This is a genomic window from Acinetobacter sp. YH12064 (genome assembly GCF_013419735.1).
Lineage (GTDB): Bacteria > Pseudomonadota > Gammaproteobacteria > Pseudomonadales > Moraxellaceae > Acinetobacter > Acinetobacter amyesii.
Map to the genome: position 1 here is coordinate 173,014 of NZ_VOZP01000005.1, position 57,671 is coordinate 230,684.

Consider the following 57,671-nt stretch of genomic DNA (forward strand, 5'->3'; position numbering starts at 1 on the left):
ATTTGGATTTTTACTGTCTACAACAGGTTCAATTGCCTTATTGGTTTATTTAGTGATTGCATTTTCACAGCTTAAATTGAGAACACAAATCGAAAAAAATGGAACTGAGGTTGCGTTTAAAATGTGGCTATTTCCATGGCTGACATGGGCAGTCATTTTGGTGATCTTAAGTGTGCTGATCTATATGTTTTTATCTCCAGCCTACAGTTATGAGACTTCATTATCTTTAGGTGTTACGACATTGGTGGTGCTCTGCGGCATAGTGGTGACAAGAAAAGCTAAGTTGAAGAATGATTCCGAACTAAATTAAAAAAAGTTTCGCTGATAAAAATCGTAATCATGAACCAATGGATTGTCTTTAGAATGTGCCGTGTCAGGGGATTAAAGCGAATGCGTTACGTTATATCTCTATGGCAATCCATTTTTAAGACAAATTCAAAGATTCACTTGACCTTCGACCGACTCCAAGCTTTATAATCGTTAAAATTTTCTTGATTGATACAATATGTGTTCTGCGACATGGATAACAGTTTTAGTCGGATTGTTCATGTTCCAAAGCCTTTGGAACGTGGCAGCCGCTTTCTGTGTGCATGAAGAGCAAACCCAAGTTGTTCAAAGCTATCATTTTGGTCATCATCAAAATACCTTATGCGTCAGCAGTGAAACCAATCCACAGCATTCGTTGCATCAAGCATCTGAATCAAGTAATAAACCAGTCAAAAATACCGCAAGTGATCTGCAACTCGGTGAAGATTATCAACAGTATTTGCCGTCTATGACGCATTAGATTGTACAAAATCAACAATCGATTCTTTTTATTGCGCATCAGGCCTTTGAATATTTGCCAAAATTTGTTTGGACGAATCTTTATCAAGCGCCTGATCTCTTACTGCAAACACCTCCTCCTGTTTATGCCCCGCTAATGGCGGGATAGCCTAAAGCATTCCCGCCACTTTTTTTAATAAATGAGTGGGAAAAATCATGTCTTTATATTTTACGGCGTTTATACGTCTAGGCTTAGCTGTCGGTATTTCGACGGCCTTACAAAGTATGTTTGCCGAAAATGTCAGCAGTTTTGAATCTACATTTGCCAAGGTACAAAACGACCAAGCACAAACAGATATTTGGCTACTGCCAGTCCTTTACCGCTGCCTTAATACAGCTCGATCTCAATTACGGTTCATTCATTAGACAGAATGGATCGTATGGACTCAGGATTTATCAATATTTAAAATCAGCAAATCAGCAAATCAGCAAATCAGCATAAGCCGATACTCACCTGCATTTTCAACAGGTGCGCGGTGCACACAAGGCAATACGGGCTGTGTAGGATGATCCACCGCTAAACGCCATAGATGACCATTTCCTAGATTTACAGGCACAGCATTGTCTTTGAGCTGATAATGTAAATCAAAAAAATATTCTGATAAAAAATCATCAAATTCTGAGTCAGGGCCATCGTATAAAGCTTTGAGTTGCTCTCGTATTTCAGGAATTAAGATTTTTTGTGTGACTTGATCATTTGGCACAATATCACTGGAAGCACCATAATACGTACATAAAAAGGTATCGGTAGCGATGGATGATCGATCAACATGAAAAGAATAAACATCGGTTGAGATGAAATCGAATTCATCATCGCGTTCATAACATTTAAGCAAATTCAGCGAGGGTGATGCACCAAATGCTGTTAATTGTTGCATGTCATTTAAAATGATTTCTCTAGCTAAATGACCTTGCGCTGAAAGCTTTAATTCCTTCAGATCATCTATGGAAATTTCGGTTATATTTTCAATCAGTTCGAGTTTTTCGACTATTTCTTTAAAGTCGCCTTGTAAGCTACGTTGCCAGCAAAGCGCATTCATTTGACCTTCAAAATGACGATGAATCAATTCAGAAAATGTAGTGACTACACCAATTTGAGGATGCTGGGAAAAAGGATTGCTCATAATAGGGATCGAATTAAATCTAAGGCGAAAATACTGCGTGCAAGGAATAGCTAGAAGGATTCAGCAGTTTCATTTTATCTTAAAACACAAACTGCTATACAAGATTATTTGAGCTTAGGTATTAATCGTTATGCTTTCTGTTTGGCATTTTGGCGTAAGACATACAAATATAAGCTTTCTACTTTTTCACGTGCCCAAGGTGTAGTACGTAAGAATCGTAGTGATGATTTAACGCTTGGATCTATGCAAAAACATCTAATTTCAATTTTACGGCTTAAGCCCTCAAAACCGCCGTAGTAATCCAATAATTCATCCAAGATGTCAGCAAGTTTTTTGCCGTGTAAAGGGTCATTGGAGGTGCTCATATTAGATCAATCGTATTTTGGGAGACGATCATTATAACCTGAGCGAGTTGAAAAAAGTGGGAGCTTGAACTGAAATGTGATTCATATTCAATATTTAACATATTTCCGAAGCCATTTTGCAAGACTAAAATTTCTTAAAAACAAAGAAACACTCTAGATAAGATCTTGGGTATGAGATTTATAAGCGTAAAATTAATAAAAGAAGAATTAACATTCATAAAATAATTAATTTAAACAATTCATTTTTAGTTAGTCAGCCTATACTTCTTTTGACTGTTAGTATATGCAGAAATTTATAAGCATCAGTCAAGAAAAAAACTCGGATTGAAAAGTCCGAGTCAAGTCTTATTTTTAATGACATGGTGTGCAAGTCATTTAAAAAATCTAAACGCTTAGATTATTTCCAAATAAATGGCGATTTCTTTTGTGCATTCTCAGCTTCATCGGTTGGTTCCAGTGTAATACCTGTGCGGTCTTTAAGTACACAGATTGCAATGAAAGCAATAACAGCCATAACCGTCAGATAGGTGCTTACCAAGAAAATGCCGTTAGCTTTAGTGATTAAAGCTGCAGCAATCAGGGGAGCAAATGCACCACCAATGATTGAACCCAGTGCATAAGTAATCGAAATACCAGAGAATCGAATAGATGCAGGAAAGAGTTCAGAATAATAAACAGCTTGCACACCATAGGTGATTCCAATTCCCATAGCGAGTATTGCTAAACCAAGCATAATGTATACATATTCACCAGTGCTAACCAATGGGAATAAGAATAGTGCAGTTAAAATTTGGATGATTGAACCTAAAATATAAATAGGTTTTCGACCAAATTTATCGGACATGACTGCTGAAAGCCAAGTAAAGAATGTCCAAATGACTGCAGAAGTACAAACTAAACTCAAAATTGTTGGTCGATCTAATGCCATGCCATTTGGATTAGTAGTAAAACTTTGAATGAAACCGCCTGCTGTCATATAACCAAGTGAAGTTGTACCAGCAGTAAGAAGGGAAGCTGTTAAAATAAGTTTTTTATACTCAGAAAATAGTTCCCGTATTGGTTTTTTTGCTGTGCTTTTACGCTCTTTTAATTGTTCGAACACTGGACTTTCTTCAACTGAGCGACGAATCCAATAGCCTAAACCAAATAAAATAATACTGAGTAAAAATGGTACGCGCCATCCCCATTCTAAAAATGCGTCACCAGGAGAAACATAAGCGGTCATAATCACCAGAACAAAGGATGCAAGTAACAAACCTAGTGGTACACCTAACTGTGGAAATGAACTAAATAAGCCACGTTTTTTGGTAGGAGCGTGTTCAACAGCCATTAATACAGCTCCACCCCATTCACCACCTGCAGAAATACCTTGTAAAATACGCAATAAAATTAAAATAATCGGAGCTGCGATACCAATATTCTCATAGGTTGGAAGTAAACCAATCATGGTCGTTGTCCCACCCATCAAAAGCAAAGTCATAGCGAGTACAGCTTTACGTCCTAATTTATCGCCAAAGTAACCTGCAATAAAGGCACCAAATGGTCTGAAAATAAAACTAATACCAATCGAGGCGAAGACTAATAGAGTTCCGAAAGCAGGTCCGGCAGGTGTAAAAAAAAGTTGGTTAAAAACTAAACCTGCAACAGCAGCATAAATAAAATAATCATACCACTCGATGGTGGTACCAACGATGGTTGCTAAAGCAATTTTCTGTGTACTCGATTGTTCGGGGATATCCAGTGCAAGTTCTGGTGTATTCATTTCTATTTGCGAATTATTCATGCGAAATTCCTTTTATTCATGTCCATATAACTACCTACTTTGATTAAAATGGCAGGTTGCTTGATGCAACCAACTGTTTCTATAACCATTGTTTTGTCATTCATTTTGCAACTTCCTGTGCAAAGCTATTATTGAAATATATTTGATACATTTATTATTTATTTTAATTTTAAAAAGTATCATTAATCGAATTTAGGTTGAAATTCATTATTCGTCAATGCTATTTACAAAAAAAGATACAGATATATCTATGAAATAAAAAAAAGGAATCATATTGATTCCTTTTTTGGTCGAGTCGAAATTATACATCACGCTCGACAAGCGTTAAGATGTCATAGGTTGCAACCAATTCACCACGTTGGTTTTTCACTTTAATGTCCCACACCACCACGCCGTGAGGTTTTTGTTCAGGATCACGCAAGGTTTTTGGTGTTTTTTGCTTGCAGGTCAGTTCCACTTGAATGGTGTCACCAATTTTGACCGGCTCAACAAAACGTAAATTATCCATACCATAGTTGGCAATGACTGGGCCTGCTGCAGCATCGACAAAGAGACCCGCTGCGGCAGACACAATAAAGTAACCATGCGCAACGCGTTCACCAAACAAAGACTCTGCCGCAGCAATTTTATCCATGTGCGCATAGAAGTAGTCGCCACTTAAACCACCAAAATTGACGATATCTGCTTCGGTAATGGTGCGTCGTGCAGTCAGTAAACGCTCACCAATACGCAGTTCATCAAATGACTTTTTAAATGGATGCACGCGATCTTCAAAGACTTGTGCACCTGCTGTCCAGCGATGACCAATTTGGGTTAACACATTTGGTGAGCCTTGTAATGCTGTACGTTGCATATAATGTTTGACTGCACGTAAGCCTCCTAATTCTTCACCACCACCCGCACGCCCAGGTCCACCATGAACTAAAAGTGGTAGGGGGGAACCATGACCTGTACTTTCACGTGAACTTTCGGTATCTAGAATATGCAGGCGACCGTGCCATGGTGCAATTTTTGCGACTAAGCTTTCAATATTTTCATCCGCATTGCGTACAATGGACGCCACAAGACTGCCTTCACCTTTTGCAACCAAGGTTGCCAACTCGCTTTCTGTGCTATACGGCATCAGTGTGACCACAGGGCCAAAGGCCTCAACCTGATGGACGTGTTGTGCATCAAGTGGTTGACGGCAAAGTAAGACTGTAGGTGGATATAAGGCTGATTTTTCAGAATATGAACCATTTATAGTGATATCTTGGCGTAAATGACTGCCAAAAATAATGTCAGCATCTTGTGCCAATATTTCGACTTTTTCTGCAACATCGAGCTTTTGTTTATAGCTCGCCAAAGCACCCATCGTCACACCTTCTTGGCTTGGATCACCCAATACGACTTTTTTCAGCTTCTCAATTAAACTCTGTTGCACCGTCTCTAATAAAGCCGTAGGGACAAATGCTCGGCGAATCGCGGTACATTTTTGTCCGGCTTTGGTGGTCATTTCACGGAAAATTTCACGGACAAACAAATCAATGCTTTCATCTGAGGCTTGGGTTGTCAGGATGGCACTGTTGACTGAATCGGCTTCCATACTAAATGGAATGGAATAGGCATTTAAATGCGGATGTGCACGTAATTTTTGTCCCGTTGAGGCAGAACCAGTAAATGTCACGGTGTCCTGTTCATTTAAATGTTCAAAGAGATCGTAGGTTTGACCGCAGATCAGCTGTAATGCACCTTCAGGCAAGAAACCACTTTCATGAATGGCTTTCACCACCGCATGGGTCAACTGAGCACCTTCTGTTGCAGGTTTTACAATACACGGCACACCCGCCAATAAAGTCGGTGCAATTTTTTCCAACATTCCCCAAATCGGGAAGTTAAAGGCATTGATATGTACTGCTACGCCGGCTTTGGGACTCAGTAAATGCTTGGCACCAAATGAACCGTGTTTAGACAGTTGAATAAAATCATCTTCAATCCAAACTTTTTCATCGCTCAGCTCACGGCGGACTAAACTTGAGTAGGCAAATAATGTGCCGATACCACCTTCGATATCAATCCACGCATCTTTACGTGTACAGCCCGTTGCTGCGGCAAGGGCATAGTAGTCTTCTTTACGTTCCAATAAGTACTGTGCAATTTGCTTTAATGCATTGGCACGTTGATGAAAGGTCCAATTGGCAACACTAGAACCATGCGTTTTGGCATATTGCACCACGGCTTGAGTGTCAATGCCATGACTACTGACTTGGTAAATGGCTTGACCTGAAATGGCGTGAAATACTGTACGTAAGTCTGCTGATGCAACGTGTTCTTGTCCAAGAACCAATGAACTTAAGCGCAGTAAAGATTCCGATGGCTCATATTTGCCATCCACTGAAATGGTATTGTCTTGTGAATTTTGCTCAAGATCCAACATCGATATAACTCCATTTATGATACGTTGTTAATATTAAATTTATAATATGTGTTTCATAAATTGCATTCAAAAAAACAGATTGTCAATCAAATTCCCTGTTAAAAAAATTATTTTTTAGTATGAAAAAAATATTAATTAAATAAAAACAATATCTTATTAATAGATGTTAAAAATATTTATATGATACCAATAAAAATCAATTGAATTATTTTTTGTATCGTATTAATTTAAATCTAACGACACTTGGGATAAGTGAGACAACATGAACACGCAACAACAAAGATTTGATGACAACATTGTCAATAATGTATCGATTGAGCCAAAGGATTGGATGCCAGACGCTTATCGTAAAACTTTAATTCGCCAAATTGGACAACATGCACATTCTGAAGTGATTGGTATGTTGCCAGAAGGCAATTGGATTACCCGTGCGCCCACCCTAAAACGTAAAGCGGTATTACTTGCCAAAGTACAAGACGAAGCAGGTCACGCGTTATATCTCTATAGCGCAGCTGAGACCTTAGGCGCAGATCGTGACGATATGATGGATAAACTGATTGCAGGTCGCATGAAGTATTCATCAATCTTTAATTATCCAACCTTAAGTTGGGCAGATGTCGCAGCCATTGGTTGGTTGGTCGATGGCGCGGCGATTGTCAATCAGGTTGCTTTATGCCGTACCTCGTATGGTCCTTATGCACGTGCCATGGTGCGTATTTGTAAAGAAGAAAGTTTCCATCAACGTCAAGGCTTTGAAGCCATGATGCGTTTAGCAGAAGGCACACCTGAACAAAAACAAATGGCGCAAGATGCAGTCAATCGTTTTTGGTGGCCTGCACTCATGATGTTTGGTCCAAGTGATGACAATTCACCGAACAGTGAACAAAGCATGAATTGGAAAATTAAGCTGTTTAGTAATGATGCCTTACGTCAAAAATTCGTGGATAACACCGTGCCACAAGTTTTACAGCTTGGTTTAACTGTGCCAGATCCAGACCTGAAGTGGAATGAAGAGACCGGTCATTATGAGTTTGGTGAAGTGAATTGGACTGAATTCTTTAATGTGATCGCAGGTAAAGGTCCATGCAACCATGAACGTATTGAAGCACGTCGTAAAGCATGGGAAGGCGGCAAATGGGTTCGTGATGCAGCAGCAAGCTATGCCAAAAAACAACAGCAATTCAATGATACGCGCAAAATTGCATAAGCATTTACGTCATTAATGACATACAGGAAGTTTAATCATGGATAACAAAAACAATTGGTCTTTATACGAAGTCTTCGTACGTAGCAAACAAGGTTTAAGCCATCGACATGTGGGTAGCTTACGCGCACCGGATGATGAAATAGCCTTACAAAATGCGCGTGACGTGTATACCCGTCGCAACGAAGGTATCAGTATTTGGGTGGTCAAATCTGAGTTAATTACTTGTTCACAACCAGATGAAAAAGCGGAGTTTTTTGAACCACATTTGGATAAGGTTTACCGTCATCCAACCTTTTACAACATTCCACACGGCGTTGAGCATATGTAATTGGAGGATCACAGCATGACCAATAAAGTTTTATCCGAATTTCTATTACACATTGGTGATAGCCAACTGATTTTGTCACATCGTTTAGCAGAGTGGTGTGGGCACGCACCTGAACTTGAGCTTGATATCGCACTTGCGAATATTGGCTTGGACTTATTAGGTCAGGCACGTACTGCGCTTTCACTGGCAGGGAGTATTGAAGGTTTAGGACGTGATGAAGATCGTTTAGCGTACTTCCGAACTGAGCGTGAATATCGCAATTTACTGCTCTGTGAACAACCCAATGGCGACTTTGCACAGACCATCGTACGTCAATGGTTAATGGATCATTATCATGCCTTGTTATTTGCCGCGTTAAGCAATAGCAACAATGCCGAACTGTCTGCCTTTGCGATTAAGTCTCTCAAAGAAGTGAAATATCACCAACGTTTTTCAACAGCTTGGATGGAACGTTTAAGCCTGGGTACGCAAGAAGCGCATGACAAGGTGCAACATGGATTAAATCAATTGTGGCGTTTCACCGAAGAGCTATTTGCACTGACCAACGATGAAAAACAATTGGTAGAAGCCGGCATTGTTCCTGACTTAACAATATTGCCTGCGAAATGGTTAGAACTTATTCAATCGGAATTAACGCGTTTCGAGCTTCAACTACCACAAGAGGGAGCCTACCGTAGCGGTGCCAAGCAAGGTTTGCATACTGAACATTTAGGTTATGTCCTTGCCGAGTTGCAATATTTACAACGCAGCTATCCAGAGATGGTGTGGTAATCACAGCGTTCACAGGGAGTGAGTGACATGAACCGAATTCAACACGTTGAGCAGCAATGTTGGGAGATTTTACAACAGGTGTCTGACCCAGAAATTCCGGTGTTATCGGTCTTGGATTTGGGCATGATTCGTGGTGTAGAAATCAATGCAAGCCAAGAGATTGTGGTGCGTTTGACACCAACCTATAGCGGTTGTCCTGCCACTGATTTACTCAAAGACGAAATCAAAACAGCGTTGTTGGCGCATGACATTCATCCTGTCAAAGTAGTGGTGGATTTATCTGAGGCATGGACCACGGATTGGATGAGTGAATCAGGTAAAGAAAAGCTACGTACATACGGTATTGCACCACCACAAGGTTCATCTCATCTGTGTGGTACGCATGTGGCGCTGATGGATGGCGTGGCTTGCCCACATTGTGGCAGTGCACATACACAGCTGTTAAGCGAGTTTAGTTCTACTGCATGTAAAGCCTTATACCGCTGCAAAGACTGCTTAGAACCTTTTGATTACTTTAAATGTATTTAATCTAATGGACATCGATGTGCACTGAACAGCACAGCAATAAAATAAAAGAAGGATTTTAACAATGAGTCAATTTATTCCCTTAACCATTAAATCAATCCAGCCGCAAACGGAAAATGCCATTTGTATTTCTTTTGCTGTGCAAGATGAACAAACCTCAGCGTTTCAATATCAACCAGGTCAACACCTGACTATTCGCCATCTCACAGAGCAAGGTGAAATTCGTCGTTGCTATTCGATTTGTAGCGATGTGCAAGAAGATATGAGTATTGCCATTAAAAAAATTGACCAAGGTCAATTTTCAACGTGGGCGAATGAACACCTCAAAGCAGGGGATGTGTTAGAGGTTATGCCACCTCAAGGGGTATTTTTCCAAAAAGCAGCAAAAGTCGGTGGACAACATTATTTAGGCTTTGCTGCAGGCAGTGGAATTACGCCAATTTTATCCATCGTGAAATCAGTGCTGAATCGTCAGCAAGATGCCACATTTACACTGGTTTATGGCAATCGTTCATGGAAACAAACCATGTTTGCTGAACAAATCATGGATCTTAAAGATCGCTTTCATCAGCGTTTGCAACTGGTGAATATTTTTTCACGTGAATTGAATGACAGCGAGATCTTTAACGGTCGTATTGATGCTGAAAAGCTCCAGCAGTTGGCTAAAGCCGGTTTGATTCGTACAGATACTGATCACTGCTTTGCCTGTGGTCCAGAAGAGATGATGACGGCCGTTGAGGAAATTTTGCCGACGCTAGGGATTGAGCGCAGCAAGATTCATACAGAACGTTTTAATACAGGTACGACTACAAAAGCATCAGCACAACAAGTTGCGCAGCGTAGTGAAGAAAAGGTCAACATTATTTTAGATGGTCGTGAGTTGATCATTGAGGTATCAAAACAAGATGACAGCATCCTCGATGCCGCATTACGTGCAGGTGCAGATTTACCTTATGCCTGTAAAGGTGGGGTGTGTGCCACCTGTAAGTGTAAGGTGCTTGAAGGTGAAGTCGAAATGGCCATCAACTACAGCCTTGAAGAGGATGAAGTTGCAAGAGGTTATGTCTTGAGCTGCCAAGCCCGTCCAACCACAGCTAATGTACGTTTAAGTTTTGATGAATAACGCCGTGTGGAATGAAAGTATGGACATGCAATATCTAAAAAGTAGTTCTCCCAAAACCGGTGTGGTGCTCATTGAACTGAATCGCCCTGAAAAACGCAATGCCTTAAACAATGCCACATTGCAAGAGCTCGCGGATTATCTAACAACCTTAGATAAAGACCGTGAAGTGCGTGCAGTCGTGATTACAGGTCATTCACAATGCTTTGCTGCAGGTGCGGATTTGAATGAGCTTGCCCAACTTGATGTGGTCAGCATTCAACAGGATCAACGACCACAGTTGTGGAAGCGGATTGATGAGTTTTCAAAGCCTTTAATTATGGCCGTCAACGGTTATGCCTTAGGCGCAGGTTTTGAGTTGGCATTGCATGGTGACATTGTGTTGAGTGGTGAAAATGCACAATTTGCTTTACCAGAAATTGGTTTAGGCATGTTGCCCGGGGCAGGTGGAACACAGCGTTTGGCACGTCTCGTCGGTCAGCAACTGTGTATGCGTTGGGCAATGACGGGTGAAATGATCAGCGCCCAGACCGCATTGCAACACGGGATCAGCAGTCAAATTTGCCCAACAGCTTTAACGGTGCAATATGCCGTTGAATTGGCCGAAAAAATTGCCAAGCAAGCACCCCTAGCGATTCGTGTGATTAAACAGTCGCTAAAAAGTATTCATGAAGTGACCCTAAGCCAGGGTTTAAAACTCGAGCGTCAACATTTTGTGTGGTTGGCAGCAACCCAAGATCGTCAGGAAGGCATTCAAGCTTTCTTAGAAAAAAGACAACCCGCATTTAGAGGTGTGTAATGGATTACCAAACAATTATTGTCGAAGAAAAAAATGCAGTCGGTTATTTAACGTTTAATCGTCCAAAGCAACTCAATAGCTTTAATGAAATCATGCATCAAGAAGTCTCAGGAGTTCTCAAAGCATGGGCAAAAAATGCTGAGATTCGTGCAGTGGTGATTTCTGCGGAAGGTCGAGGTTTTTGTGCAGGACAAGATTTAAGTGACCGCGTGGTTGATCCAAATGCCGATGCACCTGATTTAGGCCGCTCGATTGAAATGTATTATAACCCACTGATCAAACTGATTACTGAAATGCCGAAACCAGTGCTGTGTGCAGTGAATGGTGTAGCAGCGGGTGCAGGTGCCAACATTGCTTTGGCGTGTGACATTGTACTGGCTGCAAAATCAGCATCCTTTATTCAAGCCTTTTGTCGTTTAGGTTTAGTTCCAGATTCGGGTGGAACATGGTTTTTGCCACGTTTGGTTGGTCGTGCACAAGCAATGGCTTTGGCTATGCTTGGCGATAAGATTCCTGCTGAGCAAGCACAACAATTCGGCATGATTTGGCAAGTGGTTGAAGACGAAAAACTGAAAGCCGAAGCCAGCAAATTGGCAGAACATTTAGCGACACAACCCACTTATGGTTTGTCATTGATTAAAAAAGCCATTCATGCTGCAGCAGCTAATAGCCTCGATGAGCAATTGATTTTAGAACGTGATTTACAGCGTTTAGCAGGGCGTAGCAGTGACTATCGTGAAGGCGTACAAGCCTTTATGCAAAAACGTACACCACAATATACAGGATGCTAAATCATGGCAGAACTTCACTTACAGCATGCCCCTGTGGCAGTGATTGGTGCCGGTACCATGGGCATCGGCATTGCACAATTGGCGGCCATGCATGGCCATCCGACCCATGTGTATGATGTCGATCCACAACGTGTAGAAAGTGCTTTTGCTGCACTAAAACAGCAATTACAAAAACGTGTAGATGCCGGAAAAATGGCGGCTGATCTCTTGCAACTGACCTTGTCCAATTTAAACGTGGCAGCGGATTTACACGAATTAGCAGACAGCCAACTGATTGTAGAAGCGATTGTAGAAAACAAAGACGTTAAACAAAAGCTATTTCAACAGCTTGCTGATATCTGCTCGCCTGAGACGATCTTTGCATCCAATACATCTTCAATCTCGATTACTGCGATTGCTGCCAATATTCCACATCCAGAACGCGTGGTCGGTTTGCATTTCTTTAACCCCGCACCAGTGATGAAGTTAGTGGAAGTGATTGCAGGCTTAAAAACAGACCCAGCAATTTCTGATGCTTTAGTCAGCTTGATGACAGCATGGAAAAAAGTGCCAGTACGTGCCAAATCCACCCCAGGGTTTATCGTCAATCGTATAGCACGTCCTTATTATGCAGAAGCCTTCCGTGCCTTGCAGGAAAATGCCACCACACCTGAGCAGCTTGATTTTATCATGCGTGAATGTGGACGCTTTTCGATGGGGCCGTGTGAGCTGACCGATTTAATTGGCCAAGACATTAATTTTTCTGTCACACAGAGTGTCTATGATGCCTTTTTTGATGAACCGCGTTATCGTCCATCCTTAATTCAAAAAGAATTAGTCGATGCAGGCTGTTTCGGTCGCAAAACTCAACAGGGTTTTTATGACTATCGAACAGAACATTCTAAAAAAGTGTATCAACTCCCTGTGATTTACAGTAAATCACCTGAAAAAATTGAGGTGGTGGTCAAAGGTGATTGGTCACATTCACTGAGTTTAATCGCACTATTGCAACAATCTGCACATATTCATCTGCGTATTGAAGCGGCGCCAATGGCTGAAATTCTCATCGGTGATGTGTCTTTACGTTTATCAATGGGGCAATCTGCCGAAATTGATTATGCATCACAAAAAGTGGTGTTGATGGATTGGCATGGCGATTGGTCACAAGCCAAAGCCATTGCAGTTACAGCTTCACCAGCGTGTACAGCGATAGATCAAAAAACGATTGAACAGTTGTTTATCGGTCTAAATATTATTCCGATTTGGTCTCAGGATCATCCAGGATTATATGTACTGCGCACTATTGCCATGTTGGTCAATGAAGGATGCGAGGCCGTTTTACATCAAATTGCATCTGAACAAGACATTGATTCAGCCATGAAATTTGCTGTGAATTATCCTAAAGGACCATTCCAATGGGCACAAGAATTAGGATACAACATTATTTTACAGACTTTGCAAAATCTGTATCGTATTTATGGTGAAGAGCGTTATCGTCCTAATCTATATTTATTAAAAAAAGCGGCACAAGGACATGTGTCAACGCAGCAGCCATTACGCGCTGCCAGTTAAGGATAAAATGATGCAAGACGTATTTATTTTTGATGGGATTCGTACCCCAATTGGGCGCTATGCCGGTGGTTTAAGTAGTATTCGTACAGATGATTTGGCTGCATTGCCGATTCAGTATTTGAAGCAACAACATCCAAATTTGCCTTGGACGGAGGTCGATGAAGTGATTCTCGGCTGTGCCAACCAAGCGGGTGAAGACAATCGTAACGTGGCACGGATGGCAAGCTTGCTTGCCGGTTTACCTGATAGTGTACCTGCCATTACCGTGAACCGTTTATGTGCTTCAGGTTTAGATGCAGTGGGGCTTGCTTCACGTGCGATTAAATCGGGTGAAGCGCAGTTTGTATTAGCGGGTGGGGTGGAAAACATGTCACGTGCGCCCTTTGTTCAGTCTAAACCGACGAGTGCATTTAGCCGTACACCTGAAATTTTTGATACCACTATTGGTTGGCGTTTTATCAATCCGCTATTTAAAGCCAATTTTGGCGTCGACAGCATGCCTGAAACTGCTGAAAACGTGGCAGAAAAATACAATATCAGCCGTGCCGATCAAGACCAATTTGCCTACAACAGTCAGCAAAAAGTCGCAAAAGCACAGGCTGAAGGTCGCTTTGAGCGTGAGATTCTACCAGTCGAGATTAAAAGCAAAAAAGGTGTAGTGCGTGTTGTTCTCGATGAACATCCACGTGCAGAAACCACACTAGAGGCTTTAAATGCACTTAAAGCACCATTTCGTAAAGAAGGAGGTTCGGTCACAGCAGGCAATGCATCAGGTGTCAATGATGGTGCTGCATGTTTACTCTTAGGTAATAACGCCTTTGCTGAGCAGCATGGTTTAACTCCCCAAGTGAAAGTTTTAGGGATCGCAAGTGCTGGTGTAGAAGCACGTTATATGGGTATTGGGCCTGTACCTGCAGTGCGTAAAGTTTTAGCACAAACGGGCTTAACTTTAGAGCAAATGGATGTGATTGAACTCAATGAAGCCTTTGCAGCACAAGCTTTAGCTGTGATTCGTGAACTGGGTTTAGCGGATGATGATGCACGTATCAATCCAAATGGTGGTGCCATTGCTTTGGGCCATCCACTTGGCATGAGTGGTACACGTTTAGTCCTTACCGCAATGCATCAACTGAAAATTCAACAAGGAAAATATGCGCTGTGCACCATGTGTGTCGGTGTTGGGCAAGGTGTTGCCTTAATACTCGAAAATATCAATTCAGGACGTAATTGATTGACATAAAACAAGCTGTCGCGATGACTGCGTAAGGAGTAAGACAATGAATAAAAATGCAATGGAACACATCGAAACCGCATCTGTAGATGAATTACGTCAACTGCAAGTTGAGCGTTTAAAAAAGACGCTCAATCATGCTTATCATAACAGCACGGTGTATAAGCAAAAGTTTGATGAAGCAGGTGTACATCCGGATGATTTTAAACATCTAGAAGACTTAGCAAAATTCCCTTTTACCACCAAAAAAGATTTACGTGACAATTATCCATTTGGCATGTTTGCGGTGCCTCAAGAGCAAATTGTGCGCGTACATGCTTCATCGGGCACCACAGGTCAACCGACGGTGGTTGGCTATACCCAACATGACATCAATATCTGGTCGGACGTAGTCGCACGATCGCTGCGTGCTGCAGGGCTAAGCAGTAAAGACACCATTCAAGTGTCGTATGGTTATGGTTTATTTACTGGTGGCTTAGGTGCACATTATGGCGTAGAGCGTTTGGGTGCTACTGTCATTCCAATGTCAGGCGGGCAAACAGACAAACAAGCGCAGTTAATTCACGATTTTAAACCAACAGCACTCATGGTGACACCATCGTATTGCTTGAATATCATTGAAGCCCTGGAGAAAAAGTTTGGTTCAGCCAAAGACTGTTCTATTAAAACTGGTGTATTTGGTGCTGAACCTTGGACCAATGAAATGCGTAAAGAAATTGAAACGCGTTTAGGTATTGATGCCTTAGACATTTATGGCTTATCTGAGGTCATGGGTCCTGGGGTGGCAATGGAATGTTTAGAGTCCAAAGATGGCCCAACCATTTGGGAAGATCATTTTTATCCAGAAATTATCAATCCTGAAACAGGCGAAGTGGTGCAAGATGGTGAACTGGGTGAATTGGTATTCACGACAATTACCAAAGAAGGCATGCCGGTGATTCGTTATCGTACCCGTGATCTGACACGTTTACTGCCAGGCACATCACGTACCATGCGTCGTATGGATAAAATAGTGGGCCGCAGCGATGACATGATGATTATTCGTGGTGTGAATGTGTTCCCATCGCAAATTGAAGAGCAAATTTTGCAAATTCCACAATTAATTGCCAATTATCAGATTCATATTTGTAAGCAAGGACACTTGGATACATTGCATATTCGCACTGAAATGCGTCAAGATAGCAGTCCTCAATTGGCGACGCAGCTTGCAAACCAATTAAAATCACAGATTAAAACCATGGTGGGGATTAGTGTGAGTGTTGAAGTGCTGAATGAAGGGAGTTTACCTCGCTCTGAAGGCAAAGCGCAGCGCGTGTTTGATATTCGACAATCCGCTTAAATGAACATGCCTGATGACTAGGCTCATCAGGCAATTCACAGGTAAATGAAAACGCAATGAATCCTAAATTAAAACAAATTATTGATGAGTTTATTCAACGTGAAGCGCTCAGTGGGACTTCATTGGTCATGACCATTTTTGGTGATAGCATTTATCACCGTGGCGGTGTCATCAGTCTTGCGAGCTTAATTCAGCTAATGGACGTATTTGGCTTGAATGAACGTTCAGTACGTACTGCGGTCTTTCGTTTGGTACAAAATGGCTGGCTCAGTTCAGAGAAAATTGGGCGCACCAGTTATTACCGTATTACGGAAAGTAGTCGTCAGCGTTTTATCATGGCTGATCAGAAAATTTATGGCTTTAGTCATAAAGATTGGGATAAAAAGTGGGACTTGGTGCTCCTGAGCTCAGTTGAACTTGAAAATAAATTGGTCTTAAAGAAAGAGCTTGAATGGTTAGGTTTTGCCAATATCGCGACCAATGTCATGGCATATCCGGGCTGTGATCAACAAAAGCTGCAAAATTTATTACTCAGTCATCAAATGACCGATCAAGTGGTGGTATTTCGTGCCGAAACCTTAGAACTTTGGCAAGAATCTTATCCCACCATTAAACGTATGGTGGTTGTGAATTGGCCCATTCAAGAATTACATCAACGCTATGAAAAATTCATTAGTGATTTTCGTGAGTTTTTCTATTTTGTCGAGCAAGATGAAGACATAGATGCTGTCCAAGCCTTTCAAATTCGTATCTTATTGATTCATCAGTTCCGTCGTATTTTACTTAAAGATCCAAATTTACCATTTGAGTTGTTACCGACGGACTGGCTGTCGTTAATTGCACGTAATTTAAGTACCAATTTGTATCAGGCTGTATTTATGGCAGGCGATGAGTTTTTCTTAAATGTTGCACGTACGGCTGAAGGCAGTATGCCGCCTGCACACCCACAGTTTTATAAACGTTTTGGTGGTTTAAAACAGCCAGATTTGAGCTATTAAGTTAGCGTCTAATTTAAAATTAACAACAAGGATAGAACAATGCCGTGCTATGCCATTGATGGCGTGATTCCTGTGGTCGATCCTCAGGCTTTTGTACACCCAAACGCCGTGTTGATTGGCGATGTGATTATTGAGGCAGGGGTTTATATTGGACCTTTTGCTGCCTTACGTGCCGATTTTGGCCGTATTTATATTCAAAAAAATGCCAATGTACAAGACTCTTGTACCATTCATGGGTTTCCAAACAGTGTGACTTTGGTGGAAGAGTATGGTCATGTTGGCCATGGTGCTATTTTGCATGGCTGTGTGGTACGCAAGAATGCCCTTATTGGCATGAATAGCGTAATTCTCGATGAAGCTGTGATTGGGGATAATGTGATTGTAGGTGCGAACAGTACAGTTAAGGCAAAAGCAGAGATTCCTAATAATATGCTGGTATTGGGCAGTCCTGCACGGGTGGTGAGAGCCTTAACCGATCAAGAAATTGCTTGGAAACGTCATGGTACGGCGCAGTACATTGAGTTAACCGAGCGTTGTCTTAACAGTCTGCAAGTGGTAGAACCTTTACCCCATGACACAGCGGAACGTTTAACCTATAAAAATTTTCAGGCAGATCATGTCTTAAAGCAACAGATATAAGCTCTTCACATATTCAATTCATCTGTCCCAACGTCTCTGGCATGTTGTAAATGCCCGCTTTTGATATACAGCGTTGCACCTAATTCGGTGGCGTTTAGATCAATATCATAATCTGAAGGAAAGCGCATCTAGGTTCCCGTAGGATATACATGGTGTGCTGAGCTAAGCGCACCTTGCAAGGATAAAAATTTCAATGCCATGTTCAGCACTTTCAGCCATGCATTGATTGGGTTTTAATTTTTCCAAAAAAGTCTGTTCAACATTTGATTTAAATAAGGAGCAGATTTCTCGGCCTTGCTGAATACGTCAATGCTTTGGGTCATGAGTATTAATGCGTGTTGGAGTCACTTCATGTTCTGTCATTTGCATGAGTTTGACAAAAATTTGGCAACCCATTTCACTCGATACCCGATGGCTAGATTGATGTGGATTACGCATATACCATCCTGCAAGATAGTGTTGATCCTCATTTTCAGTAAATGTTCCAGTTAAGACCAAAACTTCTTCACCAAGGGGGTGCGTATGTTCAGTGAATGGAGTCTGTGGCGAAAATTCAACCACACTGGTTGCGCGCGCTTTTTCTGCACCAATTCGGTCAAGCATCATACGATTGACTTGACCGCCTGGAGATTTGACCCAATGGTAATCTTGCGGAGTGATGATAATTGGTTTTGAAAAATCAGCATGAAGATGCATAACACAATACACGTTTGTAAATTTAAAGAGAAAATAAATGTAACTTTTTCAACAACACTATATGAGTTTAAAAAACTAATGCAAGTATTTGATTTATAGAGTAAAATTTATTAAAAAGAACTGAAATGGGAAGGGGGATGTCGGTTGCATGTAAAGGTGGGGAGGCAGGTCCGAGTAATCACTAGGGCCTTAGTACAAGGAGATACTATGATGATTCATGGCTCAATTTAGCGGTTCAAAAGTATCCTTACACCGCATAGCAAGATCAGCATTGTGATTATCTATAAACAAAATACCTGTTGCGACTTTAACTTCTCCACAGCGCCCAAAATTTTATAATTTCAAGCCCAAGACGGAATTTCTTACGAGCAGATTGCGACTTTACATAGTCATGCTGTGATATCGACTTGCGTTAATTTGCTTTAAAAAGCATGCAGTTGCTTGGACGTTTTGGTGATTCTAAAGATCACTCTTATTTACTTTTCAGTCGATGTTACAGTAAAAATTAGACTAAGCATCATTGGTTTACCATGGTTATATACATGGGCTCTTTGTGTTTCTTAGGAATTGATCAAAATGCCAAATATGTGTCAAAGCATATTTTAAAATGTTATCAAATTTTTCAAATATGCTGGGAGGATTGCTTGGCGTTAATATGACGGATAACAAGATGACTCTGGGAAAATAGGGTCATTAGTAAATCCTAAGAAAAACGTCATGTGATAATTTTTTGGAATCAAAGCATTAAACAAGTGATCAATGTGAGAAAATAAGAATAGTTTTTGTGCCAATTAAAGAATCAGAGAATTACGTAAGCCAGACAATAGGTCAGTATCGTGTTTAGGTTTGCATATTACCTTAGTTTACTTATGTTCACCTGAAGTCTAGTTAATAAAACTTTTATTAATTTTATTTATTATTTTCAATAACTTATATAAATAAAAAAATAATTATAAATTTTTGGTTCATGAACCTAATGAATTTATTGATACTTTTATAAAATAGAGTTAATTTGTCCGAGAGATATGGGTAGATATCTATTTTTGGTCTTTTTAGTGATTAGAGATATGACCATTGTCATCAAATTTTAAGGAATTCCTTAAGTTTTTTTCTTATAATTCAATAAAATAATTTTGAATACTCAAAAATTAAATGTAATATAAGTCACATTATGAACCGTTAAGTGAAATACGTTTTGCTTAAACGAATGATTGAGTTAGATCATCTAAATGATGATCGTGCTAGAAGACTCAGGTTTTACACCAAAATATTTGGCAGACTTTATTTTAAATACAATCCTAAACTGAATATAAAAAACCTTCGGAGGGCTTATTTGGCCAAACTAACCATCAACCTGAAAAAACTAAATTCTTACGCTAAGTATTTTTTCTAAAAGACACCGTACATATAGCATTACTTTATGTTAATAAAAATTTAGCATCATTTTTGACGCTTATTTGTTGTATGTGCAAAAGCAAGACATTTTAAATAAAGAATCTTTTAATATGAAAGTTACATATCCAGAGACAGGTATATACGAGCACGAACTCAAAGCAATTGATAAGATTAAAAAGGTCTTTGATCGTGGCGAAAAAACTAAAAACTGGCGAGCATATGCTGGTTTTGAATTTATGCATAAAAATGGAAAAAAAGCAGTAGCGAAAGGTAGTTCTGAGAAATTTGAATATGATCTCCTAATTATTACTCATGCAAACATTTTGGTCATTGAATTCAAAGACTGGAACGGTAAGGAAATTACAAAAGTTGCAGGAAAATGGTACGTAGGTAATAAAGAGCAAGATTCATGCCCTGTAGCTAAAAATGTAAAAAAAATGCAAATTATAGTTAATAAACTAAAGGATAAAGTTTCAGAAAAGAAAGCTAAGGGCATTACATTTCATTACCAAAGTGTTTCTCACTTTGTTGTCATGTGTGGTAAAGCAGATTATTCGCGCCTGCCTCCAGAAGATTTAGAGCACATTCTTTCGATAGATGAGTTTATACAATTAGCTCAACAGAAGAATTTTAATAATATGTTCCGCAAGCATCTGGAACGTGATGGTCGCATATATGATATTAAAAAAGAATATCACGCCATTATTGATGAAATTTTTGCGCCTGACCAAATTCAACCACGCTCTTTGATTATTAATAATCATGAACGAGGTGACTTGATCTTACCGCATCCTAAAAAGATTTATAGCGAGTATAAAGCGCATTCATTGACCATCGTTGGTGAAAAATCTTTAATGCGTTGTTGGGATTTTAATGAATTCAAGTTGAGTAACTCAAGAATGAGTCAGCCTCAACATCGATTCAACTTGATCTGCAATGAGCGCCGGGTTTTCCAAAAAATTAAAACAGAAAAGCCTGATCTTTATCAAAGTTGTTTGCACCCGATTACAAACCCAAGTCTTGATGACATGACATCAAAATATAATGAGTTGTATGAGTTGCCTGAGAACAGCTATCGAGTCAACGAATTCATCGGCGCTTATGCTGAGAAAATGTCTGAATCTGAGAAATTGGATTTATTCCAGATTTTGCTTGGTAAATTTAATCACCTACATCAAATGGGAATTACTCATGGTGATGTGGGTGATCATAGTGTGTGGATCTCTTATAAAAAGGAGATATTGCTATCCAATTTTTCGGCAGCAAATGATCAAATACAGCCCTCGAAAATTGACCCTGAACTGGCTAACGAACTCCCATTTTTGAATACAACAGCTCATCTTCCGAATCTTGCGCTGACAGCTGCACAAAAGGATGTGTATTGGTTAGGGCAGTTAATCCTTCATATTTGGAAGAATGCTCGACTGAGCCCACGTTCATTGAAAAAATTTAGTCTTGAGGAGCGAGATCAGAACCACTGGTTAGAGCGTATTTTAACACGAGCTTTGACAGGGAAATATGATAATGCATGTGCAGTATTCCAAGATTTCTTAGCTCAAAAACCTGCTGAACAAGTTAGTTATGAACTTGATGCAGATGTACTGAATCCATATTTAAATCAGACAAATACCTATATCAGTTACCCGATATTTGGCGCGCCTATTGATGCTAACCAAAATTTTACACTCTATGCATCAGGCAACATGTTAGTCAAAACATGGATGGGTAAAGTTGCATCTGCAATGACAACTTATCAAAAGAGTTGTTTTAAGCGATTCTTTGAAGAACTTAAAATGACGCAGGCTCTCAATTTGCCATACCTTCCTAAGATTATTGATTTTGGTTTATCAACTAGCACAGCATGTGTGTATCTAGTAACTGAAATGGTAAAGGGTGAAGCTTGGTCAACGGTTATTGAGGGCTTAACTGAGGATGAAAAAAATGAACTTTCACTTCAGTTATTGCATTCTCTGAAAAAATTTCATGAGCATGGCTTTCAACATGGAAACTTGGATGATGAAAAGATTCTAGTAGATAAAACAAACTTGAAAGTTAGTTTTAATGATTGCTTCCATCCTGAAGTACCACAACCTGATTCTTCTAATGCTTATTTCCCATCTGATATTGAAGATCCAACAGTCATTCAGTGTGACAACTTTACTGCATTGAAATTAATCGCAGATCTATACGATATAGACTTGGCTGTGGATGATGTGGCTTCAATGGATCCTACTTTATCCTGGCTAAATACAGCCTTGAGCATAGAAGGAATGGAAGATCCAAGTGTACGCTATATTGATAATTCTCGCTTTATAGAGGCATTTGAATGTAAGGGTGCTATTGTAAAAGAAGCTCCTCAGATTAGTATTTATACAAGTAAGGTTGAGACGCCCTTTACGATTTATCCCGAAAACGGCAAAGTTTATATCCAACTTGAGGCAGCAAGTGAGGGGGATTTTCGATTTACACTTAGCGGAATCAATGGCATGTTAAAAGGGTTTTATAAGCCCCATGAAAATCAATTAAGTTTCCTTGATTTTGTCAAAAAACAAGACCTGTGGTGGAAGGCTAGTAGGGATGCAGATCTGACTATTGATGTTAGCATTGAAGTCCACCCGATATCTGGGATGAGTAAGCGTGACAACATTGTAGAGTTAAATGACTTCTTAGCAAAAGATCAAAACTTTAAGGATGCTATTGAACAGTTTAAGCAAGCACAGCTCAAAAGGACTCAAGAGAAAGAGGAAACATTACGGGCTCTGCGTGAACAAAAAGCATTACAAGAAGAGATAGGCGATGTTATAGCTACTGATGAGCTTATGGCACAGCCAATGAGTCATCTGCCTACACATAGCCACTTAATTGATATTGAAACGAAAGAGTTGTGGAAAAAAGTCATGGCGACTGAGCGTCATGCACATCCTACAATCACTCTGTCTGAGCCGTTAAAGATAGTTTCGAGCAAACATTTTAAAGATTCAAAGAGTGCTATTGCATACTATGACTCTGCAGAAGATGTTTCAGCTAAATTTTCAAAGACCGATAAAGTCGATGTAATGTGCACTAAAGAAACTGGGGCGGGAGGTGATTACACTTTCTGCATAGGTACGGTGAATATTGCGCAATCAAAAGTCGGAGAATTGTGGATCGATTTTTGTAAAAAAACAAATGAAGTTCCTGAAGAAGCAACACTGTTTCTACAAAGCAAGGCAGATAAGTCATCTAATCGGAAACGTGCAGATGCTCTGACAAATATTCTGAGTAATAAGGCTGTCATTGAAAATCTCGTAGATTACTTTGAACCATCATTAGTGATTGAAGCAAAAGATTATGAGATTGAAGTGCCTGATGAAGATCTAGATCACTATAACAAATACAAAAATGGGGAATTGGTTAAAGCCCTCAATCCATTACAACGTAAAGCGTTCCGTAATGTGCTTAAGTATGGACCTGTATCACTATTAAAGGGACCACCAGGAACCGGCAAAACTGAATTTATCTCTATACTGGCTCACTATCTCTATGATAAACAAAATGTATCTAACATCTTAATTGTTAGTCAGTCGCACGAAGCTGTAAATACAAGTGTTGAGCGTATACGTCAGCTATGCACAGAGTATGACACACCATTAAGTATTGCTCGAATAAGCAATAAAGAGAGTGCTGTGTCTCCTGAATTAAAAGATGTCTATACAGGCTCAATTATTACGAGCCAGATAGAGCTGTTTAAGTCTAATATTAAAGAAAGAGTGCTTGAGCTTGCAAAAGATTTATCACTTGAAGCTGAATACTTGAGCGATCTTTATGAAATCAGAGTCACTATTTTAAATAGTCTTAAATCTGCGTATCAGTCAATCGACCAAGATGATCTTGATCAAAAGTTTAGTTTCTCATTAGAAGAGTATACCCAGGCTTTCAAATCAGCAATGCATAAGCTGAAGAGCATGTTTGACGGAAATCAAGACTTTTGGGATCAACTGGAAGACTGTATCAATGATAAAGAGATAACAGTATTAAACCAGTTAAATAAGATCGACATGATTACGTTCGCAGCACTTAATCAATACTACGGGGTATCTAATGAGGAAGGACTTAAAGCGAAAGCCTTGATCAATATTGCCCTAGATTATGAACCATTAATTGAAAGCCAAAATGCTAATTATGAAAGTTTTCTGGTCAAAACAAGGCAATTAGTCTGTGGCACATGCGTTGGTGTTGGCCAACAAAGTATTGGAATCGCCAATCACGTATTTGATTGGGTGATTATTGATGAAGCAGCACGTTCAATCGCTTCAGAATTGGCAATTGCAATGCAGTCAGGTGCACGTATTTTATTAGTTGGGGATCAAGACCAACTTCCTCCACTATATTCGAGCGATCATATAAAGGCTTTAGCTAAGCAACTTAAGATATCAGATGATGATTTGGAAGATAAATTACAAAGCGACTTTGGCCGTATCTTTAATTCACATTATGGACTAAAGGCTAGTTCAGAACTCTTGTCACAGTACCGAATGAGTCCGAGCATCGGCGAATTAGTTTCAGACTGTTTTTATGAAGGAAAACTTGAAACTGAAGTTGTCGATTCTCGTGGTTTAAGTGATGAAGAGCTGAAAGAAATTAAGTTAAAGCGATTGTGCCTGATAACTATGCATCCGACATCGTAATAGAATTGAATTCAACAGTTACTTGGGTGGATACTGGGAATGCTGAGCATTTCAAAATGGAGAAAGGTAGTAGTATTTATAACCCACATGAAATTAATGAAATTATCGATTTTCTTCAGCGGATTGACCAAGACAAACTCTTGTTAAATAAATTAGTGCCAGAGCCTGATTCCCTTAAAGAGCCTGCTATTGGTGTAATTTGTACCTATGCTGAGCAAAAAAACCGGTTAAGAAAAGCCTTCTCTTTGTGTGAAGTGTCAGATGCATTGAGATCAATTGTGCGTATTGATACGGTGGATAGTTATCAAGGTAAACAGAATAAGATCATCATTCTCTCAGTTACGCGAAATGATCCAACTAAGTTTCCTGCATTTTTGAAGTCACCAAATCGTGTGAACGTGGCTTTATCTCGCGCAATGGATCGTCTTGTAATCTTTGGTGCGTCAGAAATGTGGCAAGGAGTCAACAGTAACTTACCTTTAGGACGCGTATTAAATTACATCAAGTGCCGTGAAAATCAGACTTTAGAATATCGATATATTTCAAAACGCGCCATTGTCAAAATAGTACAAAACAATCCGCACATTAATAAAAATAGATCAAAAAAATATAGAAAGGCAGGGGTATAACTCATGGAAAATTCACTAAGAAGCTATCATGACGTAGATGTTACATTGCCATCACAACTATTCAATGTGGCATTTAGCTATACCACAACAGATACCTTAGATTTTATTGATTCTATGGTATTGCGCCTATTGGTAATTGCACCACTTTCTGCTGAAAAAATAGCGCGGTTCTTAGGGTTATCTAATCATGAAACAGATGTGCTATTAACTAAATTATTAAAACAAATGCAGATAAAACATCTTGAAGATGATCGATTTGCTCTGACTCTGCGACTTGAGAAAGCATTCTCGGATGTTTGTGCAATTCCTTATGTAAATAAGATTGAGGACAATATTCAAAAGATGAGTTTTGAGATGATTGGCTTGAATCCTGAGCCAGTTAATCCCAACGCATCTGACAATGGGGCAAATTCAATTAAATTAGATGCTTCTAACCAATACCTTTCAAATGGTGAGTCTTTGGTTAGTAAGGAGTTTCAGAAAAATTTTCGATTTTATTTCAGCCAAGGATTAGTTAAGTTGAATCCATCAGTGGATGAAAAGAAGCTGCAACTGTATAAAATGAGCCAAGTGGAAAAATTGCGAGACCATTCTCGTCGTTTTACATTACCATTGACGCTTGATGAGAATTATACACCTACAGAGATTAGTGATTTTAATCACATGGAAAATCTTAACAAAATCGAAGATTCTCTTTACGCTGCTCTTAGATCAGCTAAGAAGCCACAAAATATTGAGGATATTCTAAAGGTACTCCATGAATTAGATATGGAGGATACTTTTTCAGTTGAATCTATTTTTAGCGAGAATAAGCTTAATTTAGATCGCTTATTTAAGCTAGAACACAAATCCAATGAATACTTTATCGGGCCAATATATTCTAAGGAAAATTCAGACCTGTTTTTCAAAACAATCAAACAATATCAAGACCAGAATAATGATGATAAACAGCTGTATTGGTTAGCTCCATCAGATGAATTTTGGGGTAAGTCAGATAGATTTAGTGATTTTATTGATCGTTTATCGACAACCACAATTACCAAAAACTTTAAATGCTTCTTACCAGTGGCATACAGAAATGATAAACAATCAATCGCAAGTTATAAAAAACTAATCACAGCTGAGGCAGGAGCCAAGCACTTTCTAACGTTTAAGGAAAGTAGTGTAGTTTTTGACGGTAATTTTGAGCTTTTGGTTATGAAAGACTCTTTTTGTGTTTTGATTATTCACGTTAGTGATTCATCCACAAATATTTTAACAACAGTGCCTGTGGGTATTATTGTCAAAAATAAGGCTATTGCCCAATCGTTTTATAAGTTTTTTGAAGACTTAGAGAACGATGGAGAGAACTTCTTTGGTTTATTAAATTCTAAAAAATAGAATAATCATCTTAAAAAGCTAGCAGATTTGCTAGCTTTTTTAAACTCAAATTAGAGTGGCAACAATCCAGACCAGACATTTCTACTTTGAAGTGGCTTTGTTGCACAAAGATTTGAAATGCAAAGCGCCCCTAATTGAGCCAAATTTAAGGCGTAACTTGGGTAAGTGGTCGACCTAATTCCGTAAATCTGTTAAGGACTGCTACACGTGCATGGATCTCATTCACTTGGCTATCAAAACTCCTTGCACTGAGTTTATCTCCTAATAATTTGATGCAATGCATCTTAGTTTCAACCAAACTTCGCCGATGATAGCCTGACCATTTTTTCCATAGTGTCCTGCCTAAACGTTTAATTGTTCGAAGTAATTCATTTCGCTCTAGCGAGCTACTCTTTGTATCTTTCCATTTTTTCTAGGTGGAATCACCGCATGCGCTTGCCGATCTGCAATGACCTGACGGCATTGCTTGGTGTCATAAGCCCCATCGGTATAAACAGAGTCAATCCGCTCATCTTGTGGAATCTGATTAAGTAAATCACCAAGCACCTGTGAATCACTGACATTATTGGTTGTAAGCTGAACTGCTCGTATTTGTAGGGTTTTAGCATCTATACCAATATGAAGTTTACGCCATTGGCGACGATATTCAGGTCCATGTTTCTTGCGTTTCCATTCGCCCTCACCTAGAAACTTCATGCCTGTAGAGTCCATGAGTAGATGCAGCCCATCGCTACTTTTTTGGTAGCTGATTACAATATCAATATGCTTTTGTCTTCTACAAAGCGTGGTGTAATCTGGAGCTATCCAATTTAATCCGCAAAGTTTAATCAGACTTTGCACAAAGCCAGTGACCATACGTAAAGACAGACGGAATAAGGATTTAATCATTAAGCAGCATTGGATGGCTGCGTCGGAGTAGATTTGATTTCGCCCTTGTTTGCCTTTTGATGGAGCATATCATTGCGTAGCAGGATCAAACCAAATGGCAATATTTCCTCGACTCATGAGTGCTCGGTTATATGCGGGCCAATTGGTTGTGCGGTAGATTTTGTGTGTAGGCTTCTTCATTTGAAAATTATATCGCTGAAAAACCCTTTACAGATAGGTTTGTGCAACAAAGCCATTCAGAATTGAAATAGAAAAATTTAAAAATAAATAACTTGGAAATAGATTTTATGATAAAATTCAATCAGCTATATTAATTTCTACACTTATGTCTGCACTACAAAAAATTAATGAAGATATGATAGTGAATCTTCCTAAGGGTGATTTACACGTTCATTTAAATGGAGCTATTCCAACAAATTTAGTTAAGGAATTATTAGCAAAAAATACAAATGGAATTCCCTCAAATTTTGATATTAATAAAGATTTAAATATTCTCGAACCACAAAAAAATCTGCAAGATTATTTAAAACCATGGAAAGTCTTAAATTTAATACCTAGATCGCAGAGTGATTTAAATAAAATAGTATTACAAACATTTTTTAGTTTAAAACGGCTTTGTTGTATAAACATTCTTCAAGATACTGATTTTTAAGGATTTGTTTAAATTTTAATCCAAAAATAAATTAAACAAAATCATAGTCTTAGATATTTATGCAACAAAGCCCCATTAGAGCTAAACTCCATTTACTAATGTCATATTTAAATCTAATGGTATGAAAGTACTATCAAATATACTGTTTAAATTACAGCGATTTCATTCTTGCTTCCATTATTTCGAATTTGAAGTCTTGGAACCATTGAATTATTTAAGTAATCATAAATAACCATTTCAGGATGATGCAGATCAAATGCTTGTCCAAACCATATACAAGCAGCATTGGATGCACATGGTAAGACATGAATTTTGGTAATTCCTTTATCTGTTAGACTATGAAATAACGCATGAATATCTTGCATGAAACTTAGTCCTCGTTCAGGATTTCTTATTGCTCCATTCCCCATATATTCTGGTTTAGCAGTAATATTAATTACCGGATGTCCTAATTCAACAGCCTTATTTTTAGAGGTTTCTGGATCAGCAGTGAGATTCAATCTAATAGTAATTTCAGTACAATCTTCTATTTCACTGAAATTATTAATTTCATACGCTTTGGTTGTACATATAAGATCAGGCCACATCCAACAACTTCCATCCCTATACATAAGCATAGGTATAAATTTCCCTTTATTTCCTAATTTACTTCCTAATGCTATTAGGCATGGCATAGGGCCGAAGCCAAAAATAGCTACTCTCTTATCATCAAATTTAGTTTCCCTAAGTAATTGTTCTGTTTGAACTTCAAATTCTTCTAAAAAATACTTTTTATAGAACTCATCAGCTGAAGCTCTTAAATGAGCTGGTAATGGTTCATGAATTAGTGTCTTATCTTTATGCAAAATAGATTTTAATGGGAGAAGGCAGCTTGCAATATCACGTCGTGAAGGAGACTGAGGAATATTGCGATTCACGGGCCAGAAAAATAAATACACTGGCATAGGAGTAAAGCTTAAAGAATCTAATAAATCTTCGCATTGTGCTGTGAAATTACTTCTCATTTGCGAGAGTCTTGAAGCTGTATATTCTGCGCCAGCAACTTTATCAATTAACCTATGATGTTTTTCACATAATAATAAAATATTCGTTGGATCATCTGATAGTTGATATGAGAAGAAGGGGATACCGCGAGTAGAATTTTCTGATGCTGCAACATTATGAGCTAAAACGCCATATGTACCTTCAAATCCAGTTATTTCATCTATGTTTAATTTTGCACCACATCCTTTAAACATACATCGGCCATGACTTGAGAGATAAATCTGGTTTTTATCTTTTTCAGATAAATCGTTACCCCTACCTGTAAGATGCTCAAAATCAAAAATTCTTTTTATGAAATATTCTAATTGGTTTACAGGGTTTGGTTTTTGTTTAGGAATCTTTCTAGGAACAAAATCTACATCTTTAACTTCGCTCTCTTGAGAGGAGGTTAAATTCCATGTTTCTTTTAACTTTTCAAAATCATGTAGAGTGTGGGCATCAATTATGTGACCTTGAAGAAAGCGTGCATAAATGGAAATTTTTTTGGCAAGCAATCTTCGGACAAAAGTTAAAGTATCATCATAATTGAGAATTATACGGAAAAAACTTTCAGGGCTTTTATTTTTCAATAAGACAAAAATTATATTTTTACGTTCTTCATCAACTAATACACCTAATGAATCTATACAAATATGCTTTAAAATTTCTTCTATATATTTATTTGCATTTGATAAATCATCTATTGCTGATAAAGAAGTCTGTAAACTTAGGGATGGGTCTAGTTGCATTTTCAATTTAACTCAATATAACCTAACAGTTTGATTTTAAAATTTTTTCTACCAATCCAGATTCCAGTTTTTACTCTTCCGATTATTAAATATAAAACTGGGTCATTAAGATTGGTAATGCCATTTAGAACAGTATCTATATCCCTTAAATCGGTTGGAGAGGGTGTTGGTACATCTTCAGGATGTGTATGCCATAGGCCTTGAAAATTATAGAATTTTTTAGATTCGTTCCAAGCTTGTATTAAAGCATATTGGTGGGACTTTGACCTAAAGAAAGACATACGTGTTTGACAGTCTCCTTCCATAGGAGAAGTAAAGCTTTCAATGATTTTAGCTTTAGTTTCTATGTCTGTTCTTCCAATTAGAATGCCACCCGATTCTGGAGAATCTGATTCTAATTGTATAAATTGCTTTAAACTCTTTAAAACATTTGCTTGAATAATAAAGACTTGGCCTGTAGGTGTGTCACATTTAATCCTCCCTTGAGTTATGTATTGCAACATGGGCATACTTCTTTATAAATTTCTTTTAAATTCAATATATTAATTCCATTTGAATTATTTACTGAATTATAAAAAGGGGTAGTAATTATTCCATTTTTATTTGCATTCTGATTGTCGCCAGAAATAGAAACAAATCCTAATTGTTGATTCAGGACATATTCAGAAATATAGCTTGCTAGCTTCATGCAATTTAAAGAAGAGAAGGGGGTAAATGCACCAGCACACCCTGTAATATTTTTAGCAATTAGCTGTCCAGATTGTACATATTTATACATAGGGGTAAGACTTTTATTTGATTTTTCATCAAAATATAAGCAGTTTAAACATCCTACATGTTTATTATTGAAAGAAATAAAATGTCCACCTAAATCATAAGGTTCTAACCAGCCTATTATTACTTGAATGTTTGCACTTATTTCATAAATAGTTTTTACGAGAGAAATCTCAGTAGGAGTATGGCCAATTGCTATGATGATAGTATCAATATCTTCAGTAATTTTTGATTTTATCCAGCTTTCACCATGGCTTACGAATGGAAAAATAGTTAATCCGGGCCTTTCTATTAAAAACTTATTAGCTAAAGAAGTAGATTTATAGGTATTAACATACTGCAAACCTAAAGAATGACGATAAATATTATCTGTTTTTAAAAGCTCTGGATCTATGAAAGAAAATTTATTTACGCCTGTTTGAGCTAATATCTCTGCAATCTTTGAGCCTAAAGCCCCACATCCGATAATCGCTATATGTCTTGTTTTTTTCTCTTGCCCCGTTCTATTTAATAAATAATCTATCCACGCTCTTTGTGTTAAAGAGACTTTAAAGCCTTTGAAGGATACTTTTTCTTTGAAAGAATACCAAATGGCATAATAAAAAATCACATAAGCAAATCCATGTTCATTTGGAATTCCCACTAGGGCATAATGATTGCCTTGTTTTAACAAAGATCGTTTGTTCTCATTAGAGAGGGTATTAACAATTTTTAGAAAATAGTCCTCATTAAAATAATCTCCTATATCTGGTATGGGGAAAACAGAAGCATCTTCTAATAATATCTTATGAATTTTTACTTTTGTGAGCTGGTTGTGGTTTATGTAAGAACTATCGCCATCATCAATATGCTCTAATATTTGATGATTCCCTTTTGATGATTTTCTTAACCAACCATATAAATTAAATGTAGAAGTAGGGTCGCAATGTAATATTACATCCTCATTTATATTTTGAGTGCTGCCTAAATATCCTTCTAGTTCGTTATACAAGCTTACTCGGTTGTTTAATTGAAAATTAATAAAAGATTGCTTGAGTATATCTATAGCCCTTTCAAAGAATTCAGTAATAAGTTCTTTATGTCTATAGCCTTCAAAGTTTTCACCTTGATGATCCGTAGTACAAATTTCCCCACTTTGACTCACATGATCTAAGGCAGACATTGGTCGTGTCAATATTCTAAAAATGGGAGGTATCGTCCAATTAGCTCTATTTTGAAAAATTAGACCAAGGCAAACCTGTTGTGTATTAATGAGAAAATCAAATTTTAGATTAACCCAATCCTTAGTAATAGAAGTGACATGGATATTTTGAGCTCCATGTTCACTTAATAGCTTTTCAATATTGTCTAACTTTGGGTTATCAAAAAACATTGAGTTTTCCTAAGCAGATTTTCCTTCTTGAGTGTAATAAGTTTGTACTACTGGTTCGGACACTTCTTGTATTTCAGGGATAGGGAATTGTCTTCCAAAAGTTTTATTTAAAATTTTGCAAGCTTCTACTGTATCAGTTTCCTCATTTACAGCTTCTAAAGATGATTTTAAATCTTCAAGTTTTGATTTTAAGTGCTCCATTTGTTTTCGGGTCAATTTTTCGAGTAAGTCTACACCTTGATGTGCAGGTAAATTAATTACGAGTCTGAAGTAATACTCGTTATTTTCTGGATCAATGCTAAAGGTAGTGAATTGATCTAATACATTATTTACTATAGAAAGTAATACCTTATTATCATTCTCATAATCTTCAGCTGTTATATGCTCATATACAGCTGTAGTGATAGCAATACTCTTAAAAAAATCTAGACCTTTCTCATTTCGCCATTGTTTCAAGTAGCGAGTACATCGTCTAAACTGATGACGTAAATCTGAATCATCTTCAAATTTTCCCAAAATTGTATCGGTAAGTTCAGTAGGATTTGAAATATCCCAAGTCTTAAGGTCTTCAGAGGAGAATTCCTTACCTCGAGCTAGATACATATTGCCTTTGTCGTCTTCAGCGTAGATGGGCAGATCTACATGATAATCGGGACTACCATTTTTGAGATAAGTGACAGTTACGCAAGGTCGTTTGATCGTTACAGTTCTATTTGAATGAGTTAAAGCATCTCTAACAATTTTTTTAATTTCTACTGAGCCATATTCCTCTTTGTCACAATCTAATAAAACTCCTACATCAATATCATAATCTCCATTCTTAGGCTTAATCCCTGTGCCCAAGGCATAACTACCTTGATTAAAGTATTCAACAAATTGAGGACCATTTGGATCCTTTTTGAGTTCATCTTTTAAGGTGCTAATCAAAAGGTCACGTTTTTCACGTAATGTACTTTCTTCGTCATAACGACCTAATCGAATATTTGTGTGGAACTTAGCATAGTGTTTTTGTGGATTCGCCATATTGTTGTATTCCTGTAGTGCTTTTGTTGTTATGGGGATCTCCTATATTAAATACAAGTTAAGACATTAAAAAAAATAGAATTTTTAAAGGGAAAATTTAATCAAAAAATATTTAAACAAACGATGAGATGTATCAATCTCCAATTTTTAGCATTCCTTCCCAACTAAAATAGTTTTGAGTCAAATTCTTTCTGGACATCGCCCATACACGACCATGCATCTTGCAAGGTCCAATTACGGCATCGCCACCACAGAGTAAAAAGAATGTTCAAAATAAACAGTCTAAAAATTCTGAATAGCCTTTTAGAACAGAGAGTTAAGGCACACAATTTAAAATAGTCAGTGAGCCTATCAAAATCCTCATGTATGAAACCTAAGAAGTTCCACATTTTTCTGGGTATACAAGCCTAAATTTTATGGAAAGAATTCATATGCTGCTCCTTTAGCTAAAAGAGTATTCAGCTTACGATTCGTGGTTATTTTCAACAGTGCCTTCTGGTAAGGGTCGGCACCTGCACATCAAAAAAATCTCCCCCCAGAGTACGGCTGTTTCTATCGGGGGTAGAATATTCATTCTGTTACTTTAGACTATACCCTAAAGTTACAATCTGAAAGTTCATGAAATTATGTATCATTTAAATGATTTTTAATCATAAGTAACATGTAACTTTAGTGTTAAAGAATTATAATTTACGAAATTGTTCATTTTTATCCAATTGGGGCGTGAAAAAGTGAAAGGCCAAAAAGTAGGGTATGTCCGGGTAAGTTCTGTCGAGCAAAACACTGGACGTCAACTTGAAGGAATTGAGGTCGACCGGATTTTTGTTGACCGTGCTTCAGGTAAAAATACTGACCGACCTAAATTTCAGGAAATGTTGAACTATGTCCGGGAAGGGGACAGGGTGATTGTACATTCAATGGATCGTTTTGCGCGAAGCCTAAAAGATTTGGTCACTGAAGTAGATAAACTGGTCAAACGAGGGATCGCCATCCAGTTTGTAAAAGAAAATATTACTTTTACAGCCGAATCCACCCCGATGGATAATTTGATGCTTCAAATGATGGGTGCTTTTGCACAGTTCGAACGTGAGATCATTTTAGAGCGGCAAAAGGAAGGAATAAAACTCGCCTCTGCTCAGGGGAAGTACAAAGGTCGGGTGCATAAACTAAAGCCTGACCAAGCTGAAGCTTTACGACAAGCATGGAAGGAGGGGAAGTATCCATCGAAAATGGCATTAGGGAAAGCTTTTGGGATTAGTCGTCAGGCGGTATACCGATATTTACAAGTTAGTGAATAGCTTATTGGGATTAGCAACTAAATTTAGTTTAACTTATAAAAATCATGAAACACTATTCGAATTTTAAGCGTGGAACATGAATAATCAATAAAAAGCCGCTCTGGTGGGCTTTGTTGCACAAACCTATCTGTAAAGGGTTTTTCAGCGATATAATTTTCAAATGAAGAAGCCTACACACAAAATCTACCGCACAACCAATTGGTCCGCATATAACCGAGCACTCATGAGTCGCGGAAATATTGCCATTTGGTTTGATCCTGCTACGCAATGGTATGCTCCATCAAAAGGCAAACAAGGGCGAAATCAAACCTACTCCGACGCAGCTATCCAATGCTGCTTAATGATTAAATCCTTATTCCGTCTATCTTTAGGTATGGTCACTGGCTTTGTGCAAAGTCTGATTAAACTTTGCGGATTAAATTGGACCGCACCAGATTACAGTACGCTTTGTAGAAGACAAAAGCATATTGATATTGCAATCAGCTACCAAAAAAGTAGCGATGGGCTGCATCTACTCGTAGACTCTACAGGCATGAAGTTTCTAGGTGAGGGCGAATGGAAACGCAAGAAACATGGAGCTGAATATCGTCGCCAATGGCGTAAACTACATATTGGTATAGATGCCAAAACCCTACAAATACGCGCTATTCAGCTCACAACCAATAATGTCAGTGATTCACAGGTGCTTGGTGATTTACTTAATCAGATTCCACAAGATGAGCAGATTGACTCTGTTTATACCGATGGAGCTTATGACACCAAGCCATGCCGTCAGGTCATTGCAGATCGGCAAGCACATGCGGTGATTCCACCTAGAAAAAATGCGAAACCATGGAAAGATACAAAGAGTAGCTCGCTAGAGCGAAATGAATTACTTCGAACAGTTAAACGTTTAGGCAGGACATTATGGAAAAAATGGTCAGGCTATCATCGCCGCAGTTTGGTGGAAACCAAGATGCATTGCATCAAATTATTAGGCGATAAATTAATGGCAAGAAGCTTTCCTAGTCAGGTGAATGAAATTCATGCACGTGTAGCAGTCCTCAACAGATTTACGGAATTAGGTCGACCACTTACCCAAGTTACGCCTTAAATTTGGCTCAATTAGGGGCGCTTTGCATTTCAAATCTTTGTGCAACAAAGCCCTTTAGAACCAGAATCTAAATAGTACTTATTTTGCTTATATCATATCTAATAGATCTCTTTCATAAATCAAAAAACGAGCACCTTTTTGATTGATATTTGTACTCTAATTTTCTTAGCATTCGTGCATAATCTACGGATGAAATACATTGATTCAAGAAGCTTTCTGAAACACAGTTTAAGCGATATACAGGCATCTCATGGTCAACCTTTTATTTAATGGTTGAGCAATTGCAGAAGCATGTTCCAGCTAAAGGCAGACCACCCAAATTAAGTCTGGAGGATCAGGTTCTGCTCTGTCTGAGCTATTGGCAGGAATACCGAACCTTATTTCACATTGCTACGAGTTACGGGGTTTCAGAGCCTACAGCCTCAAGAATTGTACGTCATGTTGAAGATTGTCTGCTTCAGTCCAAGCTGTTTAATTTACCGAAGAATTTGCCCGAAGGCGAAAGCATAGACTGGAATGTGGTGATCCTGGATGCCACAGAAATTCCAATTCAAAGGCCTAAAAAAACAGAAGAAAAGCTATAGTGGCAAGAAAAAGACGCATACCTTTAAAGTACAGGCCATCATCCATTATAAAACTCAGCAAATTCTGAGTTTATGCATTGATCGCGGTACGGTGCATGACTTCGAGCTATTCAAACGCAATTTAAAGCAGATTCCATCTGGAGCTTTTATCCTTGCAGATAAAGGCTACCAGGGAATTTATGCTGTGTATCCTAATAGCCTGTTGCCGTTAAAAGCCAAAAGACGCTGTAAATTGGATCCTGAACTCAAAATCTATAATCAGGAAATCAACAAAAGAAGAATCGGGATCGAGCATGTATTTGGTCGCCTGAAGACCTTTAAAATTCTTGCTGGACGTTACCGAAATAGAGGTAAAAGACTGGGTTTGAGATTCAGTTTAATTACTGGAATCTATAACTTGGAGTTGAGTGAAAAATGATTTATGAAAGAGGTCTACTAATGACGTATAAAGTTTTATATAATTTTCCTGTTTATGTGATTTAAAATTAGGTACGTACACCGCCTCAACTTTTTAATAAAGTATAAAAGATGTTTGTGTAGGCAATACACTTACTTTTGATAGGCCAAAAGAAAGCAAAAGCCTTTGTTACCCATACATAACATCCCTATTATGATGGATAACGTGTGGCATCCCTGCCACACTCGTGTATCCAAACGTTGCTTAAATTAAACTATGTAATAGTGGCGACATAAAGGTGCTCTTATCGCTATATATTAAAAACTTAGTGGAACACTGTTTCTAAAGCTTTTAAACCCACTTTGGGATCAAGTAGACCGTTGTAAATTTCAGGGATTTCACGTTCCACCCCAAAAAATTCATAAATGGCAAGCATCGCCCCACGAACTGAATATTCCACAGTAAAGACCACGTCATCTTCAATTTCCACAAACTGTCCAAGGAAAGCAAAGTTTTGTGAGCCTTGTGGAATTACCTGTGGACGATCCCCCGGTTTACGGCAGGCGAATAGGGCAGAGGCGTATGGCATCATGGCTGTGGTAACATCCGTCGTTGCCAAAACATGATCTAAAATGTCGTCAAAACCGAGCTGTTTAATCAGTTCTGTTAGGATTTCTTGCCCCGTGGCTTCGGACATTGGTTTTTTGATGTAATCGCCTATATGGTCAATTTGGAAACCGTAGCCCCATAAGGTATATAAACCTTCAGGTAAGTCGGCAAAGTGTGGCTGTGCAGGAACCACTATGGATAAATGCCAACCCGACTCATACCAAGTCATGAGTGCGCCTGTGCCTGGTTCATTGCCTGTATAGTCAATAATACGTTTAAGTAGCACGTCATCTTTCATGGTCAGAGTGAAAGACTCCCACTTATGTTCATCGACATTGCCATAAAAAGTCATTGGACGGCCAAAGTCTGGGGCTTTTTGTGCCAGCGTTTCCCAAAGCGTCCAGCCATGATCTTCTCGATGACGAATAAGGGCAGGCACGTCATGATTACCGCCATAACGTGAGTCTGCTGTAATAGAGCCTAAAGTGAAAATAGCTAAATCATTGGCTTTCAGATTAATTTGCTCTGAGCCTTCAGGCAGTTGTACATATAGGCGCGAGGCATGGCGTTCTTGAGTTTCAGCATTGGTAATGAAGTCTGCATCTGTGACATAGTGTCCAAAACGCACATCGACGCCTTGTGCGACTAACCAACGCTGTAGGGGCAGAATCATCGAGTCATATTGGTTGTACTTGGTACGTTTCACACCCGCTAAGGTATGAATGCGTGGCAATTCTTGAATAAAACGCAAGAAATAGCGTCTTAACTCTGCTGCACTGTGCCATTTTTGAAAAGCGAAAGTCGTGCGCCACATGCGCCAGAAATTGGTTTCAAAAAAGGTTTCATCAAAAAACTCATCAATGCGGCGACTGCCAATTTTTTCTTCTTTTGAAGCTAATAGGCGCAGCATCTGTGCACGATGTAGCGTATTCAGACCAAGCTTTGCTGCATCCGCAATGACATGTTCGGCATCAATCAACCGTGCATTGGCGTGGGTTTTCACTTTTTCATTAAACTCACGACATTCTTCACGCACCGAAATGTCTGGATTTTCCAAAGATGGAATACTGGAAAATAAGTCCCATAGGCACAAATAAGTTTCATCGGTCAGCATTCGCCCACCACGTGTTACCCAAGCTTGCGCGGCATGCGGTGTATGTCCACCATCCATCGAACCACCTGAAATATCGAGTTCTTCTAATATATGGATATTTTTGGCAGGGACTTTGGCATCACGGATTGCAAATGCAGCAGCAGCCATACCTGCGATACCACCACCAATAATCCAAAGATGGGACTGTTGTGCGTCTAATGGGGTGCGCTTCTTCTTTTGCATGGTTCACCTTTAATAATGATGTTAAAAACTATGAAGTATAAAATGTGATTTAGAAAAACCTTAAAAATAGTATGACTTTTTATATATGAAAAATGTATGAAATGGGAAGCAATTTACTCATTATATTTTGTAATCAAAAAAATGTAAGTAATGGTTATTTTTAATACACATTTGTATTTTTTTTAAAATAAAATATGATTTAAGTAATTGATTTTATTATTTTATAGAGTAATCACTCTATTTTGATCATATTTGTTTGTGTCTGAAGAATGTGTTTGAAACTAGGCTTTCTATTGATCATTAAAAGATATAATTGAATAATAGATCTCTTTCATAAATCAAAAAACGAGCACCTTTTTGATTGATATTTGTACTCTAATTTTCTTAGCATTCGTGCATAATCTGCGGATGAACCGTACCGGGTTTGTCGGAGACCAAACTTTCTGAGAGAATGTCCCGATGAAAAAAGTAAAATATACCCCTGAAATCAGAGATAGAGCGGTTCAATTATTGATTGAATCCGAAAAAGATTATCCATCGAATTGGGCTGCGATCACGGCTATTGCGCCTAAGATTGGTTGTACGCCTGAAACTCTACGTATTTGGTATCAAAAATGTTTAGATAAACAAAACCCAATTAAAGTACAGCAACTTTCAGATCAAGAACGTATTAAACAACTCGAACGTGAAAATAAAGAACTGCAACGTGCTAACGAAATTCTACGTAAAGCAGCCGCTTTTTTCGCCCAGGCGGAGCTCGACCGCCCACACAAATAATGGTGGATTTTATCCATAACAATAAAGCGTTATATGGTGTTGAGGCGATTTGTAGAATTTTACCTATCGCACCTTCAACCTATTACCGGACTCTAGATCTCTGTGAAAATCTAGAACATCGAGCGAAACGAGATCTACATGATGAGCATCATGCTGAGCAAATCAAACGAATTTGGAAAGAAAGTTCAGGTCGATATGGTGTGCGTAAGGTCTGGCAACAATTGAAGCGTGAAGGTTATGTTATTCCACGTTGTACAGTGGTTCGCTTGATGCAGAAGTTAGGTATACAAGGTGTTTGGCGTGGTAAGAATAAACAAACCACCCGTAGCCGAGATGATCAAAAAAGAGCAGATGATTTAGTGAAACGTAATTTTACTGCTGATCATCCTGACCCTTGCGAAGCAATGCTTCTCAGGTCGCTGACTTCACGTATATTCAAACAAATTCAGGCTGGGTCTATACCGCATTTGTTATTGATGTGTTTTCACGTTCGATTGTTGGCTGGAAAGTATCAACACGTATGAATACAGATATGGTGCTTGATGCGCTGGAGCAAGCATTGCATGACCGAGGTATGCCAAAGAATGTGATTCATCATTCCGATAGAGGTGTTCAATATCTTTCTATTCGCTATACCAATCGTTTAGAAGCAGCAAATTTACGAGCATCAGTCGGTACGACCGGTGATTCATACGATAATGCTTTGGCTGAAACAGTGAATGGGTTATACAAAACAGAGGTGATTGAATATTTAAAAGCAGATTGGCAAGGTTTAGCGGATGTACAACTTGCGACATTAAATTGGGTAGATTGGTTCAATAAAAAGCGTGTACATAGTGCACTCGGTTATGTATCGCCTTTTGAGTTTGAAGCAATGTACTATGATAAGATTAACCCGTTAGGTCAGGTGGCCTAACTTAAATAAAAAGTCTCCGACAAACCCGGTACGGTTCACCTCTCAAATAATTAGAATATCAACTGTATGATATTTAATAAAAGCCAACATGGCTTAGACCATTTCCAAATATATAAAGTAAAGCCAACAAAACTTTAAATGTATATAAAAAATGGTTAAATAATTGCAAGGGGGGCTTTAAAACGTTTTAATCGTAAAGCATTTCCTAGTACAAATATTGACGAGAGAGCCATTGCACCAGCAGCAAATACAGGAGAAAGTAGCAGTCCAAATTGCGGATAAAGTACACCTGCTGCAATAGGAATCAGAGCTGCATTGTAAACAAATGCCCAAAATAAATTTTCACGAATATTGGTTATAGTCGCTTTGCTTAAAGCGATAGCATTCGGCACTCCTTTCAGGTTGCCAGACATCAAAACCACATCAGCAGCTTCAATAGCTACGTCTGTACCTGTACCTATCGCTAAACCAATATCTGCTTCTGCAAGTGCAGGGGCATCATTAATGCCATCTCCAACATATGCGAGTTTACCATATTGATTTTTTAATTTTTTAACGGCCTCTATTTTACCTTCAGGTAAGACTTCTGCAATAACCTCATCAATACCTAGTTTTTTTGCAATCGCTTGAGCTGTATGACGGTTATCACCTGTAATCATGGCAACCTTTAAACCTAACTGATGTAACGCTTCAATTGCAGCAAATGTTGATTCTTTAATTGGATCTGCTACAGCAATAATGGCAGCAAGTTTCTGGTCAATCGCAACATAGAGAGGGGTTTTTCCTTCTTCTCCCAAACGATCCGAAAATTGAGAAAAAACATTAGGATTCAAACTTAGTTTTTCCATATATCGATCTGCACCAATATGAACCAAATGCTCAGAAACCTTCGCTTCTATTCCGTAGCCAGTCACTGATTTAAAATCAGCAATAGGAGACAGGATTAATTCCTTATCTATAGCTGCTTGTACAATTGCTCGAGCAATAGGGTGCTCAGACTTTGATTCAACGGCTGCCATCAGTGAAAGTACGGCATTGTATTCAAAACCTTCTAAGACATGCAGATCGGTTAAAACTGGTTTCCCTTCAGTCAGAGTCCCTGTTTTATCAACTGCAACCACTTTAGTTTCTTTGAGCAGCTGTAAAGCTTCACCTTTACGAAATAAAACCCCCATTTCAGCACCCCGCCCAGTTCCCACCATGATTGATGTAGGCGTTGCAAGTCCCATCGCACAAGGACATGCAATAATGAGTACAGCAACCGCGTTCACTAAACTAAAAGTTAGGGCTGGTTCAGGGCCGAAGATAAACCACGTAAGAAAAGTTAAAAGAGAGAGACCCATTACTACAGGTACAAACCACATGGTAATTTTATCAACCAATGCCTGAATAGGCAGCTTGGAACCCTGTGCCTGTTCAACCATTCGGATGATTTGAGAAAGCACTGATGAACTACCAACAGAGGTGGCTTTGATATTTAAGCTACCACTTTGGTTAATTGTTCCTCCTACCACAGTAGAGCCTATCGTTTTTTCAACGGGCATAGGCTCGCCAGTAATCATGGATTCATCAATAAAACTTTGGCCGTGAATAACTTCACCATCGACAGGGATACGCTCACCTGGTCTAATCTCTACAATCGTTCCTGTTTGAACTTCGGCAATCGGAACTTCTATCACCTGATTATTGAGCTGTATTCTGGCAACTTTAGGCTGCATTCCAACTAGATGTTGAATTGCTAAAGACGTTCGGCCTTTTGCCTTGGCTTCAAAAAATCTACCTAATAGAATTAAAGTGATAATAACCGCTGCAGCTTCATAATAAACATTGACCGTGCCTTGTGGCAGGACACTTGGAAAGAAAGTAGCAACCACTGAATAAAGATAAGCAGCCAATGTTCCTACAGCCACCAAGGAATTCATGTCTGGTGCTAAGCGGAATAAACTTGGGATGCCCTTTTTGAAGAAGCGTCGGCCTGGAAAAATTAATGCTACTGTGGTCAAGAAAAATTGCATTAACCAGCTATTTTGTTGGCCAATGTTATCCATCATAAACGTATGAAAGGCGGGAATCAGGTGTGATCCCATTTCTAAAATAAAAACGGGTAGAGTCAATAAGACTGACAAAATTAAATCTTTTTTAAGTTTTTCTAATTCAATATTCTTTTTATCTTGAAAGCTTTCCGTAGTTTGATGAACTGACTTTGCTTCAAACCCTGCTTTGGTGACAGCCTGAATTAACGAGTCACGAGTGACAGATGAGCTTGCCTGAATAGTCGCTTTTTCAGTAGCCAGATTTACATGTGCTGATTCCACACCCTCAACAGATTTTAAGGCTTTTTCTACTCGACCTACACAAGAAGCACATGACATACCCTCAATCGTAAGCTCTATTGGTTGCAGCGCTTCCACTTCGTAGCCTGCTTTTTCTACGGCTTTAATTAAAGTAGCGCGATCAAGTGGTTGATGCGCATAAATGACTGCTTTTTCGGTAGCCAGATTTACATGAGCCGATTCAACACCCTCAACAGATTTTAAAGCTTTTTCCACACGGCCTACACAAGAAGCACATGTCATCCCCTCAATCTCTAATGTTTCACTGTAGTGTGGCGTATCAGTCATTTCGGTACTCATATACGATCTCTATCATTTAGATATGCTGAGTTCTATATGCGAAGATCAGCTCGAACCAAGATTAGGGGGAATTCAGGGATTACTTTTATTTCAAGCAAGTACAGGTTTTATCTGTACGATGAGGAAAATAAGAGAGAGTAAAAGTGGTAAGGAATTCCCACTGTTACTCTAACAGAGATTAAGCAGGATCAGCTGTAAATCCACGCTCACTGAGAGTGGCAATGACTTGATCCTGACTCACCGTTGTGTTGATTTCAACAATACGGTTTTGTAAATCAATATCGAGTGAGGCATTCGAGTCGAGCTCTTTAATTGCGGTAGTAATGCCGCGTGCACAACCACCACAAGTCATATTAGCGATGTGAAATTTCATATGTTGCTCCTTTTTAACAAAATATTTGTTTAAAACATTAGAACAGGAACTCTAAACTTTCACCATACAACCAGCCTTTTTCTGAATCAGTTACTCGCTGTAACTTGGTCTGTTTACAACCTTACAGTTTTCTTCAGAGTATTCCAAAGAAGAGTGTTCTAATGACTACAGTAAAAGTACTTAACCAACATTAATGTGACTTTAAAATGACATTTTTGTCATCTACGATCACTCTGAAATTTATAAGATTAGTTATTTCAATCAATGGTAGTGAACTGAATAGATGAGACCGTTATGGGTTGAAGATAAGCTAAAAACCGGTGACTACCTTTATGTATAATGCCTCATGATGCGATTTTACTGTTCTGATTGTCGTAAGTTGACAGTCCAGTAGAAACTTTATTGCTCAGCTACAAAAGATAAATGCAGTAATGTTAAATTTCCTCAATTCCCTTATTTTGAAATTCTCTTATTCAATACCCACGACAGTGGTTATATAGCCTGTTGTTAATAGAATTGATAGACCTAATAACATCTCAAATAAAATGGCATGACTAAGGTGTTTAGCGAATTTAGGATGTTGAAGACGCGGGGTGAAATACCATTTGTTGAAGGCAGCTAAAAGTAGAATACTTATAACAAAAAACATTTTAACCATGAAACCATAGCCATATGCAGTATTGATTAAGGTATTAAAATCTTTAATTAAAAGAAGAGCTACACTAGCGCCACAGGCGATTAATATCCCAACAATGAAAGCAGCAATACGTCCAAATACATGCATGCGATCTTTTAAAGGTAAACCACTTATTTCCCGGCTGGTTTTCCATAACGGATATAAAGACCCCATCCATAACGACATAACTAGAATATGGATTGATAATAAAATTTGAGCAAGTAAGGTTAAATTAGCGACATGTCCGAGCTGGGAAAAACTAAAAATAATCGGGATAAGTAAAATACAAAATATTGAACTTTCAATTATAGAAAAATGACCTTTGTTCCTGTTAAGTTTAACCACCATGAGAAGAAGTAAAAGAGCAAAACTAATAGAACGAAGAACGTATATATACCCCGTCGGAGTATTAACCAATATATTAATATACGTGGGGTCCACCATACCTGTAATACCAGTATTGGCAAAACTACCAATCAGAATAAAAAATCCCAAGGTACTGGAAATTAGGCCTAATCCAGCGCCAATTGTAATATATTTAAGAATCGATTCTTTTAGTTCAAGATATTGTCTAAGTAAAAAATAGCAAAAGGCTCCACCAACGACAAAAGCTACACTTAAATATAAAATAACCTTAGTTAACCAAGTGGCCCACATCCAATATTCAGAAATCATTATTTTTGTCCATTCTAGAACAACATGCCAGCACCTCACTGACATGTTGAAAGGTAATCAATTCTTATTTAGTTGATTTGATAGTGAAACTATATTCACCATTCATGTTGTGACCATCTTTCCCCATTGTTGTCCAGACAACGGTATATTTACCTTTTTTCAGTTTCGGAAGAGCGACATCAAAGGATTTCTTTAAGTCATGAGTAACTTTATATTTTAAAGGAACATCTCTTCGCTGAGCATCCAGTAACTTAATATTCATCAACATAACCTCTGCACCAAAGTTAAGGGTCAAGTTCTTTGGTTGACTAAGGATAGATGCATTTTCCGCAGGAATCGCACTCACTAAACTCACATGAGCGAACGTAGTTGTAGTAGCCACAATCATCGTTGCAGCTACTACAACATTACGTAGAGCAGTCATTTTATTTTGAAATAATTTCATTTACGTTTCCTCTTGATTCGTTAGTTCATTAGAGATGACTTTATAAAATCTATATTTAATGAGACCACATCATCTCCTCTTATATTTCAATTATTAGTGAGAGACAGAAACAGAGCGATGACTTCAAAATTACATTTTTGTCATTTTTAAAATTTAAAATCTTTAACTATTAAAATAATCTTATTGAAAAATAATGATCATTTAACAAACAAATTATGTAGGTGGTTGATTTATGAAATGTAGTAATCATTTTGTCTAAGAAAATAGTAGCTATTTAATTTTTTATATTTTAGTTTAAATATAAACATGTTATGTTTAATTTGATCTAATATAAATTTGTGGGCTAAGCACATGACTCAAACACGTCCAAGAATGACCAAATTATTTGAACAGCTTGGTTTAGCTTCTACTGAAGAAGCAATTGCAAAATTCATAGAGAGCCATCAGCTAGCTGGAGATGTTTTTTTAACACAAGCAATTTTTTGGACTGATGCTCAACGTCATTTTTTAGAAGAAAAACTACACTCTGATGGTGAATGGACGACAGTGATTGATCAATTAAATGAGTCTTTACATGAAAATTCAGTAAAATAATTTTCCGTTAGTATTAAGGATCTACATTCTTCCCTGCATTGAATACAACTCATTCATACAGTAGTACTGTTTTGGAGATGGAATCTCTATTATATAAGTAGTAGATTCCTTACTCTGAAATTTGGATTATAAACCCTAATATTAAAAATAATCTTCTTTACCTTCTATCTAATAAATATACCAATAAGTTTAATAATTAAATTATCCACCCTTTTTTCTATAAAAAACTATTTTGATCAACTGTATTTTTTCTTTAAAGGAATAACAGTGTAAATTACATTAAGAATGTGTCTCTAACTAGCCTTGGAGTCATCTAATCATTTCATTTTTATTTTTTTAAGCACATAAAATCATAACAACTTTAATAGTTTTAAAAGATTAATATTAAATAAAATTTTTGTCATCTCAGCATAGACTATATATTTCGAGAAGATCTCAAAATTACATTTTTGTCATTTTTAAAAATAATTAATTAATAGTGCTAAAATTTTTAAGAGAGACAGAGAATAACCAAAAATTTCATCAGTTTAGTAGTCAAATTCCTAGTCTCTGTTCAGTACTAAAACATAGCTTTTACTTCCAAATTATTTAAAGGAAAAAATTATGATGAAATTCAAAAACATTTTTTTGGGCTTATGTATCGCAGCCGCGTCATTGAATACATTTGCACAGCAATCCGATGAACACAAAGATCACCACCCTGAAAAAACAGCACCATCTGCAGTAACAATTAAGCAAACAGTTACCAGCACCACTGCTACAGATAAAATGGCTGCAATGGATCAACACATGAAGGCGATGCAAGCCATGCATGAGAAGATGATGGCTGCAAAAACCCCACAAGAACGTCAGAAACTTATGGCTGAGCACATGAAACTCATGCAAGGAGGTATGAGTATGATGAAACAGATGGGCAGCCAAAGCATGAATGCAAATATGGCTGACCGTCAGCAGATGATGGAAAAACGTATGGACATGATGCAATCCATGATGCAGATGATGATGGACTGTATGCCTCCGTCAGCAACTAAATAGTTACCCATGAATTAGGGGAAAGCACCATGAATCACCAACACCAAGAAAATAATTCAGTACCTAACTTCTGGTCTACACGTTATGCCATTGGTCTAATCGTGCTGGGTGGTATCGCAGCTTATTTTCTATTAACGGAACATTTAGCCCACGTTATCGGTGCTTTGCCTTATTTATTCCTTTTAGCGTGTCCACTGATGCATATTTTTATGCATGGTGGTCATGGGCATAACCACTCGCAGCAAAAAAAATCCGATATATCTGATAACAAAAAATAGCTCTTATCAGGAGATCCATCATGAATCATGCGGAATCGGCTTATGGTTTATGGACGCTGGTTATCATTAACTCAACAGTTTTTATCATGTTCGCTTTCAGTTTTTTTAGACCTTCCACTGCGCGCGATTGGCGTACATTTGGGGCCTTTTCGGCTTTTATCATTGCTCTATTTGTCGAAATGTATGGTTTTCCTTTAACCATTTACCTGTTATCTGGTTGGCTTCAAACTCGCTTCCCTCAACTTGACTTACTTTCTCATAATGCAGGTCACTTGTGGTCAACGCTATTAGGTGAAAAAGGTGATCCACATTTTGGCATTTTGCATATCGCCAGTTACGTTTTCTTGGGCTATGGATTTTACCTGTTATCAACGTCATGGCACGTGCTGTACAACGCGCAACGTCAGCATTCTTTAGCGATCACAGGCCCTTATGCACGTATACGTCACCCACAATACGTGGCTTTTGTGATGATCTTGCTGGGTTTTTTATTGCAATGGCCAACTTTACTGACACTGATTATGTTTCCAATCCTACTCTTAATGTACAGCCGCTTGGCAATTAAGGAAGAGGCTGAAATGAGTAAACAGTTTGGCGCTGTCTATGACAGCTATGCTCAACAGACTCCGAGATTTATTCCAAAATTCGGCCATAAAACCACTTTACCATAAGAGAATTATTTATGTCAGATCAAAAAAATCATAACCAGGACCATATGGCACAGGCTACAACAGACGTACTGAAAGACCCAGTCTGTGGTATGACCGTCACTGAAGAATCGAAATACCATGAGGAATTTAAGGGGAAAACTTACTTTTTTTGCAGTGATAAATGTCAATCAAAGTTTCATAGCAGCCCGGTGCAATATATCGCTAAACCCGCAACGACGACTGCCGATGCACATACACAGCATCATCAGACTACTCAATCCGTTAATGAGACAAGCACAACAGGCACGACCATCTATACGTGCCCAATGCATCCAGAAATTAAACAAGATCATCCTGGAAACTGTCCTAAATGTGGAATGACACTGGAGCCACTCATTCCCGAGTTAGAGGAAGATGAGAATCCTGAGTTACGTGATTTCCGTCGACGCTTCTGGTGTACACTGCCACTGACCATAGTCGTGACTTTTTTGGCGATGTTTGGCCATCAACTGAACCTGTTCGACATGGCGGTTCAGAGCTGGATTGAATTAGTGTTGTCACTGCCGATCGTACTCTGGGCAGGTTGGCCATTTTTTTCCCGTGGTTGGCAATCGGTCGTGAATCGCAGCCCGAACATGTGGACCCTGATCGGTCTAGGTACAGGGGCTGCTTTTATTTACAGTGTGGTTGCAACTGTAGCGCCACAAATCTTTCCAGACTCATTTATTTCCATGGGCCGTGTCGCTGTTTACTTTGAAGCTTCAGCGGTCATTATTTCGTTGACCCTACTGGGACAAATACTAGAATTAAAAGCACGTTCGCAAACTTCTGCTGCAATTAAGTCACTACTCGGACTTGCTCCTAAAACAGCTCGCCGAATTCTGTCCGATGGAACTGAGGAAGACGTTCCTCTGACTCATGTCCATGTAGGAGATTTACTTCGCATCCGCCCAGATGAAAAAGTTCCTGTGGATGGTGTAGTCACTGAAGGAAGTAGTTCAGTAGATGAATCAATGCTGACAGGCGAACCTTTACCAATCACTAAACGTGTCGGCGATAAAGTCATTGGCGCTACCCTGAATACCAATGGTTCATTGATCATGCGTTCAGAGAAAATTGGTTCAAGTACCATGTTGTCCCAGATCGTACAGATGGTGGCACAAGCTCAACGCTCGAGAGCACCAATGCAACGTATGGCTGATCAGGTAGCAGGTTGGTTCGTCATGGCTGTAGTGACCATTGCCTTGCTTACCTTCTTTGGATGGGGATTGTTCGGCCCAGAAGAGTCGAGCTGGGTTTATGCATTAATCAATGCTGTGGCAGTACTCATTATTGCCTGTCCTTGTGCACTAGGCTTGGCAACTCCAATGTCTATCATGGTTGCAACGGGTCAAGGTGCTACTCATGGTGTGTTGTTCCGCGATGCAGCAGCCATTGAGAATCTGCGCAAGATTGACACACTAATCATCGATAAAACAGGTACGTTGACCGAAGGACGCCCTGTATTCGATCGTGTGGTTGCCGCATCAGGTTTCGATGAATCTGAAGTATTACGTTTAGCCGCCAGTCTTGATCAAGGCAGTGAACACCCGCTAGCCGAAGCGATTGTAAATGCAGCACACGAACGTGGCCTGTCTCTTGAAACACCAGATAATTTTGAATCAGGCTCAGGGATTGGTGTTCGAGGTCAAGTGGGCGATCGTCAGTTAGCTTTGGGCAACACAGCACTGATGGAGCAATTAGGTATCTCGGTACAATCTCTGATTCCGCAAGCCGAAGAGCTGCGTTCAGAAGGTGCAAGTGTGATGCATCTAGCCATCAATGGTGAATTGGCCGGCCTGCTTGCAGTATCCGATCCCATCAAAAAAAGTACCCCTGAAGCACTTGCCACCCTGAAGGAAGCTGGACTACGTATCGTGATGGCAACAGGAGATGGTCTCACCACTGCCCGTTCAGTCGCAGCACGTCTGGGTATTGATGAGGTACATGGTGAAGTTAAACCCGCAGATAAACTAGAACTGGTCAGCAAATTGCAGAAGGAAGGTCGCATCGTGGCAATGGCCGGCGATGGAATCAATGATGCACCAGCACTAGCCAAGGCTGATGTCGGTATCGCTATGGGGACCGGAACTGATGTCGCAATGAATAGTGCTCAAGTTACGCTGGTCAAGGGGGATTTACGCGGTATCGCGGTTGCCCGTTCCCTTTCGGAAGCTACTGTTGGCAACATGAAACAGAACCTCATGTTTGCTTTCCTTTACAATGCCTTGGGTATCCCAATCGCAGCTGGCGTACTCTATCCATTTACCGGTTGGTTATTGTCACCCATGATTGCGGCCTTGGCGATGAGTTTTAGTTCAGCTTCAGTCATCACGAATGCCCTTCGCTTGCGAAATAAAAAGTTATGATGGAGAGTTCTTTTCTTCCACCAGATGTACCAGGTCTTATTGCAGCACTTGCCATCGGCCTGCTCATTGGTTTAGAACGAGGATGGCACGATCGTGAATTGCCCGAGGGCAGCCGAGTAGCAGGCCTACGTACCTTCACATTGACAGGATTGCTCGGAGGAGTGCTCGGTCATTTACAACCAAACTTCGGGCCTTGGCCGCTGGTCGCGGCCGTATTAGGGCTTTCCTTATTATTAACAGTGTCCTACGCGCGTACCGCAAAACTTTCCGGTAATCTAAGCGCTACCACGACGATCGCGATGCTGTTGACATTAGTTTTAGGTGCATATGCATCCCATGGTAATGTTACTTTAGCATTAACCGCGGCTGTAATCGTCGCTGTATTTTTGGATCTCAAGCCAACCTTACACGGTTGGCTACGCTTGATAGAGCATCGTGAATTAACCGCATCCCTGCAGTTGCTGGTACTTTCTGTCGTTATATTACCCTACTTACCCAATACGGGTCTGGGACCTTTTGCTGCATTAAATCCTTACCAGTTATGGTGGGCAGTGATCCTGATTGCCGGACTCTCTCTGGCAGGTCATTTTGCCATGCGGCTTACCGGTTCAGAAAGAGGCATATTCTGGACAGGTCTATTGGGTGGTTTGGCATCTTCTACAGCTGCAACTGTCGCACTGGCACGCTATACACGCCAGCACCCCGTCATGGTCAGTGCTGCTATTTCTGGAACATTGGCTGCCTGTGGCATCATGTTTTTTCGTATGGTTGTGCTGATAGGCGTCATTGAGCCAGCATTGCTAAGCACTTTTGGTGGTGCAATGATGATTGCGGGAATCCTTCTGCTGGGTATGGCATTGTGGAGACAACGCCAAATTACCAGCGCTGAAAACAACGATCGAACAATAGAAGCAATGGCTCCTTTTGATCTTGGGACAGCATTCAGCTTCGCTGCTTTCCTGGCTGTCATGGCAGTCTTGGTCCCGGCAGCAAAACAATGGTTGGGCACCAGCGGCATCTTCGTATTATCGACTATTTCTGGGCTAGCAGACGTAGATGCTATTTTAGTCTCACTTGCCCGCCTGCATAGTACTGAAGGCTTAACAACAAATGTGGCTGCTGTCGCGCTAGGGCTGGCCACACTGAGCAACATGTTAAGCAAAGCGACAATTGCATGGATGACAGGGGGGGCACAGTTTGGCCGAGCTATCATATTTGGCTACACAATTGCCATGATAGGTGCTGGCGTAGCTCTGGCTCTCAGTTTGAGCTTTATGTAAGGTCAACTCGGGTAAATGGAAGATGTTCAAAAAATGAGTTAAAATGATTCCCCTTGCATGGATTCACTTTGAAAAACAATGGTAAAAATGATTCGACCATTGAGGGATTCAGCCTGAATGGTCGCCCCAAGCATATCAAGAATAGATTTTGTTATGGCAAGCCCTAAGCCGGTTCCTTCTTCTGTTCTTTGTCTAGACGCATCTGTTCGATAAAAACGATCAAATAATCTGGATAGTTGTTCAGGAGAGAGTTCAGGGCCTTCATTTTCAATTGAAAATATTGTGTTATCTAAATTCTGTTGAAGTTTTATCTGTATTGTAGAATTCTTGTTTCCATATTTAACTGCATTAGACAATAGGTTGCTGAGTGCGCGACGTAACATAGCAGGATCACCTTTTACATTGCCAGATCCTGTTTGTTGAAGTGTCATATTTTTTTCGGCAGCTAGAGCGTCATAGAAATCAAATAAAGCGGTAACTTCTTTAATGAGGTCAATATTCTGTAAGTTCTGTAAATTTAAGCCATGTTCTGCTTTTGCCAAGAAAAGCATATCGGACACCATTCGAGCCAAACGTTCAAATTCTTCTAAATTAGAAAATAGTATTTCTTGATAAGTACCAATATCTCGGTTACGGGCGAGACATACTTGAGTTTGGGTCATTAAATTATTAATCGGTGTTCTAATTTCATGTGCTAAATCAGATGAAAAATCGGAAAGTTTTTCTAAAGCTGACTCTAGTCTGTCCAGCATAGCATTGAAGGCGATTGCCAATGATTTTAGTTCGGTTGGTGTATGCTCAACTTCTAAACGTTCTGAAAGATGTTGAGCAGAAATTCCTTCTGCGACCTTAGCCATTTTTTGCACTGGTCTTAAACCTCTCCAGGTTGCAAACCAACCTAAAAACATTAAACAAATTGTACCAGCCAAACCAATATACAAAAGTTGACGCTTAAAATCTTTTAGAAAATGTAGATGTTCTGATGTATCGATCCCAACAATAATTCGTACAGATTGTATTTCAGAATTTCTATTTATACCTGTAGTGTAGATCATGCCACGATAGGTCTTATTTTGAACTTGCCATTTAATCCATGAATTATTTGCTGACTTGATTAAATTTTGAGTATTAATGATTGAGGATGCTGAACTAAATAAAACTTTACCTGTCGGTCGTTCTATTTGGACCATAAGATCATGGTGTCCAACTAACGCATCTCTTAAATAAAGATTAAGTTCTGGAGAATTTTTAGGATGCTGTTGGAGAAGATTCTGAATAAGCTGGATTTTACCTTCTAATTGGGTACGGTCTTGAGTTTCAAAATGATGCATTACTAATTTATTTATGAACAAACCCATAATAATTAGAATGAAAATAGTAGATAATGAGAAAATGATACCGATCCGGAAACTGATCGCTCTGAATAAATTATTATTCATCCTCTACCTCTAGTACATACCCCATTCCTCGAATATTCTGAATTAATTTGGGAGTAAAGTTACTGTCAACTTTACTTCTTAATCGTTTAATAGCGACTTCAACGACATTCGTATCACTATCAAAGTTCATATCCCAAATTTGAGATGCAATAAGTGCTCTTGGTAGAATTTCACCTCTTCTACGCATAAAAAGCTCCATAAGCGCAAATTCTTTAGCCGTCAGATCAATGCGTTGACCTGCTCGTGTTACCCGACGTTTTCTCAAATCAAGTTCTAAATCAGCAATCTTAATAATATTACTATCTTCTCTTTGCTGCCCTCGTCTAAGGAGAGTTTTGATTCGAGCAAGAAGCTCTGCAAAAGCAAAAGGCTTTATTAAATAATCATCAGCGCCTAACTCTAGACCTTTTACTCGATCTTCTATCTGATCTCTGGCTGTTAAAAACAGAATGGGCATTGTTTTACCGCTGCTACGAATATCATTGATAATATTCCAACCATTTAGTCCAGGTAACATCACGTCTAAAATAATTAAGTCATACTCTTCAGAAAGAGCTTGATGTTTACCCGTTAACCCATCTGTAACCCAGTCCGTAATATAGCCAGCTTCGGATAAACCTTGCTTGAGATAATCACCAGTTTTTTGTTCATCTTCAACTAATAGTATTCTCATTTCCGAATCCTAAGTCATTCATTAAAACTATAATAACGTTATAAAACATCTGATCGAGATAGATTACAAAAATGTCATTTTCAAGTCACTTAGATGTTCAGTGCTTCACTTTATTGTAGTAGCAAGAAATTAACTTTTAGAGAAACTTATGAAAACTGTAGTGCGTCGTAGTCTAACAATTTTAATGTGTGCTGGAACTTTAATTGCTGGTACTCAATCTTGGGCAAAAGATGTATCAACCTCAAGTGCCACTAAAACGGTAAAAGCACAGGAACCTTGTACAAAACCTTGTAAAATGGAAAAAGATGACAAGACTCAGCAAGATCATAGTCAACATCAGTCTCCTAACTCATCTGACATGTCAAAAATGGATCATTCTATGATGAATATGGACCATTCTAAAATGGATCATTCAAAGATGAATATGCCTAGTAGCAATAAATAATTTTATAAATAGCGAGAAAGAAGTATTAAAGTTTATACTAAATATTTGCTTTATTACTTCAATCTTGACCTTTCTAAAGGTGAGATAGAATGTCAAAAAAGTTAAGTCATATACTCTTAATTGGAGTTGGTTTATTTTCATCAACTTGGGTAATGGCGGCAGTTAAAGAATATGATTTAACAATCGCTGAACAAACTGTAAATATCACAGGAAAACCAGTTGAGAGAATTACTGTAAATGGTAAATTCGTTGCACCACTTCTTGAATTTGAAGAAGGTGATGAGGCCGTTATCCGTGTTCACAATAAGTTAAAAAATCAGGACTCTTCAATCCATTGGCATGGCTTATTATTACCTGGAATTATGGATGGTGTACCTGGATTTAACAAATTTAATGGCATTGCCCCTAATAAAACTTATGAATATAAGTTTAAAGTCCGCCAAAATGGTACTTATTGGTATCATTCACATAGTAAAGGACAAGAACAAGACGGTTTATATGGTGCTTTTGTTATTTATCCTAAAGATAAAACTCCACTAACAGCTGCTGAAAAAACCGATAAAGATTACGTTGTTTTGCTTTCTGATTTTCATAATTCGACAAGTGATCAAATTATGAAAAATATTAAAAAAGAAGCAGACTACTATCAGAACCGCCGCGAAACAGTATTCGATGTATTAAAACAAGTTAAACGTGATGGGCTAAAAGCGACTTGGCAAGACCGTTCTATGTGGAATCAGATGCGAATGCTGAAAACAGATATGTCCGATGTGACTGGTTATACATTTTTAATGAATGGCAAGACACCTCAGCAAAATTGGACGGGTAACTTCAAAGCTGGTGAAAAAGTTCGCCTTCGTTTTATTAATGCTTCCGCTATGTCATTCTTTGATGTACGCATTCCAAACCTAAAAATGACTGTAGTCAGTGCTGATGGTCAACCTGTAAAGCCCGTTCCTGTAGATGAGTTCCGTATAGGTACTGCTGAAACTTATGATGTCATTGTTGAACCGAAACAAGCCCATTATCAAATCGAAGCTGAATCTATTGATCGTACTGGATTTTCGGTTGGAACCTTACATGATGAAAATACCTCACCTGTAAAACAAATTGAGATGCCTAAGCCTCGTCCTCGTTCTTTATTGACTATGGAAGATATGGGAATGAATCATGATATGTCTTCTATGAAAGGCATGAATCACGATATGTCTTCTATGAAAGGTATGGATCATGATATGTCTTCTATGAAAGGCATGAATCACGATATGTCTTCTATGAAAGGTATGGATCATGATATGTCTTCAATGAAAGATATGAATCATGATATGTCTTCTATGAAAGGCATGAATCACGATATGTCTTCTATGAAAGGTATGGATCATGATATGTCTTCTATGAAAGGTATGGATCATGATATGCCGATGAATAGCGCTACTGTTAAGGCGGCTTCAGACAAGAATGATAATACCGTATTTGGATGGGCAAATGCTTCAACACCTGAAGGTAATAAAGCATTGCAATATAGTGATTTGCAATCGTTAGATCCTCAAAAAGACACTCGTGCAGCTGAACGTGAAATAGAGATCCGTCTTGGTGGAAACATGGAGCGTTATATTTGGACAATAAATGGTAAAAAATTTAATGAAGCCGACCCACTAGTGGTGAAGTATGGTGAACGTATTCGCTTAAAATTTGTCAATGACAGTATGATGGCTCACCCAATGCACTTACATGGCATGTTTATGCAGCTTGAGAATGGTCAGGATCCAAGCAATATGCCAAACAAACATACGGTAATTGTTCCACCTGGGAAAACGATAACCACTCTACTCACAGCTGATGAGTTAGGTGAGTGGGCTATTCATTGTCACCTGCTTTACCATATGAGTGCAGGAATGATGAATAAACTCATTGTAGCTCAAGTGGAAGATGGTAATTCTACAAAGACTGTTGCTCAGCCCCCAATAAGTGAGAAGGGAGTAAATCCACATGCAAATCACTAAGAATTTCTTCTCAAAAACAGTCTTATCAATTGCATTAATAAGTATATCAAACTTAACTTTTGCTAATAGCAGCACTTCGGAACAAGAAAGTAATATTACAAATGGTATGAGAGTCTTATTACAGGAGTCTGGTGGCTTAAGATATAGCCCCCAAGAATTGTATCCAGAATATTATTCAATGGAAAATGCAAATGGGGGAGATAATATTATTCTGACCGCAAGAAAGAGATCAGCCCCATCTCATGATGATCATCTTAAAGAACATGGTGGACAAATTTATCAAACGACAAAATTTGAAAATGAATGGATGGTTGATGAAGACGGTAAGGGCAACCTAGGAACAAAGTTTGAAACTTTAATTGGAACAGATGAAAATCGTCTATTTATTGAAGCCAATTCGGAAAAGTCAGAAAGTAATGATCCAAAATATGCTGTATCAGCACTTTATAGCCGTAACGTAGCCCCATTTTGGGATGTACAAGCTGGGGTAAGATATAGTGAAGATAAAAATAACAGCAGCAGCGATCGAGTGGATGGGGTTATTGGTATATTAGGTCTAGCTCCTTATTTCTTTGAAACTCAGGCTTATTTATATGGTGGTGAAAATAATTTTTGGGGAGCTAGTTTTGAATTAGAGCGTGACTTCTTGCTAACCCAAAAACTTATTACTCAACCTTATATTGAAGCAGATTTAGTATTAAACGATGATTCTAACTATGCTTCAAAAAACGGATTATCCGAATTGAAGACTGGGCTGAAAACTCGTTATGAGATTACTAAACGGATTAAACCTTTTGTTGATGTAGCTTATCAATATGAAAAGGGACAAAAGCTAACTTCTCTACAACAAGCGTCCAATTCAGAAAAAGGATGGTTGTATGGTGCAGGTATCGAGTTTGTTTTTTAAAATAGTATGATTTGGATTCATGAATGGTAGCTTCGGCTACTATTCATGAATTATTACTATTTATTTTCGAATCTGTAAAACTAAAAAAGCTTAATTTTTGGTCTATTTTTATGCAGTGGTTAAAAACATGCTTATCGCTGTTTTTATCGTTTGCTATTCTTTTAGTAGGATCGGCTGCTACTACTTCGTCTGTACATCATCGGTGTTTAATGCCATCTGAATAGATGCATGTGGCATAGCCGTCTTCATCGATTTGAATCCTAAAGTGGCCCTAATGATCCGCTTTAGCTTGCCATGATTACATTCGATCACGTTATTTTTATACTTAACCTGCCTGTGCTCAAGATCTGGTGGACCTTTTCTTTCCCATTTTAACCGTGACAAAGCACCTCCATATGTGTGCTTTATCTGTATCTATCACTTGTGGGGCCTTCCTTTGCCAGAAGATGCGGATACTGAGCATCCAAAAGTAAAAGAACTGCATGAGCTTCTTGCATGGTCTGAAGGTATGGTCTGGTGTTCACCTGAACGTCATGGTTCTATGAGTTCCATTTTTAAATCACAAATAGACTGGATTCCACTTGCAGGAGGAGCAATCCGTGCTACCCAAGGTAAAACCCTTGCCTTGATGCAAGTCAGTGGTGGATCACAGTCATTTAACAGCCTGAACCAGATGCGTATTTTGGGGCGGTGGATGCGGATGATCACCATTCCAAATCAGTCTTCAATTCCGAAAGCTTTCTTGGAATTCGAAGAAGATGGACGAATGAAGCCTTCAGCTTTCTATGACCGGATTGAGGATGTCATGGAAGAGTTATTTAAGTTCACTCTACTGACTCGTGGTCAAAGCAAATACCTGACTGATCGTTATTCTGAACGCAAGGAATCGGCTGAAGAGTTGTCCAAGCGTGTAAATCAGCGCAGTTTATAAATGCTGGATGGTATTAAATACTGCGCCTCATTGCCAGGTCAGTAACACTTTTATGCTGTACCGATGAAGTGCTGTTAAAGGTACAATGAATATTGTAAAAACCCAGTCTTCATGATTGGGTTTTTACATTAAAGAAGTCAGAGATAAATAAGGAAAAGG

At 38.8% G+C, this 57,671-nt stretch carries 48 protein-coding genes, 5 pseudogenes and 1 other annotated feature (1 of these 54 running past the window's edge); of the genes and pseudogenes, 35 read left to right on the forward strand and 18 right to left on the reverse strand.

What is annotated here, in order from left to right; genetic code table 11:
- The 3 genes from FTU13_RS06895 to FTU13_RS06905 form a co-directional block, all read left to right on the forward strand.
- Window positions 1-310: the 3' portion of an amino acid permease gene (locus tag FTU13_RS06895; RefSeq protein ID WP_180127562.1), read on the forward strand. Its footprint begins 1,094 nt before the window's first position; the window shows 310 of its 1,404 coding nt (coding positions 1,095-1,404); the start codon falls outside the window, past its left edge; the stop codon is at window positions 308-310.
- A gap of 237 nt (window positions 311-547) precedes the next feature.
- The gene (locus tag FTU13_RS17440; protein WP_257226731.1) at window positions 548-787 is read left to right on the forward strand and encodes a hypothetical protein; all 240 of its coding nucleotides are present in this window, start codon (window positions 548-550) and stop codon (window positions 785-787) included.
- A 194-nt stretch (window positions 788-981) separates the two neighbouring features.
- On the forward strand, window positions 982-1,191 hold the full coding sequence (locus FTU13_RS06905) for a hypothetical protein (RefSeq protein ID WP_180127560.1): 210 nt from the start codon (window positions 982-984) through the stop codon (window positions 1,189-1,191).
- A gap of 59 nt (window positions 1,192-1,250) precedes the next feature.
- Here the strand turns inward: FTU13_RS06905 and FTU13_RS06910 are convergent, their stop codons facing one another.
- The 4 genes from FTU13_RS06910 to paaZ all read right to left on the reverse strand — a co-directional run bounded on the left by FTU13_RS06910 (window position 1,251) and on the right by paaZ (window position 6,513).
- Window positions 1,251-1,949, reverse strand: a complete 699-nt coding sequence (locus FTU13_RS06910) for a DUF1826 domain-containing protein (protein ID WP_180127558.1) — start codon at window positions 1,947-1,949, stop codon at window positions 1,251-1,253.
- A gap of 128 nt (window positions 1,950-2,077) precedes the next feature.
- Entirely contained in the window at window positions 2,078-2,314 is a 237-nt protein-coding gene (locus FTU13_RS06915) for a VF530 family DNA-binding protein (RefSeq protein ID WP_078190681.1), read from the reverse strand.
- A 397-nt stretch (window positions 2,315-2,711) separates the two neighbouring features.
- The gene (locus FTU13_RS06920; protein ID WP_180107020.1) at window positions 2,712-4,097 is read right to left on the reverse strand and encodes an MFS transporter; all 1,386 of its coding nucleotides are present in this window, start codon (window positions 4,095-4,097) and stop codon (window positions 2,712-2,714) included.
- Window positions 4,098-4,398: 301 nt separating this feature from the next.
- Window positions 4,399-6,513: a phenylacetic acid degradation bifunctional protein PaaZ gene (paaZ, locus tag FTU13_RS06925; protein WP_180127556.1), complete on the reverse strand. Its 2,115-nt coding sequence runs from the start codon at window positions 6,511-6,513 to the stop codon at window positions 4,399-4,401.
- A gap of 262 nt (window positions 6,514-6,775) precedes the next feature.
- On the opposite strand from paaZ, the gene paaA reads away from it, so the two are divergent.
- From paaA to FTU13_RS06985, 12 genes are all read left to right on the forward strand, one after another.
- Complete coding sequence (paaA, locus tag FTU13_RS06930) at window positions 6,776-7,720, forward strand: 1,2-phenylacetyl-CoA epoxidase subunit PaaA (protein WP_111884663.1); 945 nt, start codon at window positions 6,776-6,778, stop codon at window positions 7,718-7,720.
- Window positions 7,721-7,757: 37 nt separating this feature from the next.
- Window positions 7,758-8,048 carry a 1,2-phenylacetyl-CoA epoxidase subunit PaaB gene (paaB, locus tag FTU13_RS06935; protein ID WP_180127554.1) on the forward strand — a complete coding sequence of 97 codons (291 nt, stop codon included), beginning with the start codon at window positions 7,758-7,760 and terminating at the stop codon, window positions 8,046-8,048.
- A gap of 15 nt (window positions 8,049-8,063) precedes the next feature.
- On the forward strand, window positions 8,064-8,819 hold the full coding sequence (gene paaC / locus FTU13_RS06940; protein WP_078193736.1) for a 1,2-phenylacetyl-CoA epoxidase subunit PaaC: 756 nt from the start codon (window positions 8,064-8,066) through the stop codon (window positions 8,817-8,819).
- A 27-nt stretch (window positions 8,820-8,846) separates the two neighbouring features.
- On the forward strand, window positions 8,847-9,347 hold the full coding sequence (paaD, locus tag FTU13_RS06945; RefSeq protein ID WP_180127552.1) for a 1,2-phenylacetyl-CoA epoxidase subunit PaaD: 501 nt from the start codon (window positions 8,847-8,849) through the stop codon (window positions 9,345-9,347).
- 61 nt (window positions 9,348-9,408) lie between these two features.
- On the forward strand, window positions 9,409-10,467 hold the full coding sequence (paaE, locus tag FTU13_RS06950; RefSeq protein WP_180127550.1) for a 1,2-phenylacetyl-CoA epoxidase subunit PaaE: 1,059 nt from the start codon (window positions 9,409-9,411) through the stop codon (window positions 10,465-10,467).
- A gap of 25 nt (window positions 10,468-10,492) precedes the next feature.
- Entirely contained in the window at window positions 10,493-11,263 is a 771-nt protein-coding gene (locus FTU13_RS06955) for an enoyl-CoA hydratase-related protein (RefSeq protein WP_180127747.1), read from the forward strand.
- Entirely contained in the window at window positions 11,263-12,054 is a 792-nt protein-coding gene (paaG, locus tag FTU13_RS06960; protein WP_180127548.1) for a 2-(1,2-epoxy-1,2-dihydrophenyl)acetyl-CoA isomerase PaaG, read from the forward strand. Before FTU13_RS06955 ends, paaG begins: the two co-directional genes overlap by 1 nt.
- Window positions 12,055-12,057: 3 nt before the next feature.
- The gene (locus FTU13_RS06965; protein ID WP_180127546.1) at window positions 12,058-13,605 is read left to right on the forward strand and encodes a 3-hydroxyacyl-CoA dehydrogenase; all 1,548 of its coding nucleotides are present in this window, start codon (window positions 12,058-12,060) and stop codon (window positions 13,603-13,605) included.
- A gap of 10 nt (window positions 13,606-13,615) precedes the next feature.
- Entirely contained in the window at window positions 13,616-14,836 is a 1,221-nt protein-coding gene (gene pcaF, locus FTU13_RS06970) for a 3-oxoadipyl-CoA thiolase (RefSeq protein WP_180127544.1), read from the forward strand.
- Between the two features lie 46 nt (window positions 14,837-14,882).
- Window positions 14,883-16,175, forward strand: coding sequence for a phenylacetate--CoA ligase PaaK (gene paaK / locus FTU13_RS06975; RefSeq protein WP_180127542.1), 1,293 nt, complete (start codon window positions 14,883-14,885; stop codon window positions 16,173-16,175).
- Window positions 16,176-16,231: 56 nt separating this feature from the next.
- A complete protein-coding gene (locus FTU13_RS06980) occupies window positions 16,232-17,173 on the forward strand; it encodes a PaaX family transcriptional regulator C-terminal domain-containing protein (protein WP_180023690.1) in 942 nt (313 codons plus the stop codon).
- A gap of 39 nt (window positions 17,174-17,212) precedes the next feature.
- Window positions 17,213-17,812: a gamma carbonic anhydrase family protein gene (locus tag FTU13_RS06985; protein ID WP_180127540.1), complete on the forward strand. Its 600-nt coding sequence runs from the start codon at window positions 17,213-17,215 to the stop codon at window positions 17,810-17,812.
- A 5-nt stretch (window positions 17,813-17,817) separates the two neighbouring features.
- Here FTU13_RS06985 and FTU13_RS06990 read toward each other — a convergent pair.
- A pseudogene (locus FTU13_RS06990) lies at window positions 17,818-18,508 on the reverse strand (cupin domain-containing protein).
- Between the two features lie 1,505 nt (window positions 18,509-20,013).
- Here FTU13_RS06990 and FTU13_RS06995 point away from each other — a divergent pair.
- From FTU13_RS06995 to FTU13_RS07000, 3 genes are read left to right on the forward strand one after another with little or no spacing between them, the layout of a single operon-like run.
- Window positions 20,014-24,570 carry an AAA domain-containing protein gene (locus FTU13_RS06995; protein WP_257226732.1) on the forward strand — a complete coding sequence of 1,519 codons (4,557 nt, stop codon included), beginning with the start codon at window positions 20,014-20,016 and terminating at the stop codon, window positions 24,568-24,570.
- A complete protein-coding gene (locus FTU13_RS17445) occupies window positions 24,540-25,199 on the forward strand; it encodes an AAA domain-containing protein (protein ID WP_373423878.1) in 660 nt (219 codons plus the stop codon). Before FTU13_RS06995 ends, FTU13_RS17445 begins: the two co-directional genes overlap by 31 nt.
- 3 nt (window positions 25,200-25,202) lie before the next feature.
- Window positions 25,203-26,579: a hypothetical protein gene (locus FTU13_RS07000; protein WP_180127537.1), complete on the forward strand. Its 1,377-nt coding sequence runs from the start codon at window positions 25,203-25,205 to the stop codon at window positions 26,577-26,579.
- Window positions 26,580-26,724: 145 nt separating this feature from the next.
- On the opposite strand, the pseudogene FTU13_RS07005 reads toward FTU13_RS07000, so the two are convergent.
- Window positions 26,725-27,647: pseudogene (locus FTU13_RS07005) on the reverse strand (IS5 family transposase).
- 145 nt (window positions 27,648-27,792) lie between these two features.
- Here FTU13_RS07005 and FTU13_RS07010 point away from each other — a divergent pair.
- Entirely contained in the window at window positions 27,793-28,119 is a 327-nt protein-coding gene (locus FTU13_RS07010; RefSeq protein ID WP_005028412.1) for a hypothetical protein, read from the forward strand.
- Between the two features lie 146 nt (window positions 28,120-28,265).
- Here the strand turns inward: FTU13_RS07010 and FTU13_RS07015 are convergent, their stop codons facing one another.
- Genes FTU13_RS07015 through FTU13_RS07030 form a run of 4 tightly spaced genes read right to left on the reverse strand, consistent with a single transcriptional unit; the run spans window position 28,266 to window position 33,060 of the window.
- Window positions 28,266-29,891 carry an SAVED domain-containing protein gene (locus FTU13_RS07015; protein WP_005006366.1) on the reverse strand — a complete coding sequence of 542 codons (1,626 nt, stop codon included), beginning with the start codon at window positions 29,889-29,891 and terminating at the stop codon, window positions 28,266-28,268.
- Between the two features lie 2 nt (window positions 29,892-29,893).
- On the reverse strand, window positions 29,894-30,394 hold the full coding sequence (locus tag FTU13_RS07020) for a Mov34/MPN/PAD-1 family protein (RefSeq protein ID WP_005006362.1): 501 nt from the start codon (window positions 30,392-30,394) through the stop codon (window positions 29,894-29,896).
- A complete protein-coding gene (locus tag FTU13_RS07025; protein ID WP_005006360.1) occupies window positions 30,379-32,037 on the reverse strand; it encodes a ThiF family adenylyltransferase in 1,659 nt (552 codons plus the stop codon). Before FTU13_RS07025 ends, FTU13_RS07020 begins: the two co-directional genes overlap by 16 nt.
- 9 nt (window positions 32,038-32,046) lie before the next feature.
- The gene (locus tag FTU13_RS07030) at window positions 32,047-33,060 is read right to left on the reverse strand and encodes a nucleotidyltransferase (RefSeq protein WP_005006358.1); all 1,014 of its coding nucleotides are present in this window, start codon (window positions 33,058-33,060) and stop codon (window positions 32,047-32,049) included.
- A gap of 731 nt (window positions 33,061-33,791) precedes the next feature.
- On the opposite strand from FTU13_RS07030, the gene FTU13_RS07035 reads away from it, so the two are divergent.
- From FTU13_RS07035 to FTU13_RS17350, 4 genes are all read left to right on the forward strand, one after another.
- Window positions 33,792-34,358: a recombinase family protein gene (locus tag FTU13_RS07035; RefSeq protein WP_000678311.1), complete on the forward strand. Its 567-nt coding sequence runs from the start codon at window positions 33,792-33,794 to the stop codon at window positions 34,356-34,358.
- 160 nt (window positions 34,359-34,518) lie between these two features.
- Window positions 34,519-35,451 (forward strand): IS5-like element IS17 family transposase, encoded by a 933-nt coding sequence (locus tag FTU13_RS07040; protein WP_174560624.1) that lies wholly within the window; start codon window positions 34,519-34,521, stop codon window positions 35,449-35,451.
- A gap of 269 nt (window positions 35,452-35,720) precedes the next feature.
- On the forward strand, window positions 35,721-36,035 hold the full coding sequence (locus tag FTU13_RS17630) for a transposase family protein (protein WP_180127535.1): 315 nt from the start codon (window positions 35,721-35,723) through the stop codon (window positions 36,033-36,035).
- Window positions 35,983-36,453 carry a transposase family protein gene (locus FTU13_RS17350; RefSeq protein ID WP_218955132.1) on the forward strand — a complete coding sequence of 157 codons (471 nt, stop codon included), beginning with the start codon at window positions 35,983-35,985 and terminating at the stop codon, window positions 36,451-36,453. Before FTU13_RS17630 ends, FTU13_RS17350 begins: the two co-directional genes overlap by 53 nt.
- A 304-nt stretch (window positions 36,454-36,757) precedes the next feature.
- Here the strand turns inward: FTU13_RS17350 and FTU13_RS07055 are convergent, their stop codons facing one another.
- On the reverse strand, window positions 36,758-38,377 hold the full coding sequence (locus FTU13_RS07055; RefSeq protein ID WP_159139003.1) for an oleate hydratase: 1,620 nt from the start codon (window positions 38,375-38,377) through the stop codon (window positions 36,758-36,760).
- Between the two features lie 459 nt (window positions 38,378-38,836).
- Between FTU13_RS07055 and FTU13_RS07060 the strand changes: the two are divergent.
- Window positions 38,837-40,070 (forward strand): annotated as a pseudogene (locus FTU13_RS07060) (IS3 family transposase).
- Window positions 39,112-39,228, forward strand: a sequence feature (AL1L pseudoknot). Its footprint overlaps the pseudogene before it by 117 nt.
- A 155-nt stretch (window positions 40,071-40,225) precedes the next feature.
- Here FTU13_RS07060 and FTU13_RS07065 read toward each other — a convergent pair.
- The 4 genes from FTU13_RS07065 to FTU13_RS07080 form a co-directional block, all read right to left on the reverse strand.
- Complete coding sequence (locus FTU13_RS07065; protein WP_005093343.1) at window positions 40,226-42,703, reverse strand: heavy metal translocating P-type ATPase; 2,478 nt, start codon at window positions 42,701-42,703, stop codon at window positions 40,226-40,228.
- 178 nt (window positions 42,704-42,881) lie between these two features.
- On the reverse strand, window positions 42,882-43,076 hold the full coding sequence (locus FTU13_RS07070) for a heavy-metal-associated domain-containing protein (RefSeq protein ID WP_004281879.1): 195 nt from the start codon (window positions 43,074-43,076) through the stop codon (window positions 42,882-42,884).
- 469 nt (window positions 43,077-43,545) lie between these two features.
- Window positions 43,546-44,427: a copper resistance D family protein gene (locus tag FTU13_RS07075; protein WP_004733231.1), complete on the reverse strand. Its 882-nt coding sequence runs from the start codon at window positions 44,425-44,427 to the stop codon at window positions 43,546-43,548.
- A 64-nt stretch (window positions 44,428-44,491) separates the two neighbouring features.
- Entirely contained in the window at window positions 44,492-44,872 is a 381-nt protein-coding gene (locus tag FTU13_RS07080) for a copper resistance protein CopC (RefSeq protein WP_004681441.1), read from the reverse strand.
- A gap of 351 nt (window positions 44,873-45,223) precedes the next feature.
- Here FTU13_RS07080 and FTU13_RS07085 point away from each other — a divergent pair, with 351 nt between their 5' ends.
- The 6 genes from FTU13_RS07085 to FTU13_RS07110 all read left to right on the forward strand — a co-directional run bounded on the left by FTU13_RS07085 (window position 45,224) and on the right by FTU13_RS07110 (window position 51,114).
- Window positions 45,224-45,466: a DUF2789 family protein gene (locus tag FTU13_RS07085; RefSeq protein ID WP_004281876.1), complete on the forward strand. Its 243-nt coding sequence runs from the start codon at window positions 45,224-45,226 to the stop codon at window positions 45,464-45,466.
- 603 nt (window positions 45,467-46,069) lie between these two features.
- Window positions 46,070-46,501, forward strand: coding sequence for a hypothetical protein (locus FTU13_RS07090; protein ID WP_004695737.1), 432 nt, complete (start codon window positions 46,070-46,072; stop codon window positions 46,499-46,501).
- A 26-nt stretch (window positions 46,502-46,527) separates the two neighbouring features.
- On the forward strand, window positions 46,528-46,776 hold the full coding sequence (locus FTU13_RS07095) for a DUF2933 domain-containing protein (protein ID WP_004695740.1): 249 nt from the start codon (window positions 46,528-46,530) through the stop codon (window positions 46,774-46,776).
- Window positions 46,777-46,796: 20 nt separating this feature from the next.
- Window positions 46,797-47,447 carry an isoprenylcysteine carboxylmethyltransferase family protein gene (locus FTU13_RS07100; protein WP_131271498.1) on the forward strand — a complete coding sequence of 217 codons (651 nt, stop codon included), beginning with the start codon at window positions 46,797-46,799 and terminating at the stop codon, window positions 47,445-47,447.
- Between the two features lie 11 nt (window positions 47,448-47,458).
- Entirely contained in the window at window positions 47,459-49,834 is a 2,376-nt protein-coding gene (locus FTU13_RS07105; RefSeq protein WP_180127533.1) for a heavy metal translocating P-type ATPase, read from the forward strand.
- The gene (locus FTU13_RS07110; protein WP_174560621.1) at window positions 49,831-51,114 is read left to right on the forward strand and encodes an MgtC/SapB family protein; all 1,284 of its coding nucleotides are present in this window, start codon (window positions 49,831-49,833) and stop codon (window positions 51,112-51,114) included. Before FTU13_RS07105 ends, FTU13_RS07110 begins: the two co-directional genes overlap by 4 nt.
- Window positions 51,115-51,152: 38 nt before the next feature.
- Here the strand turns inward: FTU13_RS07110 and FTU13_RS07115 are convergent, their stop codons facing one another.
- Together FTU13_RS07115 and FTU13_RS07120 are read right to left on the reverse strand one after the other, a co-directional pair.
- Entirely contained in the window at window positions 51,153-52,553 is a 1,401-nt protein-coding gene (locus FTU13_RS07115) for a heavy metal sensor histidine kinase (protein WP_004281867.1), read from the reverse strand.
- Window positions 52,546-53,226: a heavy metal response regulator transcription factor gene (locus FTU13_RS07120; protein ID WP_004668313.1), complete on the reverse strand. Its 681-nt coding sequence runs from the start codon at window positions 53,224-53,226 to the stop codon at window positions 52,546-52,548. Before FTU13_RS07120 ends, FTU13_RS07115 begins: the two co-directional genes overlap by 8 nt.
- Before the next feature lie 148 nt (window positions 53,227-53,374).
- Between FTU13_RS07120 and FTU13_RS07125 the strand changes: the two genes are divergently transcribed.
- From FTU13_RS07125 to FTU13_RS07140, 4 genes and pseudogenes are all read left to right on the forward strand, one after another.
- Window positions 53,375-53,671: a hypothetical protein gene (locus FTU13_RS07125; RefSeq protein WP_004281865.1), complete on the forward strand. Its 297-nt coding sequence runs from the start codon at window positions 53,375-53,377 to the stop codon at window positions 53,669-53,671.
- A gap of 89 nt (window positions 53,672-53,760) precedes the next feature.
- The gene (locus FTU13_RS07130) at window positions 53,761-55,674 is read left to right on the forward strand and encodes a copper resistance system multicopper oxidase (RefSeq protein WP_086194807.1); all 1,914 of its coding nucleotides are present in this window, start codon (window positions 53,761-53,763) and stop codon (window positions 55,672-55,674) included.
- On the forward strand, window positions 55,661-56,581 hold the full coding sequence (locus FTU13_RS07135; protein ID WP_086194806.1) for a copper resistance protein B: 921 nt from the start codon (window positions 55,661-55,663) through the stop codon (window positions 56,579-56,581). Before FTU13_RS07130 ends, FTU13_RS07135 begins: the two co-directional genes overlap by 14 nt.
- Before the next feature lie 23 nt (window positions 56,582-56,604).
- Window positions 56,605-56,802: pseudogene (locus FTU13_RS07140) on the forward strand (hypothetical protein); the annotation flags it as partial.
- Between the two features lie 16 nt (window positions 56,803-56,818).
- On the opposite strand, the pseudogene FTU13_RS07145 reads toward FTU13_RS07140, so the two are convergent.
- Window positions 56,819-57,011 (reverse strand): annotated as a pseudogene (locus tag FTU13_RS07145) (DDE-type integrase/transposase/recombinase); the annotation flags it as partial.
- Window positions 57,012-57,017: 6 nt separating this feature from the next.
- On the opposite strand from FTU13_RS07145, the gene FTU13_RS07150 reads away from it, so the two are divergent.
- On the forward strand, window positions 57,018-57,512 hold the full coding sequence (locus FTU13_RS07150; protein ID WP_373423880.1) for an NAD(P)H-dependent oxidoreductase: 495 nt from the start codon (window positions 57,018-57,020) through the stop codon (window positions 57,510-57,512).
- Window positions 57,513-57,671: the final 159 nt, after the last annotated feature.

Bases quoted from the DNA above. Each gene is read 5' to 3' on its own strand.
- FTU13_RS17440 (WP_257226731.1), top strand. From the start codon at position 548: ATGTTCCAAAGCCTTTGGAACGTGGCAGCCGCTTTCTGTGTGCATGAA.
- FTU13_RS06905 (WP_180127560.1), top strand. From the start codon at position 982: ATGTCTTTATATTTTACGGCGTTTATACGTCTAGGCTTAGCTGTCGGT.
- FTU13_RS06910 (WP_180127558.1), bottom strand. From the start codon at position 1,949: ATGAGCAATCCTTTTTCCCAGCATCCTCAAATTGGTGTAGTCACTACA.
- FTU13_RS06915 (WP_078190681.1), bottom strand. From the start codon at position 2,314: ATGAGCACCTCCAATGACCCTTTACACGGCAAAAAACTTGCTGACATC.
- FTU13_RS06920 (WP_180107020.1), bottom strand. From the start codon at position 4,097: ATGAATAATTCGCAAATAGAAATGAATACACCAGAACTTGCACTGGAT.
- paaZ (WP_180127556.1), bottom strand. From the start codon at position 6,513: ATGTTGGATCTTGAGCAAAATTCACAAGACAATACCATTTCAGTGGAT.
- paaA (WP_111884663.1), top strand. From the start codon at position 6,776: ATGAACACGCAACAACAAAGATTTGATGACAACATTGTCAATAATGTA.
- paaB (WP_180127554.1), top strand. From the start codon at position 7,758: ATGGATAACAAAAACAATTGGTCTTTATACGAAGTCTTCGTACGTAGC.
- paaC (WP_078193736.1), top strand. From the start codon at position 8,064: ATGACCAATAAAGTTTTATCCGAATTTCTATTACACATTGGTGATAGC.
- paaD (WP_180127552.1), top strand. From the start codon at position 8,847: ATGAACCGAATTCAACACGTTGAGCAGCAATGTTGGGAGATTTTACAA.
- paaE (WP_180127550.1), top strand. From the start codon at position 9,409: ATGAGTCAATTTATTCCCTTAACCATTAAATCAATCCAGCCGCAAACG.
- FTU13_RS06955 (WP_180127747.1), top strand. From the start codon at position 10,493: ATGCAATATCTAAAAAGTAGTTCTCCCAAAACCGGTGTGGTGCTCATT.
- paaG (WP_180127548.1), top strand. From the start codon at position 11,263: ATGGATTACCAAACAATTATTGTCGAAGAAAAAAATGCAGTCGGTTAT.
- FTU13_RS06965 (WP_180127546.1), top strand. From the start codon at position 12,058: ATGGCAGAACTTCACTTACAGCATGCCCCTGTGGCAGTGATTGGTGCC.
- pcaF (WP_180127544.1), top strand. From the start codon at position 13,616: ATGCAAGACGTATTTATTTTTGATGGGATTCGTACCCCAATTGGGCGC.
- paaK (WP_180127542.1), top strand. From the start codon at position 14,883: ATGAATAAAAATGCAATGGAACACATCGAAACCGCATCTGTAGATGAA.
- FTU13_RS06980 (WP_180023690.1), top strand. From the start codon at position 16,232: ATGAATCCTAAATTAAAACAAATTATTGATGAGTTTATTCAACGTGAA.
- FTU13_RS06985 (WP_180127540.1), top strand. From the start codon at position 17,213: ATGCCGTGCTATGCCATTGATGGCGTGATTCCTGTGGTCGATCCTCAG.
- FTU13_RS06995 (WP_257226732.1), top strand. From the start codon at position 20,014: ATGAAAGTTACATATCCAGAGACAGGTATATACGAGCACGAACTCAAA.
- FTU13_RS07000 (WP_180127537.1), top strand. From the start codon at position 25,203: ATGGAAAATTCACTAAGAAGCTATCATGACGTAGATGTTACATTGCCA.
- FTU13_RS07010 (WP_005028412.1), top strand. From the start codon at position 27,793: ATGTCTGCACTACAAAAAATTAATGAAGATATGATAGTGAATCTTCCT.
- FTU13_RS07015 (WP_005006366.1), bottom strand. From the start codon at position 29,891: ATGCAACTAGACCCATCCCTAAGTTTACAGACTTCTTTATCAGCAATA.
- FTU13_RS07020 (WP_005006362.1), bottom strand. From the start codon at position 30,394: ATGTTGCAATACATAACTCAAGGGAGGATTAAATGTGACACACCTACA.
- FTU13_RS07025 (WP_005006360.1), bottom strand. From the start codon at position 32,037: ATGTTTTTTGATAACCCAAAGTTAGACAATATTGAAAAGCTATTAAGT.
- FTU13_RS07030 (WP_005006358.1), bottom strand. From the start codon at position 33,060: ATGGCGAATCCACAAAAACACTATGCTAAGTTCCACACAAATATTCGA.
- FTU13_RS07040 (WP_174560624.1), top strand. From the start codon at position 34,519: ATGAAGAAGCCTACACACAAAATCTACCGCACAACCAATTGGTCCGCA.
- FTU13_RS17630 (WP_180127535.1), top strand. From the start codon at position 35,721: ATGGTTGAGCAATTGCAGAAGCATGTTCCAGCTAAAGGCAGACCACCC.
- FTU13_RS17350 (WP_218955132.1), top strand. From the start codon at position 35,983: ATGCCACAGAAATTCCAATTCAAAGGCCTAAAAAAACAGAAGAAAAGC.
- FTU13_RS07055 (WP_159139003.1), bottom strand. From the start codon at position 38,377: ATGCAAAAGAAGAAGCGCACCCCATTAGACGCACAACAGTCCCATCTT.
- FTU13_RS07065 (WP_005093343.1), bottom strand. From the start codon at position 42,703: ATGAGTACCGAAATGACTGATACGCCACACTACAGTGAAACATTAGAG.
- FTU13_RS07070 (WP_004281879.1), bottom strand. From the start codon at position 43,076: ATGAAATTTCACATCGCTAATATGACTTGTGGTGGTTGTGCACGCGGC.
- FTU13_RS07075 (WP_004733231.1), bottom strand. From the start codon at position 44,427: ATGATTTCTGAATATTGGATGTGGGCCACTTGGTTAACTAAGGTTATT.
- FTU13_RS07080 (WP_004681441.1), bottom strand. From the start codon at position 44,872: ATGAAATTATTTCAAAATAAAATGACTGCTCTACGTAATGTTGTAGTA.
- FTU13_RS07085 (WP_004281876.1), top strand. From the start codon at position 45,224: ATGACTCAAACACGTCCAAGAATGACCAAATTATTTGAACAGCTTGGT.
- FTU13_RS07090 (WP_004695737.1), top strand. From the start codon at position 46,070: ATGATGAAATTCAAAAACATTTTTTTGGGCTTATGTATCGCAGCCGCG.
- FTU13_RS07095 (WP_004695740.1), top strand. From the start codon at position 46,528: ATGAATCACCAACACCAAGAAAATAATTCAGTACCTAACTTCTGGTCT.
- FTU13_RS07100 (WP_131271498.1), top strand. From the start codon at position 46,797: ATGAATCATGCGGAATCGGCTTATGGTTTATGGACGCTGGTTATCATT.
- FTU13_RS07105 (WP_180127533.1), top strand. From the start codon at position 47,459: ATGTCAGATCAAAAAAATCATAACCAGGACCATATGGCACAGGCTACA.
- FTU13_RS07110 (WP_174560621.1), top strand. From the start codon at position 49,831: ATGATGGAGAGTTCTTTTCTTCCACCAGATGTACCAGGTCTTATTGCA.
- FTU13_RS07115 (WP_004281867.1), bottom strand. From the start codon at position 52,553: ATGAATAATAATTTATTCAGAGCGATCAGTTTCCGGATCGGTATCATT.
- FTU13_RS07120 (WP_004668313.1), bottom strand. From the start codon at position 53,226: ATGAGAATACTATTAGTTGAAGATGAACAAAAAACTGGTGATTATCTC.
- FTU13_RS07125 (WP_004281865.1), top strand. From the start codon at position 53,375: ATGAAAACTGTAGTGCGTCGTAGTCTAACAATTTTAATGTGTGCTGGA.
- FTU13_RS07130 (WP_086194807.1), top strand. From the start codon at position 53,761: ATGTCAAAAAAGTTAAGTCATATACTCTTAATTGGAGTTGGTTTATTT.
- FTU13_RS07135 (WP_086194806.1), top strand. From the start codon at position 55,661: ATGCAAATCACTAAGAATTTCTTCTCAAAAACAGTCTTATCAATTGCA.